The sequence below is a fragment of the Pseudomonas sp. Leaf434 genome (assembly GCF_001425545.1).
In the GTDB taxonomy this organism is placed as follows: Bacteria; Pseudomonadota; Gammaproteobacteria; order Pseudomonadales; family Pseudomonadaceae; genus Aquipseudomonas; species Aquipseudomonas siliginis.
In genome coordinates, this window is record NZ_LMQZ01000007.1 from 461,374 (window position 1) to 519,044 (window position 57,671).

Genomic DNA, 57,671 nt, shown 5'->3' on the forward strand with positions numbered 1-57,671 from the left:
TATCGACCGGATCGATACCCTGTTCAACACCGCCGACGCCATCACCGGTCTGTCTACGGGTTACACCGACCTCGATGAAAAGACCAGCGGCTTGCAGCCGTCCGACCTGATTATCGTCGCCGGCCGTCCATCGATGGGTAAAACCACCTTCGCGATGAACCTGGTGGAAAACGCCGTGTTGCGCAGCGAAAAGGCTGTCCTGGTTTACTCCCTCGAGATGCCAGGCGAATCGCTGATCATGCGTATGCTGTCTTCGCTCGGCCGAATCGACCAGACCAAGGTGCGTTCCGGCCAGCTCGAAGATGACGACTGGCCGCGCCTGACGTCAGCGGTGAACCTGCTCAACGATCGCAAACTGTTCATCGATGACACCGCCGGTATCAGCCCTTCGGAAATGCGCGCGCGGACCCGGCGTCTGGTGCGTGAGCACGGCGATGTCGGCTTGATCATGATCGACTACCTGCAACTGATGCAGATCCCCGGTTCCAGCGGTGACAACCGCACCAACGAGATTTCCGAGATCTCGCGATCGCTGAAAGCGCTGGCCAAGGAATTCAACTGCCCGGTAGTCGCCCTGTCGCAGCTCAATCGTTCCCTCGAACAGCGCCCGAACAAACGCCCGGTCAACTCCGACTTGCGCGAATCCGGAGCGATCGAGCAGGACGCCGACGTGATCATGTTCGTTTATCGCGACGAGGTGTATCACCCGGAAACCGAGCACAAGGGCATTGCCGAAATCATCATCGGCAAACAGCGTAACGGCCCGATCGGGTTTATTCGGCTGGCGTTCATCGGCAAGTACACGCGCTTCGAAAACCTCGCGCCGGGCAGTTACAACTTCGACGACGACGAGTAACAGCAGACCGGATCATCCGGCCTGCTGTCGTGGTCGGTTTCAATCGGCCGAAGCTGCCGTCTCGCTGCTTGCAGTTGTTTCGACTCCGTCACCGGGGCGAATTTCCTCGCGGGTCAGTGCCTGGATCAGCGTCGCTTCGCTGATGGCCAGCTGTGCTGTGACGTCATTGGTTTGCGCCTGATATTCGGTTTCGGTCAGGGCATTTGTCGCAGACTGCGCGTCCAGTGCGGCCTGTTTCTGTTGATAGGGCTGACGTGCGGCGTCGAACCGGGACGAGTATTTGTGCGTGATGAAGTCCTGCCAGAAATCCATCGATACCAGAGCCTGAAACTCATCGGGGGAGTCGTTCAAGGCGATGACCTTTCGGTAGGCCACTTCCAGCATCGGCGATGTGACGCCGGCCATGCCGATAAAGGACAGTGTCTGCGGCTGAAACGGTAACTGCAGCCGATCCTTGAGCCCAAAGCGGTAGGCCATCGTCATCTCGTGCGGGTCGCGCAAGCGCAGCTGATGGATATTGCGCTCCCTCGCTGAAGTTTGCGGATCGTCGACGATTGCCCTGCTCGCAGCGATTTCGGCTGCGGCCAGATCATCGACCTGTCTGAGTCTGAACAGGCTTCTGGACAGGTCCACCAATCGAGCACCATCGCCGTCTTGCCTCGCCTGCATTCGCGCCTTGTGCGTCATGGTCAGTACTTGCATGTCTGTAAACGTGGCAGCGGCAAGGTCAGTGCAGCCAGCCTCGCAGGCGCGATCAAAAACGTCTCTGCGCAGCGCACGTGTCTGCACGCTGTTCTCGCTGATCGCATCGACCACGTCCCAGATCTGTCGGCGGAAATCGGCATGGTGGGCGAGCTTGGAAATGATGTTGAAAAAGCCATCTGAGCCCACCTGTGCTTTGAGCCTGTTCAATTGCTCGGCGCGAATCATCGCCTCGTCTGCCGTCATGCCGACGGTCAACTGCGGATAGACCGAAACAGAGTTCGTTGCCACTGCTTGCGGGTGGGCTGCCGAAAGAGAAGTCGTCAGCAGGTTCAATGGATTGTAGAGCGATGCTGCGGAGCGGTTCAGCCATTCACCGTAGCCGGCCAGGCGTTCTCGTGTGTATGCGCTCAGGGGATTACCGCTTATCTGAGTGCCACTGTTGACCTGAATCGAGTGCGTCAGGCGATCCGCTGCCGGTGCGACGACAAAGTCGGGCAGACTCGTGATCCGGTTGTCGTTCAGATGGACCTTGCCCAGCAGGGGCTGATCGAACAGTCCGGTTGGCCAGCTTTCGATGCCCGTATTGGACATGTCGACCTCGCGCATGTCAGTGATCGCACTGAAATCCGGGCTCACGCTCAAGTGCGGGTTGTCGTGAATCCACAAGGCCCTCAGAGTGGTTCTGCCGGCCAGTATCTGCGCGGTCTCGGCGGTGAGTTCCAGTTGATTGCCCTGCAGGAACAACCGCGTCATCCCGTGCATCTCGCCGATGGCCGGAGGGAGATCCCTGAGTCGATTGTTCGCCATGTTCAGCCAGCGCAAATGCCGGAAGCGGGTCAGGAAACCTTCCGGGGATTCGGTGAGATTCATGTTGTTGAGTTTGAGTGAGCCGACATGGCTGAAGTCGCTGCTCAGATCCGGCAGGGTTGGCAGTGTCAAACCGCTCAAATCCAGTTCAAGACCTATCGGCGTGCCGTCGAAGGCGTGTTGCTCGGGCGTTTCACGTCGCCAGCAACTGATGATCCGGTCCCGTGCCTCGATGCGCTCATTGCGGGTTTGAGTGTTGGCGTGCAATTGATTGACGCGGATATAGCGCAGACGATTGCTGCCTCCGGAAAAAACCCAGTCATCCAACTGGTTTTTCAGCACGGCGAAATCCTGCTCGAGCGCCAACAGCCTGGTCGCGACAGTGCCCTTGTCATGGCTCCAGATAAAATCCCGGCAGGCCTTGATGCTTTTGCCCGGAAACAGTCTTCGGTAGCGTTGCGCTCGCGAGTTCTCAGTATCGAATACGGCGGGGTGGGCTGGAGTCATCAACTCGGGATGCAGTTCATTGAGTCTTCTCCAGTAGCCATCGAACTTTCTCCAGTAAGGCGAAGGGAAGTCGTTGCCCTCAATCAGCGTGCGGTTGTTGATCCGCGCGACCACGGCCAATTGATCGGCAGGCGGGTTGATATGCGCGTCGGGGACGATGCGCAGTTTATTGTTGCTGAGGTCGACGCCGGTCAAGGTGGTCTTGTCAGCCAGCCCGAGGGGCCACTCGCTGATTCCGGTGTTCCTCAGCTCCAGTGTCTGCAGTCCGGACATCGCGCTGAAATCGGGCGGTATCTGCAGTGGGTTGTCAGAGAGCTTGACGGTAACCAGCTGATGCAATGCACTCAATGCACCAGCGCTGTGCTCATCGAGTTTTATCTGGTTTTCAGTCAGATTGAGGTGGGCGAGCCGGCTCATCCCGCTGATGGCTGCGGGCAATTTTTTCAGGCCGGAGCGGGTGATCGTCAGAATGTCCAGATCAGGCAACCGCGACAGGAACGTGTCGGCAGTGTCGGACCAGACGACGTTATTGAGGATGAGCATTTTCAACCGACTGAAGTCGGCCGTCAGTGACGGTAGCGGTCCGTTCACTGCTGGCAGCATGAGCGACGTCGATTCCTGGAGCCAGCAGTCCTTGATAGTCCGGGCAATGTATTCTGCCCGAAGCTTTTCCTGGCCGGCGGCGCTGGATGCTGCCGACGTGCTGTCGGCGACGTAAGCCTGCAGCTGTGCGTCGAGCACCTTGAACTCCTCGAAACGCCGGCTGATCGTGGCTTCTGCATCATCCCCCAGACCGATCAGGTATTCCCGGGCAGTTTGCGGGGTTCTCTCTGGATGCATCTGCAGCAGCATGGCGACTTCTGGAATGTCGCCATCAATCCGGAATGCAGCCGTGCGTGCGCTGGTGATCAGTGCCGGGTATTGCGCCGTAACCCGCTGCCAATAGACTTCCAGCCGCCGCCAATAACCGCTGGCGAAGGGATTGCCTTCGATCAGGGTGACGCGGTTGATATTGGCGATGGCGAGCAACTGATCACTCGCCGGGTTGATGATTGTCTGTGGAATTTCGCGCAATCGGTTGTCGCGCAGATCGATTGACTCTATCGCTAGCTGATCTCGCAGCCCCGTTGGCCATTCATCCAGCCCGGTGTTGCGCAGACTCACGGTCTTGAGCTGGAGCATGCCGCTGAAGTCCAGGGTCTTGCCCAGCGGGTTGTCCGACAGATCAAGGCTTTCCAGTTGGCTGAGCGAAGCCAGCTCGCCGGCGGTTTGCTCGCTCAGTTCAATGCGGTTCGCTCGCAGGTCCAGTTCCTTCAGGCCGGGCATCTGCGTGAGGTTCGCCGGCGGTGTATCGAGCGCCGAAGCGTTGATTTTCAAGCGCTCAAGGGCTGTGAACCGCTTGAGAATAGTTTCGGAGCCCGCCGACCATGCCACCGCCTGCAAGTGCAGCGTGCGTACATGGCTGAAATCTGCCGAGAGCGCAGCGATGCCAGCGCCGCCAAGATCCAGCTGCAGCGTTGTTCCCGTCTGCCGTTTCCAGCAACGCTTGATCTCTTGCGCGGCGCGCTCCACCGAAGGATGGGCCGCCCCGCCGGCCAGCGTACTGGTCTTCAGCCACGTCGCGAGTTCCAGCTTCAAGGTCTTGTATTCAGTCTCGACGCGGGTCAAGAAGCCTTGTACATCGTCGCCGTGGGGGCTCAGCAGCGTGCGGATCTGCTCGCTGTCCAGAGAGGGATAAAGTTTTCGCAGTCGCGATTGTGGCGTGCGCAGTCGGTTGAACGCGGTGTTGAGCCGTTCCCGCAGCCCCGGTGAAGCCGGTTGGTCGGGACTGCCACGCTGCATTCCGCCGGCTCCGCCGACTAAGATGCCTTGCCAGCCCTGACGGGCATCGAACACCACAGGCTCGGATCTGCCAGGGCGCGTAGCGCTGTAGATGTTGTCTAAGTCGGCGGCGACAGGATCTTGCGGGCGAACGATGCGCATCACTTCGGCCAGAGGCGTCGATGCATCGGGATCGTGCAAGACCTGATAGCCGTGATTATCGATCACTGCATAGAGCTTGCCGTCATGGCGGTGCAGCCCGTCGCTGTCGGGTGAGCTGGTGCTGAAGTCGAGCGGCGTGCGAAACGCCTGCAGACGCGCCCCCGATAAAGCGAAGGTGCTTGGTTGCGAAAATTCCAGCGCATGCCATCGACCACTCTCGGGGTCGTGCAGCATCAGCGGTCCGGAGGGGATCGATTCACTGGCCAGCCTGGCGCGCCAGAGGCCGCTCTGCGCATCCTTGCCCACCTGCACGAAGCCACCATCGATCATTTCCACGTAATGGCGGCCCTTGAATGTTCTCAGGCCTTCAGCGTCGGCATCGGGCAAGCCGATCGTTGCACTGAGCCGGTAATGCTCAGGCGGGTGGCCCACATGAGCGAAGGCGTCATGCATTGAAGCAATCGCCTGCACTGTGACGTTGGGAGCAGGAACGATTGCATCAGGATCGATACCGTCTGTGAGCCTGTTCGCGCGGATTGACGGGCCGCTCAACGTGGTCGGATCCAGGCCGGGGCGCGGGGTCAGGTTGAGGCGTGGCGGGGGCGTATCCATGGATGTGTCCGGTCGAATATGTGAATGACCGGGAAGCGTCACTTTCGACGGCGGTTTGCTTGGCATGTCTTACATTCCTTGTAGTCGTTGCACGGTAGCTTCTTCAGCGGAAGCTGCCGGCCTGTTCGGCGTCATTGCCTGAGGCTGTGTCATCGGGTGAGCGGAGGCGGCGGCGAGGTCGAAGATTTTCTGCGCTGTGCGTCCATCGAGATATTCGCGCCAGACAGGTTGATGCGGCCGCTGCGCCAGTTCTTCCCTGCGCTGCGATTGAATACCCCTGCTGCTTTGTTCAAGGGTTTTCAGATGCGCGCCGCGCACGTTGAAATTCAAGTCCGGGGAATCCTGTCTCGCATAATGAAAATGTGCGTGCCAGAGGGGATCGTGGGTATGTGCATCGGTGACTAGATAGATGTCGAGATATTGCCGGTCCGAACCCTTGCCACGTTTCAATCGGCTCTCGATTTTCCGGGCGTTCACGTGGCCCTTGTCGATCAGGTACAGCAGTCGGTCGACGTTCAGAACATGCTTGTCCTTATAGATTCGCAGGCGGATGTTTTCGCCCTCATTGCGCAGACGTTCACTGGCGTCCTGCAGGCGCCGAATCAGCGCGGCGCTCTCATCATGGGCCAGTTCCGCCCGCTGCAACTGCAATACGGTGTCATCCATTGCCCCGGCGCTGCTTTCGAGCATCTCGACAATGTTGTCCGGATGGTTTCTTTGCCGTTCTTCGTGCAGGGCAGCGCGAACATGCGCGTCGACACGGTCAAGGTGCCGAGTGGCTTCGGCAACCAATGACGGCAAGCTCCTCTGCGGCGTTGTCCGCGGCGAACGCCATTCACCGCGTCCTCGGTCATAGGTCTGTGACGGCTGCCTGGGATTGTGGAGGTTGCGGACCTCAATCACCTCTTCGTTTTGCGCGGTGCGTCGAGACTCGCCGACATTGAGCTTGTAGACGCCGTTTTTCTTTGCCCGAAAGATGAGCTTGGGCGGCGGTTGGAGACCGCTTCTGTCCTGGGCCGGAATGAACTCGAAATCAATGTTCTGCTGGTCGAACGTCAGCACCGGACGGTCAGCCTGATGGAGAAACTGGTTCAAGCGGCCTACCAGCGTCTGCTCGAATATTTCGATTTCCGCAGTGATCTCCCTGCGTGAAGTGGCGTGCTGCTCCCCCGGTGCCAGATCAAGGCGTTCGAACCAGTGGCGGATGGCTGTGCATTCCTGGAACAGGTTATTCAATACGGCAGGGTGGGAAACCTCGGGAACTGCGCCAAGCGCTCCGTAAACAAAGGTCACCTGACCAAAGCGGGTGGCCAGTTCCGATGCCAGAGGGGCGTTGCCGGCCGATTGTGGGGTATCCAGCATCAGACTTTTGGTCAGGACCCAGGAGGCAACAACGTTATGGGTGTCCATTGGTGAAAGAACATCCGCGCTGAACTCGTCTGGAGAGACCCGCCATTTGTTCACCAGATTGTCGGCGATTTGCTGGCGCTCTTTCAGATGACTCAGCATCCTGCCCAGAACGTTGACTGTTCGCGGCAGCCGCTCCGGGTCGAGGTCGATCATCGGACCCTCCAGGGCGTGGCGCGTCAAGCCGCATTCGATCAGTTGCTGATAGGCGAGCATCTGTTTTTTTTGCAGCCTGATTATGTTGTTCAGGTAAGCGTCCTGCTTCATGAAGCGCTTGATCGAGGATTTTTGCTCCTCGTAGTATTTCAGCGCCTTTCCAAGGTGTTTCAGTTCTTTGTGGCAGTGAACCTCGCGATCAAGCAGCGCCATTGTTTCGCGTCGAACGGTTTGCGCATGCTCTCCCTGCGCGTTACTCGCCTCCAGCCAGGCGTTTATCAGCTGTTCACGTTTATCCTGATCCTGCTTGATCCGCTTGTTGATACCCTCGAGTGCGACTGTCACCTCCAGATGCAGCCATAAGTCTGAGGGTCGCGCCGCTGCGCCTCTCGGCATTCCGGCTACACCTGTCAAGGAGGTTCCGCGCCAGCCGGATTGAGCATTGAAAGTAATTGCTTCCGACCTGCCGGGACGTGATGCGACGTAAACGTTTGTCGCATCGGCGGCGATCGGATCTTCAGGGCGAACGATGCGCATCACCGCTCTGTGCGGTGTCGAGGCCTCGAGATCATGCAGAACCTGATAGGCGTAGCTCTCGATCTGCACATAGAGTTTGCCGTTGAAGCGCAACAGGCCATCGCCGTCCGGCTCGACCGTGCTGAAATCCAGATCGGTGCGAAACGCCTCCAGCCGGGTCGTGGACAAGGGGTAGGTGGAGGGCGCCGAGGTGTCGATGGGCTGCCAGAGACGGCTGTCGGTATCGAAGCGCAATAGCGGTCCCGACGCGTGCAATTCGCTGGGCAATTTTGCCCGGTAGAAACCGCTGGCCGAGTCCAGACTCACCTGTACGGTGCCACCCTCCGGTACCTGGACATACTGGCGTCCATTGAGCGTCGACATGCCTTCGGCATCGGCCGCCGGCAGCACAACCAGCGAAGTGATCCAGTAATCCTTCAAAGGGCGGTCGTGCACAAAGGCAACAGATTGCGCTACCGCCGCCGTTCTGACCGCCGCCCGCGCAGGCATGGGGATAATGTGGTTGAGCACGTGATCGATCGCTGTTGCGATCGTTGTCGTCGGGCGCGTGGGAATCCTGAGCCCCGACGTGCCATCGAAGGACAGGGGGAAACCAGGCCGGGTTAGCGAATAATCGGGTCGCGGATTATGGATCGAGACGGTAGTGATGCCTCTGATTGGCGGTTTGGGTGACATTGCCTGTCTTCCTTTACATTGAATGCCCCGTTACTCCCGGGGGAGTGCTGCGGGCGGGCGGCTTCCTTGCCGTTTTGGTGCGTCGTACGCTCAGCGAAAACTCGTGATGTGTCGCGGGCTGGCTGCGCGAGACCAGCTCGCAGAGAAACCGACCACCGTCGTCGGAATTGGTCAAAATTTGTGCTATATTCCGCGCCCGCGATTTTTCACTTCAACACCGGTCGTCGACATGCAAGCAGCCAAGCCGTTATTTGACTATCCAAAATATTGGGCCGAATGTTTCGGGCCAGCGCCATTCCTGCCGATGAGCAGGGAGGAGATGGATCAGCTCGGCTGGGATTCGTGCGACATCATCATTGTTACCGGTGATGCCTACGTCGATCATCCGTCGTTCGGCATGGCGATCATCGGCCGGCTGCTGGAGTCGCAAGGCTTCCGCGTCGGGATCATCGCGCAGCCGAACTGGCAGTCCAAAGACGACTTCATGAAGCTCGGCGAGCCGAACCTGTTCTTCGGCGTCGCGGCGGGCAACATGGACTCGATGATCAATCGTTACACCGCGGACAAGAAAATCCGTTCCGATGACGCGTATACGCCCGGCGGCATGGCCGGCAAGCGTCCGGATCGCGCCAGCCTGGTCTACAGCCAGCGCTGCAAGGAAGCCTACAAGCATGTGCCGATCGTGCTCGGCGGCATTGAAGCCTCGCTGCGCCGCATCGCCCACTACGACTATTGGCAGGATCGCGTGCGCAACTCGATCCTGATCGACGCCAGCGCCGACATTCTGCTGTACGGCAACGCCGAGCGGGCCATTGTCGAAGTTGCCCAGCGCCTGTCGTGGGGCCACAAGATCGAAGACATCACCGATGTGCGCGGCACCGCGTTCATCCGTCGCGACACGCCACAGGGCTGGTACGAAGTCGACTCCACGCGCATCGACCGTCCGGGCAAGGTCGACAAGATCATCAACCCGTACGTGAATACCCAGGACACCCAGGCCTGCGCCATCGAGCAGGAAAAAGGCCCGGTCGAAGATCCGCAGGAAGCCAAGGTCGTGCAGATCCTGGCCAGCCCGCGCATGACCCGTGACAAGACCGTGATTCGTCTGCCGTCGATGGAGAAGGTGCGCAACGACCCGGTTCTTTACGCCCACGCCAACCGCGTGTTGCACCTGGAAACCAACCCGGGCAACGCCCGTGCGCTGGTGCAGAAGCATGGCGAGCTCGATGTCTGGTTCAACCCGCCGCCGATTCCGATGACCACCGAAGAAATGGACTACGTGTTCGGCATGCCTTACGCCCGTGTGCCGCACCCGGCGTACGGCAAGGAGAAGATCCCGGCCTACGACATGATCCGTTTCTCGGTGAACATCATGCGTGGCTGCTTTGGTGGCTGCACCTTCTGCTCGATCACCGAGCACGAAGGCCGCATCATCCAGAACCGTTCCGAAGAGTCGATCATTCGCGAAATCGAAGAGATCCGCGACAAGGTGCCGGGTTTCACCGGCGTGATTTCCGACCTCGGCGGCCCGACTGCAAACATGTACCGCATCGCCTGCAAGAGCCCGGAAATCGAATCCGCCTGCCGCAAGCCTTCGTGCGTGTTCCCCGGTATCTGCCCGAACCTGAACACCGACCATTCGTCGCTGATTCAGCTGTATCGCAGCGCCCGTGCCCTGCCGGGTGTGAAGAAGATCCTGATCGCCTCCGGTTTGCGTTACGACCTCGCCGTCGAGTCGCCGGAATACGTCAAGGAGCTGGTGACTCACCATGTCGGCGGTTATCTGAAGATCGCCCCGGAGCACACCGAGGAAGGTCCGCTCAACCAGATGATGAAGCCGGGCATCGGCAGCTATGACAAGTTCAAGCGCATGTTCGAGAAGTACACCAAGGAAGCGGGCAAGGAGCAGTACCTGATTCCGTACTTCATCGCTGCCCACCCGGGCACCACCGACGAAGACATGATGAACCTTGCTTTGTGGCTCAAGGGCAATGGCTTCCGCGCCGATCAGGTGCAGGCGTTCTACCCGTCGCCGATGGCCACCGCCACGGCGATGTACCACTCGGGCAAGAACCCGCTGCGCAAGGTGACGTACAAGAGCGACGGCGTGACCATCGTCAAGAGCGAAGATCAGCGTCGTCTGCACAAGGCGTTCTTGCGTTATCACGACCCGAAAGGCTGGCCGATGCTGCGTGAAGCGCTGGTCCGCATGGGCCGCGCCGATCTGATCGGGCCGGGCAAGGATCAACTGATCCCGGCGCATCAGCCTGCCACCGACAGCTACCAGAGCGCCCGTCGCAAGAACTCGACGCCAGCCGGCAGCCACAAGGTCGCCAAAGAGAAGACCACCAAGATTCTCACTCAGCACACCGGTCTGCCGCCGCGTGCCAGTGATGGCGGTAATCCGTGGGACAAGCGTGAACAGGCCAAGGCTGCGGCATTCGCCCGCAACCAGCAGGCGGCCAAGGAGCGCAAGGATGCGGCCAAAGGCAAAGGGCCGAAGCCGACACGCAAGCCGGTCGTGCCGCGCTAAACACTGCTTGAGCTGAACAGAACGCCAACCTTCGGGTTGGCGTTTTGCTGATCGTTCCCACGCTCCGCGTGGGAATGCCTCTCGGGACGCTCCGCGTTCCAGCCGTTACTCGCAGTATTGTCGAACATGGTTGTGACGCGGAGCGTCACGGGCTGCATTCCCACGCAGAGCGTGGGAATGATCAAGTTGTTGCCGCTGGCCTCTTCGCGAGCAGGCTCGCTCCCACGGGGGAACGCATTCCAAATGTGGGAGCGAGCCTGCTCGCGAAAGCGTCCGATCAAACACCGCAAGAATCAGCGTCCGCAACATTTGCGTGCAACTGAGTCCAAGCATTTCCTCGCATCGCCCGGTTTTGGTGCTGTACTGCCTTGAGCATTTCGCGAAAGCGCGCAAGCCTGTGCATGGCATAAGTCTTGCGCGCTTTCCCATACGCCCAAGGCTCGCAGGAGGCACGCCGTGTCGATTCATGTCGCATTGCATCACGTCACGCATTATCGCTACGACCGCGCTGTCGAACTCGGCCCGCAGATCGTCCGCCTGCGCCCGGCGCCCCACAGCCGCACGCGAATTCTTTCCTATGCGCTGAAAGTCTCGCCCGAGCAGCATTTCATCAACTGGCAGCAGGACCCCCAGGGCAATTACCTGGCACGTCTGGTGTTCCCCGAAAAAACCGCAGAGCTGCGCATCGAAGTCGATCTGGTCGCGGAAATGGCGGTGTTCAATCCGTTCGACTTCTTCCTCGAACCGTACGCCGAGAGAATTCCGTTCAGCTACGCCGCCGATGAACGCAAGGAGCTGGCGCCGTACCTCGAAACCCTGCCGCTGACGCCAACGTTCAAGGCTTACCTGGACAGCATCGACCGCACGCCGCTGCCTGCGGTGGATTTTCTGGTGGCGCTCAATCAGCGCCTCAGTGAAGACATCGGCTACCTGATCCGCATGGAGCCCGGCGTGCAGACTCCTGAGCACACACTGCAACACGCCTCCGGTTCCTGCCGTGATTCGGCATGGTTGCTGGTGCAGATGTTGCGCAATCTCGGTCTGGCGGCACGGTTTGTTTCCGGTTACCTGATTCAACTGACCGCCGACGTGAAAAGCCTCGACGGCCCGTCCGGCACTGAAGTCGACTTCACCGACCTGCATGCCTGGTGCGAGGTGTATTTGCCGGGTGCCGGCTGGATTGGCCTTGATGCGACGTCCGGGCTGTTCGCCGGGGAAGGGCATATTCCGTTGGCCTGCAGTCCCGATCCGTCCTCGGCGGCGCCGATCAGTGGTCTGGTCGAACCTTGCGAGACACAGTTCAGCCATGAAATGTCGGTCGAGCGAATCTGGGAAGCGCCGCGCGTCACCAAGCCTTACACCGATGAACAGTGGCGGGCGATCCAGGCACTGGGCCGGCAGATCGATGCCGACCTGCTCGAAGGCGATGTGCGCCTGACCATGGGCGGCGAGCCGACCTTCGTCTCCATCGACGATCCGGACGGCGCCGAATGGAACACCGCCGCGCTGGGGCCGGACAAGCGCCGGCTGTCCGCCGAACTGTTTCAGCGCCTGCGCAAGCAATACGCACCACAGGGGCTGGTGCATTTCGGCCAGGGCAAGTGGTATCCCGGCGAGCAGTTGCCGCGCTGGTCGCTCAATTGTTACTGGCGCCGCGACGGTCAGCCGATCTGGCACAACGACGCATTGATCGCCGACGAACAGCAGGGCTATGGCGCCGACGGCGCACTGGCCGGACGCTTTCTCGCCAGCGTCGCCGAGCGGCTGAAGTTGCCTGCGCGCTTTGTGTTCCCGGCCTACGAGGATCATCTCTACTACCTGTGGCGCGAGGGTGCGTTGCCCGGCAACGTCAGCGCCGAAGATTCGCGTCTGGAAGAGCCATTGGAGCGCGCGCGATTGCGCAAGGTCTTCAGTCAGGGCCTGAACAAGGTGATCGGCCAGGTGCTGCCGCTGGCGCGCACGGCCAAGGGCGATCAATGGCAGAGCGGGCGCTGGTATCTGCGTGACGAGCACTGTCGCCTGGTGCCGGGGGATTCGCCGCTGGGTTACCGCTTGCCGCTGGCCTCGCAGCCGTGGGTGAAAGCGGCGGAATATCCGTTCATCCATCCCAACGATCCGAATCAGGACTTCGCTGAACTGCCGGATCCGGCGCAGCTCGGTGTGCACGGCGAACCTGCTGCGCTGGATGAGCGGGTGCCGAAAATCGATGAGTCCGCTGACTGGCTGACCCGAACCGCATTCTGCGCCGAGGCCCGCGAAGGCCGGCTGTATCTGTTCATGCCGCCGCTGGAGCGGGTCGAGGATTATCTGGAACTGGTCTCGGCCATTGAGGCCACCGCCGAAGAACTGCACTGCCCGGTGCTGCTGGAAGGCTATGAACCACCAAGTGATCCGCGCCTGAGCAACTTCCGTGTCACTCCGGACCCGGGCGTGATCGAGGTCAACGTGCAGCCATCGGCGACCTGGGACGAGTTGGTCGAGCGCACCGAGTTTCTCTATGAACAGGCACGGCAAACCCGCCTGACCACCGAGAAGTTCATGATCGACGGGCGCCACACCGGCACCGGCGGCGGCAATCATTTCGTCCTCGGCGGCGCGACACCAGCGGACTCACCGTTTCTGCGGCGGCCGGATCTGCTGCGCAGCCTGATCAGTTACTGGCACAACCATCCTTCGCTGTCGTACCTGTTTTCCGGGCTGTTCATTGGTCCGACGTCCCAGGCTCCACGGGTTGATGAGGCGCGCAATGACGCCTTGTACGAACTGGAAATCGCCTTTGCGCAAATGCCGGAACCGGGCGAGGAATGTGCACCGTGGCTGGTCGATCGACTGCTGCGCAATTTGCTGATCGACGTCACCGGCAATACCCATCGCGCCGAATTCTGCATCGACAAACTGTATTCACCGGACGGCGCCACCGGGCGTCTTGGCTTGCTGGAACTGCGCGCTTTTGAAATGCCGCCCCATGCTCGCATGAGTCTGGCTCAGCAGTTGTTGCTGCGGGCGCTGGTCGCGCGGTTCTGGCGCGAGCCTTATGCGCCGGCGAAACTGGCGCGCTGGGGCACCGAGCTGCACGACCGCTTTCTGCTGCCGCACTTTATCGAAGAGGATTTCGCCGACGTTATCGTCGAACTCAACAACGCTGGCTACCCGTTGCGCGCCGAGTGGTTCGCGGCGCATCTGGAATTTCGTTTTCCCAAGGTCGGCGACTACGCCGTCAATGGCATCGAGCTGGAGCTGCGTCAGGCGCTTGAACCCTGGCATGTGCTGGGCGAGGAGGGCTCGGCGGGCGGCACGGTGCGCTACGTCGATTCTTCGCTGGAGCGCTTGCAGGTCAAACTCAACGGCTTGCCGCCACAACGTTATCTGCTGACTTGCAATGGCGTCGCGGTACCGTTGCACTCGACTGGGCGGGTGGGTGAGTTTGTCGCTGGGGTGCGCTTTCGGGCCTGGCAACCAGCCAACTGTCTGCATCCGACCATAGCGGTGCACGCGCCGTTGGTATTCGACCTGCTCGATACCTGGATGGGGCGTTCGCTGGGCGGTTGCCAGTATCACGTGGCCCATCCCGGCGGGCGCAATTACGAAACCTTGCCGGTCAACGCCAATGAAGCGGAGAGCCGGCGCATGGCGCGGTTTTTCCGCCTCGGACACACGCCGGGGAAACTTCCCGTACCCAAAGTAGAAATCAATGACGAGCTACCGATGACCATCGATCTGCGCCGTTTCTAGAGCCTACGCAACACGCGGATTTTTCGTATATCCGCGTGTCATGTGCCTGCGTTAGTCTGACCGTTCCCTGCTGTCTGCCGAGCTTTCCATGCCTGACCTGCTAGACCGCTACCCGCTGACCGCGGGCACCTATCACGAACTGCTCGACGGCAGCGGCGCGGTGCGCTCGCATTGGCAGCGCCTGTTCGATCAGTTGCAGCGCAGCAGTCCGGCGCAACTGGTGCAGCGCCAAGCCTTGCTGGCGCGGCAGATTCAGGAAAACGGCGTCACCTACAACGTCTATGCCGATCCCAAGGGCGCTGACCGGCCGTGGGAGCTGGATCTGCTGCCCCATGTGATCGCGGCAGATGAATGGCAGCAATTGTCCGCCGGCATCGCTCAGCGTGCGCGCTTGCTCAATGCAGTGCTGGCGGATCTGTACGGTCCGCAGCGGTTGATCAGCGAAGGCCTGCTGCCCGCCGAGCTGGTATTCGGACACAACAATTTTCTCTGGCCCTGTCAGGGCATTGCCCCGCCCGAATCAGCCTTTTTGCATTTGTATGCCGTGGATCTGGCGCGCACACCGGATGGTCGCTGGTGGGTCACTGCCGATCGCACCCAGGCGCCATCCGGGGCCGGCTATGCGCTGGAAAACCGCACCATCGTCTCCCGCGCCTTTCCCGATTTGTACCGGGATCTTAAGGTCCAGCATCTGGCCGGTTTCTTCCGCACCTTGCAGGAAACTTTGGCCCGTCAGGCACCGGAGGGCGATGACGCACCGCTGGTGGTGCTGCTGACACCGGGGCGGTTCAATGAAAGTTATTTCGAACATCTGTATCTGGCGCGCCAGCTCGGCTATCCGCTGGTCGAGGGCGGCGATCTGACGGTGCGCAATGCCACCGTTTACTTGAAAACCCTCAGTGGCCTGCGCCGGGTGCACGCGATCATGCGCCGCCTCGACGATGATTTCTGCGACCCGCTGGAACTGCGTACCGACTCGGCGCTTGGCGTCCCCGGTCTGCTTGAGGCGGTGCGGCAGGGGCGGGTGCTGGTGGCTAATGCGCTCGGCAGCGGCGTGCTTGAATCGCCGGGCCTGCTGGGTTTTTTGCCGAAGATCAATCAGTACCTGTTCGGCGAGGAACTGATCCTGCCGTCGATCGCCACCTGGTGGTGCGGTGAAGCGCCGGTGCTGGCGCAGGCGCTGGAAAAACTTCCGGAGCTGTTGATCAAACCGGCGTTCCCGTCGCAGAGCTTCGCGCCTGTTTTCGGCCGTGATTTGAGTGAAAGCCAGCGCCTCGAGCTGGCGCAGCGTATGCAGGCACGGCCTTATGCCTACGTCGCGCAAGAGCTTGCGCAACTGTCGCAGGCGCCGGTGTGGCAAGCCGAAGACGGTCATCTGCAACCCCGCGCGATCGGCATGCGCATGTATGCGGTGGCCAGCCACGATGGCTACCGCGTGTTGCCGGGCGGTCTGACCCGAGTGGCGGCCAAGGCTGATGCCGAAGTGGTGTCGATGCAGCGCGGCGGGGCGAGCAAGGACACCTGGGTGCTCAGCGACCGTGCGCCGAGTGGCGAGCAGTGGAAGGCGCAGCGCAATGTCGGCGTGCACGATCTGGTGCGGCGCGATCCTTACCTGCCATCGCGGGTAGTGGAGAATCTGTTCTGGTTCGGCCGCTACTGCGAACGCTGCGACGACAGCGCGCGGCTGCTGCGCATCATGCTCACGCGTTACGTCGATGGCGATGATCCGCAGGCGCTGCAAGCAGCGGTCGATCTCGGCGAGCGGCTGGCCTTGCTGCCCGATGAAGGCGAACTGCCGGAGCGCCTGCTCGCTGCGTTGCTGGGCGAGGATTGGTCGTTCAGCCTGCGCTCCAACTTGCAACGCCTGCAATGGGCCGCCTCGCAAGTGCGCGGCAAGCTGTCCCGGGAGAACTGGCAGGCGCTGGTCGAATTGCAGCGCGAGGCGCTGGAGCTGGAAGTCGATGAACCGGACTTCGGCGAACTGCTGGATTTCCTCAACCGTCTGGTGATGTCGCTGGCGGCGCTGTCGGGGTTTGCGCTGGATGACATGACCCGCGATGAAGGCTGGCGCTTTCTGATGATTGGCCGGCGCATCGAACGCCTGCAATTTCTCAGCAGCAGTCTGGCGGCGTTTCTGCGCGGCGCGGGTGCGTTCGATCAGGCGGGGCTGGAGTGGTTGCTGGAGTTGGGTAACAGCAGCATCACCTACCGCTCACGCTATCTGGCGGTGGCGCAATTGATTCCGGTGCTCGATCTGCTGTTGCTGGATGAGCAGAACCCCCACGCGGTGCTGTTTCAGCTGAAACTGGTCACCCGCACGCTGAAACGCTTGAACGACGACTTCGGCGCACCTCGCGAAACCGCGCTGCCGCAGCTGGTCGAACGCCTCTCGCGGTTTGATCTCGGTTGTCTGGAGAACCCGCTGTTCGGCAAATCCAGCGTACGTGCCGCGCTGGATGGTCTGGCCGATCTGTTGCAGGAAATTGCCGAAGCCAGCGGCCAGGTATCGGATCGTCTGGCCCTGCGCCATTTCGCCCATGTCGATGATGTCAGCCAGCGAACGGTGTCCGTGTGATGAGCGCTCAGTACCAGATCTTTCACGACACCTGTTATCACTACGACAGCCCGGTCTCCCTCGCGCAGCAACTGGCGCACCTGTGGCCGCGCGAATGCAGCTGGCAGCGCTGCACCGAGCAGCAGTTGCTGATCAGCCCCGAACCGACCATGCGCCGGGATGAGCTGGATGTTTTCGGCAATCCGCTGACGCGGTTGGCCTTTGAGCGGCCCCATGACCAATTGCAGGTCAACGCCCGGCTGACGGTCGAAGTGCTGGCGCGACCGGCGCTGGATTTCAATCAGTCGCCGGCGTGGGAGCAGACCCGCGATGCGCTGACCTACAGCAGTCAGCCGTTGTCCGCCGACTTGCTCGAAGCCTGTCGCTACCGGTTCCAGTCACCTTATGTGCATTTGAAGCGCAGCTTCGTCGAGTTCTCGCAAAGCTGTTTTCCGCCAGGGCGACCGTTGCTGCTCGGCGTGCAGGCGCTGATGCAGAAGATCTTCAGCGAATTCACCTTCGATGCCGAAGCCACCCAGGTGGCGACGCCGCTGGTGGAAGTGCTGGAGCGTCGACGCGGCGTGTGTCAGGACTTCGCTCATCTGATGCTGGCCTGTGTGCGCTCGCGCGGTCTGGCGGCGCGTTATGTCAGCGGCTACCTGCTGACCCAGCCGCCGCCGGGACAGCCACGCCTGATCGGCGCCGACGCCTCGCATGCGTGGGTATCGGTGTTCTGTCCGGTATCGGGCTGGGTGGATTTCGATCCGACCAATAATGTGCAGCCGGCGCTGGAACACATCACGTTGGCGTGGGGGAGGGATTTCTCCGATGTGTCGCCGTTGCGGGGGGTGATTCTCGGTGGCGGTAATCACGACCCGGAAGTGCGGGTTACGGTGATGCCTCAGAATTGATGAGTCTTCAAATGTGGGAGCGAGCCTGCTCGCGAAAGCGTCAGGTCAGCCAATAGATTTGTAACAGATATATCGCATTCGCGAGCAGGCTCGCTCCCACAGGGGATTTTGGTGTTTCAGGGAAAGCAGGGCTGTGAGGGCCGGCAGCAGAACTGCCAGCCCCGTCACAAATCCGCAGGGTCTGATTCGATCATCAAACCCGGTGGGGCTCAGGCGTCGGGCGTCTGATCTTTCGGTGCATCGGATGCATCAACATCATCATCGGTCGCCACTTCACCGTCAGGGTTCAGTGCCGCTTCTTCAGCGGTTTGCTTCTTGCGCTGAAGCTTTTCCTCTTTCTTCTGTTCCTTTGCCAGGTCTCGTTGACGTTTGGCGAAGGAGTAATTGGGTTTGGCCATGGGCGATCCTCTGGGGTCGAAGGTGAGGTTGAGCGGCGCGTATTCTGCCCTGTATCGGTGTCCGGGGGTTAACCGGGTTTTTGGTCGACCCACTTGGGCGTGACGGTCGGCTGCCACTGATCGAGGGCGTCGAGCAGGGAATCTGGCGATTCGCTCACTTGCAGCATGTCACGGTGTGGCGCGCGAACGAAGCCTTCGCCGACGATATGATCGAGAAAAGCCGTGAGTTTGCTGTATAAACCGTTCACTTCCAGCAGCCCCAAAGGCTTGCCGTGGTAGCCGAGCTGGCCCCAGGTCCAGACTTCGAACAGCTCTTCCAGCGTGCCAAGGCCGCCGGGCAGGGCGATGAATGCATCGCTGAGTTCGGCCATCCGCGCCTTGCGCGCATGCATGCCGTCGACCACTTCCAGGCGCGTCAGGCTCTTGTGGCCGATCTCCTTGTCCATCAGGCTTTGCGGAATGATGCCGATCACTTCGCCGCCAGCGGCCAGCGCGGCATCAGCCACAATGCCCATCAAGCCGACCGCGCCGCCGCCGTAGACCAGCGTCAGATTTCGCTCGGCCAATGCCCGGCCAAGGGCCACGGCAGCCTCAGTGTAGGCCGGCACGGTACCGGCATTGGCACCGCAAAACACACAAACGGATTTCAGCGACATGCGTTACTCCTGAGTCGATCAGGCGCACAGGGTAACGGCTGGCACGCTGCGCTCCAAGGACTAGACTTCGCGTTCGGGTGATTCAAAAGTACCGCTGGCGCCACAGGCGTAGGCGGCGAGCAAGCTGCACAACAGACCGTTAAAGAACATGACTTGCACTCCGTTTCAGTAGGTGGGCCGATCATAGGGTTGGCCGTACAAAATGGCCGTTAGATTGTGTCGATGAGTGTCATAGCCTGAAAGTTGTATACAATTTTTGACTCAAGTCATATGAACTTGCGATGATTTCAGGCAGTCTTTCCACCACTAGTGTTTTTGTTAACCCTGCCTTGGAGATTCACCATGTTTTCCAAAGTTGTTGCGGTATCCCTGCTGGCGCTGGCCAGCAGCCAATTGATGGCTGCCGAGTGCAAAACCACCGTTGATTCCACCGATCAGATGACCTTCAACACCAAGGAAATCGTGATCGACAAGAGCTGCAAGACCTTCACCGTCGAACTGACCCACTCCGGCAGCCTGCCGAAGACCGTCATGGGCCATAACCTGGTGATCAGCAAAGAAGCTGACATGCAGCCAATCGCTACCGACGGCCTGGCAGCCGGTATCGACAAGAACTACCTGAAAGATGGCGACGCCCGCATCATCGCCCACACCAAGATCATCGGCGCCAAGGAAACCGATTCGGTGACCTTTGATGTGGCCAAGGTGGCTGACGGTAGCTACGGCTTCTTCTGCTCGTTCCCTGGGCACATCTCGATGATGAAAGGCACTATCGTCGTCAAGTAATCAGGGCCAATGTGGGAGCGAGCCTGCTCGCGAAGAGGCCATCTGCTTCACCGAAAGACTGATGGCCAAAGAAAAAGCCCGCTTAGGATCACTCCTCAGCGGGCTTTTTCATGCCTTTGAAAAATCAAGGCGCAAACGGCATGACCCGCTTGTGATGAGTCTTGTTGTACGTGTCGACAATGATCTTCGCCGCCTCGTCCCGCACCGCTTCACCGTGCAGAAACGCATCGATCTCGGCATAGGTCACGCCGTGCGCCGCTTCGTCCGGTTTGCCTGGCGAAAGATCTTCGAGGTCGGCGGTCGGGACTTTTTCGACCAGCGATTCCGGCGCGCCAAAGCTGCGGGCAATCGCACGCACCTGATTTTTCACCAGGCCGCTGAGCGGGGCGAGGTCGCAGGCGCCATCGCCGAATTTGGTGAAGAAGCCCATCACCGCTTCTGCCGCATGGTCGGTGCCAATCACCAGACCGCCCGCCACTCCGGCAATCGTGTACTGCGCCACCATGCGCATCCGCGCCTTGGTATTACCCAGCACGAAGTCCACCGACGCCGCCGGTTTGCCTTCGAACGCCGACACCTGAGCTGCCAGCGCCTTGACCGCCGGGCCGATGTTCACGGTGTGGATTTCGTCAGGGGCGATGCAGTCGAGCGAGGCCTTGGCGTCGTGCTCGTCGAACTGGGTTTCATACGGCAGGCGCACGGCGATGAATTTGTAGCGGTCGTCGCCGGTTTTTTCGCGCAGTTCACGTACCGCGCGCTGGGCCAGGAGGCCGGCGGTCAGTGAGTCGACGCCGCCGCTGATGCCCAGCACCAGGGTCTTGAGCCCGGAATTGACCAGACATTCCTGGATGAACGTCAGGCGCCGGGCGACTTCGGCCTGCAGGGCCTGATCGTCGGCGAACGGTGGTTGCACCTTGAGCTGCTCAGCAATCTCACGCTGTACGGCTTGCATGAATTCACTCCTTGTTAGATAGACTGGATTCGGCAGGAACCTTGAACACATGTCGCAAATAGGCGACGAAATTCGGATCTTTGCAGTGGGTCTTGCCAGGCTCGTCGGAGATCTTCGCCACCGGCTGGCCGTTGCAGGCGGTCATTTTAAGCACGATGCTCATCGGTTCGACACCCGGGATATCACAAGTGAGGTTGGTACCGATGCCGAAGCTCACATTGATGCGACCGTGCAGCGCGCGGAAAATCTCCAGCGATTTGGGCAGGGTCAGACTGTCGGAAAACACCAGGGTCTTGCTCATCGGGTCGATGCCGAGCTTGTGGTAGTGCGCGATGCACTTTTCACCCCACGCTACCGGGTCCCCGGAATCGTGGCGCAGACCGTCGAAGAGCTTGGCAAAGAACAGATCGAAATCGCCAAGAAACGCATCGGTGGTAATGCAGTCGGTGAGGGCGATACCGAGCAGGCCACGGTATTCGCGAACCCAGCAATCGAGCGCGGCGATCTGGCTGTCGATCAGGCGCGGGCCGAGTTGCTGATGGGCCATGATCCACTCGTGGGCCATGGTGCCCAGCGGTTTCATGTCCAGCTCGCGGGACAGATGCACGTTGCTGGTACCGACGAAACGCCCGGGAAAATCATGCTTGAGCACGTTGACCACTTCGGCCTGCACGCCAAAGGAAAAGCGCCGGCGCGTGCCGAAATCGGCGACCTGCAATTGCGACAGCTCATCGGCCGAAGCATTGGCGGTCAGCCAGTCGAACTTGCGATACAGCTGTTCGCGTGCCTGCTCCAGCGAAGTCTCCCGGTAGCGATAGCGATTGCGCACTTCGCTGACGATCGCCAGCAGCGGCACTTCGTAGAGGATCACATGCAGCCACGGCCCGCGCAGGCGGATGAACAACTCTCCGTTCTCGATGCCGGTGTGCAGGTAGCGCAGGTTGAAGCGGAACAGGCCGAGGAAGCGCAGAAAATCTGGTTTCAGAAAACTGATGCGCTCAAGGAAACTCAACTGATCGGCACTCAGGCTCAGCTCGGCCAGACGCTCGATCTGGTGGCGGATCTCGGCCAGATACGGACGCAGATCCTCGGCGTTGCGGCAGCGGAACTCCCATTCGACTTCGACGTTGGGGTAGTTGTGCAGCACCGCCTGCATCATCGTCAGCTTGTAGAAGTCGGTGTCGAGCAGGTTCTGCACGATGCGATCGGCAAACACACTCTCGCTCATAAACGGGTCTCCAGTTGCGCCGCGCCTGGCGCGGTCTATATCGATGGCGCTAGTGGCGCATATCGGCGGTGGGGATTGCCAGCATTTTTTCAGAGCGCCGCAGATCCACTGTGGGAGCGAGCCTGCTCGCGAATGCGGTGTGTCAGTTAAAGATGATGTGGCTGACCCGACGCTTTCGCGAGCAGGCTCGCTCCCACAGGGATCCCGGTTGACCTCACACCGGGGTATCGATTTGTTCAAGCATCCATTTCACAAAATCCCGCACCTTCGGCACTTCCGCCGCGTGCTCCGGGTAGGCCAGGTAATAGGCATCGCTGCTGGGCATCGCATGCTGCCAGGGTATGACCAGTTTGCCTTCGGCCAATTCCTCTTCCACCAGAAACCGCGGCAGCAGCGCCACGCCACAGCCGACCTGGGCGGCGCGGATGCACATGTAAAAGGTTTCGAAACGCGGCCCGTGGTAGCTGTGTTCGGTGTGGTAGCCCTGACTGTCGAACCAGTCGTGCCAGGCCTGCGGTCGCGAGGCATTTTGCAGCAGTACCAGGTCGGTGAGTTGCGTCGGGTCAGTGAATGGCGTGTCCGGCAGGCTGCCCGGGGCGCAGACCGGCACCAGTTGTTCGCCGAACAATTTCAGGCATTCGGTGCCCGGACGCGAAGCCTGGCCGAAATAGAAGGCTAGATCGCTGCGCCCCTGCAACAGATCGTCGGCTTCCTGCTCGTTACACAGATCCAGATGAATCGACGGATGGCGCAGGCGCCAGCCTTTCAGGCGCGGCACCAGCCAACGGGCGCCGAAGGTGGAAGGGGTAGAGACTCGCAGGACTTCGGTCTCGCCGCCGTAGGAACGCAGGTAATGCGTCGACATCTCCACTTGGCTGAGGATTTTTCTGACCTCGACCAGATACAAATCCCCGGCCGGCGTCATCTGCAAGCGCCGACGCACGCGGCGGAACAGCAAGTGCTGCAACAGTTCTTCAAGCTGTGCGACCTGTTTGCTCACCGCACTCTGGGTCAGGTTCAGCTCTTCGGCGGCGCGGGTAAAACTCAGGTGCCGGGTCACGGCCTCGAAGCATTGCAGCGCGGTGATCGAGGGCAAGTGGCGTCTGTTCAGCATGGCCAGTCCTTTTTCTTGTCTTTCGCTAGGCAGCATGAATAAACGGAATGATATCTGGCGTAAAGGTCGTTTGTTGCATCGCCGCAGTGAGGCTACAACTAAAGGCCTGCCCGGCCATGCAAAGGATGGCCGCACACATTCTGTTTTTGCTTGAGGAGAGACCGATGGTAGCCGCATTGCTTGATCGTCTGGGAGTCAACCCGGCCCTGTACCAGAACGGCAAGGTGCCGGTGCATTCGCCCATCGATGGCGGTGAAATTGCCTCGGTGAACTGGGAGGGCGCTGCCGAAGTCGAGCAACACATCAGTCGCGCAGATCATGCATTCGAGCAATGGCGCAAGGTGCCGGCACCGCGTCGCGGTGAGCTGGTGCGTCAGTTCGGCGAAGTGTTGCGCGAGTACAAGGCCGATCTCGGCGAGCTGGTGTCGTGGGAGGCTGGCAAGATCACTCAGGAAGGCCTGGGTGAAGTACAGGAGATGATCGACATCTGCGATTTCGCCGTTGGCCTGTCGCGCCAGTTGTACGGTCTGACCATCGCCTCCGAGCGCCCGGGCCACCATATGCGTGAAACCTGGCATCCGCTCGGCGTGGTCGGCGTCATCAGCGCGTTCAACTTCCCGGTCGCAGTGTGGGCGTGGAACACCACCCTGGCGCTGGTCTGCGGCAACCCGGTGGTGTGGAAGCCATCAGAGAAAACCCCGCTGACCGCGCTGGCCTGTCAGGCGCTGTTTGATCGCGTAGTGAAGAATTTCAGCGATGCCCCGGCGAGCCTGTGCCAGGTGGTGATCGGCGGTCGCGATGCCGGCGAAGCGCTGGTCGATGATCCGCGTGTTGCGCTGATCAGCGCCACCGGCAGCACGCGCATGGGCCGCGAAGTGGCGCCGAAAGTCGCCGCGCGTTTCGCCCGCAGCATTCTTGAACTGGGTGGCAACAACGCGATGATCCTCGGCCCGAGCGCCGATCTGGACATGGCAGTGCGCGCGATTCTGTTCAGCGCCGTCGGCACCGCTGGGCAACGCTGCACGACTTTGCGCCGTCTGATTGCCCATGAGTCGGTCAAGGAAGAAATCGTCACCCGCCTCAAGGCTGCCTATTCGAAAGTACGCATCGGCCATCCGCTGCAAGGCAATCTGGTCGGCCCGCTGATCGACAAGCACAGCTTCGAAAACATGCAGGATGCGCTGGAACAGGCGCTGAGCGAAGGCGGCCGGGTGTTCGGTGGCAAGCGCCAACTGGAAGAGCAATTCCCCAATGCTTATTACGTGTCGCCGGCCATCGTGGAAATGCCCGAGCAGAGCGATGTGGTCTGCAGCGAAACCTTCGCGCCGATTCTCTACGTGGTCGGCTACAGCGATTTCGAGGAAGCGCTGCGCCTGAACAATGCCGTGCCGCAAGGCCTGTCATCGTGCATTTTCACCACCGACGTGCGTGAGGCCGAGCGGTTCATGTCGGCGGTCGGCAGTGACTGCGGCATCGCCAACGTCAACATCGGCCCGAGCGGCGCGGAAATCGGCGGCGCGTTTGGTGGCGAGAAAGAAACCGGCGGCGGCCGTGAGTCCGGCTCCGATGCCTGGCGCGCGTACATGCGGCGGCAGACCAATACCGTCAACTATTCGCTGGAATTGCCGTTGGCGCAGGGCATTACATTCGACTGACAGGTGGAGATCCTCTGTAGGAGTGAGCACTGTGGCGAGGGGATTTATCCCCGTTCGGCTGCGAAGCAGTCGTCGCTTTTGAAATTTTGGAGCCGCTCCGCGACCCAGCGGGGCGGTGCGACGTTTCGCTAAATCCCCTCGCCACAGGGGGCTCACTCAGGTTTGTGTGTTTGTTGGGTTTCTGTTGGAGTCTGGCAATGCCGTTACGCCAAGAATGTCTGTGGGAAACGCTCACGCCACAACGCCCGGATAACGCCGCGCTCAGTGGCGAGGTCAAGGTCGATGTCTGCGTGATCGGCGCCGGGTTCACCGGGTTGTCAGCGGCGCTGCATCTGTTGGAAAAAGGCAAAAGCGTCTGCGTGCTGGAAGCGCATCGCGCAGGGCATGGTGGGTCCGGGCGCAACGTCGGGCTGGTCAACGCCGGCATGTGGATTCCTCCGGACGAGATCGAAGCCGGGTTCGGCGAGGCGGTCGGCAGTCAGCTCAACCGCATGCTTGGTGCAGCGCCGGCGCTGGTGTTCAGCCTTGTGGATAAATACAACATCGATTGCCAGTTGCGCCGCGAAGGCACTTTGCACATGGCACATAACGCCAAGGGCGAGGCGGATCTGCGCAGTCGCGAGCAGCAGTGGAAACGTCGTGGCGCGCCGGTCGAACTGCTGACCGGCAAGGCCTGCGAGCAAGCCACCGGCACGCAGAAAATCGCCGCCGCGCTGCTTGACCGCCGCGCCGGCACGCTCAATCCGATGGCCTATGTCACCGGGCTGGCCAATGCCGTGCGCGGGCTCGGCGGGCAGATGTTCGATCATTCGCCAGTGGCTCGCCTCGAGCGCATCGGGCAGAACTGGTCGGTGCAAACCGCCCAGGGTTCGGTACTCGCCGAACAAGTGGTCATCGCCTCCAACGCTTACACCGAAGGCGACTGGACCGAACTCAAGCGCAATTTCTTTCCCGGCTATTACTACCAGGTCGCCTCGGTGCCACTTACCGAAGACGCTGCGCAAGAAATTCTCCCGGGCGGGCAGGGCTCGTGGGACACCCGTCAGGTGTTGAGCAGCATCCGCCGTGACAAGGACGGGCGCCTGTTGCTCGGCAGCCTCGGCAATGGCAATCAGAAACCGACCTGGTTTCTCAAGGCCTGGGCTGATCGGGTGCAGCAGCATTACTTCCCCAATCTGAAGCCGGTCGAGTGGCAATGCACCTGGACCGGGCGCATTGCGTTTACCCCTGATCACCTGATGCGTCTGTTCGAGCCGGCGCCGGGACTGGTGGCCGTCACCGGTTATAACGGTCGCGGCGTCACCACCGGCACGGTCGTCGGCAAAGCCTTCGCCGATTACCTGTGCAACGGCAATCCGCAGGCACTGCCGATTCCCTTCGCACCGATGCAGCCCCTGGCCGGTGTGGGCTTGCGCAGTTGCCTGTACGAGGCCGGGTTTTCCCTGTATCACGCGGGCCAGTGCCTGCGCATCGTTATTTGAGTGTTGAAATTTGTTGCCGCAAGCGGCGCTTTTGCATCCAGCGACTAGCCTGTAATGGTGCGGGTTGTAGCAGTCCCGCACCAGCAGTGTGCAGTTCGGTGACGCGGGCTGTTACAGGCTGGTTGCACGTCGTTTGTCGCTGCGGTTGCAATGATGGCGCGTGCGGGTTGCGCCTGAAAAAACAAATGGTTTCACCTTCCGCGGTTTAGACGGTTGCACGCCCAATGAAAATGGGACCGAAACAGTCGAAATAACAACAATGCAGCGACTTTTTGAAGAATAAAAAACCGATGGCACGGGCCTTGCTCTGAGCTTTGAGTGAAGTGAAGTCGCAGTGCCAACTAAAAAAAACCTTGGAGCACCACCTCATGTCCCAGACGTTTTACAAGAAAGGCTTTCTGGCCCTCGCAGTCGCTACTGCGCTGGGTGTTTCTGCGTTTGCTCAAGCTGATATCAAGATCGGTGTAGCGGGTCCTATGACCGGTGCCAACGCTGCATTCGGCGAGCAGTACATGAAGGGTGCACAGGCGGCGGCCGATGCGGTCAACGCGGCGGGTGGCGTCAACGGGGAAAAAATCGTCCTGGTCAAAGGCGACGACGCCTGCGAACCGAAGCAGGCAGTGACGGTCGCCAAGGACCTCACCAACCAGAAAGTCGCCGGCGTGGTCGGTCACTTCTGCTCCTCTTCGACCATTCCAGCGTCGGAAATCTACGACGAAGCCGGGATCATCGCGATCACTCCGGGCTCGACCAACCCGCAAGTTACCGAACGCGGCCTCAGCGCCATGTTCCGTATGTGCGGACGTGACGACCAGCAAGGCATCGTTGCCGGCGACTACATCGTCGACATGCTCAAGGGCAAGAAAGTCGTCGTGCTGCACGACAAGGACACCTACGGCCAAGGCCTGGCGGACGCCACCAAGGCTCAGCTGGAAAAACGCGGCGTCAAGCCTGTGCTGTACGAAGGCCTGACCCGTGGCGAGAAAGACTTCAGCACCATCGTCACCAAGATCCGTGGCGCCGGCGCCGATGTCGTCTATTTCGGCGGCCTGCACCCGGAAGCCGGTCCGCTGGTTCGCCAGCTGCGTGAACAAGGTCTGAAAGACGTCAAGTTCATGTCCGACGACGGCATCGTGACCGACGAACTGGTGACCACCGCTGGCGGCCCGCAATTCACCGATGGCGTGCTGATGACTTTCGGCGCCGACCCGCGCCTGTTGCCGGAAAGCAAGACCGTAGTGGACGCGTTCCGCAAGGCCGGCACCGAGCCTGAAGGCTACACCCTGTACGCTTACGCCTCGGTTCAGACCCTGGCGGCAGCGTTCAATGGCGCGAAGAAAAACGACGGCGAAGCCGCTGCCAAGTGGCTGAAGGCCAACCCGGTGAAAACCGTGATGGGCGAGAAGACCTGGGACGCCAAAGGCGACCTGAAAGTCTCCGACTACGTGGTTTACCAGTGGGACAAGGACGGCAAATACCACCAGCTGGAAAAGCAGAAGTAAGGGCTGAAGCGATCACTCGACTCACTTGAAACCCTGTGGGAGCGGGCTTGCCCGCGATGGCGTCAGGTCAATCGACACACAAGTTGGCTGATCCACCGCTATCGCTGGCAAGCCAGCTCCCACAGGATTCAGTGGCGATCGGGCTGATCACGCTCCGACATTGCTCCGACGTACATCTGTATTTTTCCTAGAAGAACCGCGCGTCATGGGCGCGCAGGTTCTCACTGCGTGAGATTGCGTTATGGATGGTATTTTCCTGCAGCAACTGGTCAATGGCCTGACCCTCGGGTCGGTCTATGGCCTGATCGCCATCGGCTACACAATGGTCTACGGCATCATCGGCATGATCAACTTCGCCCACGGCGAGGTTTACATGATTTCCGCTTACCTGGCGGCAATCAGTCTGGCTCTGCTGGCTTACTTCGGTATCGAATCCTTCCCGCTGCTGATGCTCGGTACGCTGATCTTCACCATCGTCGTCACGGCGGTATATGGCTGGGTCATCGAGCGTGTTGCCTACAAACCCCTGCGTAACTCGACCCGCCTGGCGCCGCTGATCAGCGCTATCGGTATTTCGCTGATTTTGCAGAACTACGCACAGATCGCTCAGGGCGCCAAACAACAGGGCGTGCCTACGCTGCTGACCGGTGCCTGGCGTGTTGAAGTCGGCACCGGCTTCGTGCAACTGACCTACACCAAAGTCTTCATCCTGATCGCCGCGTTTGTCGGCATGGGGCTGCTGACCTACATCATCAAATACACCAAGCTCGGCCGCATGTGCCGTGCGACCCAGCAAGACCGCAAGATGGCCTCGATCCTGGGGATCAACACCGACCGGGTGATTTCCTACGTGTTCATCATCGGTGCAGCCATGGCGGCACTGGCCGGTGTGCTGATCACAATGAACTACGGCACGTTCGACTTCTATGCCGGCTTCATCATCGGCATCAAGGCGTTCACCGCAGCGGTTCTGGGCGGCATCGGTTCACTGCCCGGCGCGATGCTCGGCGGGATCATCCTCGGCATCTCCGAGTCGCTGTTCTCCGGTCTGGTCAACTCCGACTACAAAGACGTGTTCAGTTTCTCGCTGCTCGTCCTCGTACTGGTCTTCCGGCCGCAGGGCCTGTTGGGCCGTCCTCTTGTGTCGAAGGTGTAAGCGATGTCTGCAACCACTGAAAAATCCATCGATATCAAAAAAAGTCTGGTCGAGGCGATTCTTGCCGGCCTGATTGCGCTGATCGTGTTCGGGCCGATTGTCGGCGTGGTCCTCGACGGCTACAGCTTCAACCTCGAAGCAAACCGCGTGGCGTGGATCATTGCCATCGTCATGGCCGGTCGCTTTGCCCTCAGCCTGTTCCTGCAAACACCCAAAGGCTTGAAGATCCTCGACGGATTCGAGAGCAGCGGTTCCGGTGTGCACGTGCTGCCGGCGGATTACAAATCACGGCTGCGCTGGATCATCCCGCTGATTATCGTGCTGGCGATCATCGTGCCGTTTGTCTCCAACTCCTATCTGCTGGGGGTGGTCATCCTTGGTTTGATCTACGTGCTGCTGGGGCTGGGGCTGAACATTGTGGTCGGTCTGGCCGGGCTGCTCGATCTCGGTTACGTGGCGTTCTACGCCATCGGCGCCTACGGTCTGGCATTGGGTTACCAGTATCTCGGTCTGGGTTTCTGGACCGTGCTGCCGCTGGCGGCAATCACCGCAGGCCTGGCTGGCTGCATTCTCGGTTTCCCGGTGTTGCGTCTGCACGGTGACTATCTGGCGATCGTGACCCTGGGTTTTGGTGAAATCATTCGTCTGGTGCTGAACAACTGGCTGTCGCTGACCGGCGGCCCGAACGGCATGCCGGCGCCACTGCCGACGTTCTTCGGTCTGGAGTTCGGCAAGCGGGCGAAGGATGGCGGGGTGCCGTTCCATGAGTTCTTCGGTCTGACCTACAACCCCGACGTAAAGTATTACTTCATTTACGCGGTGCTGTTCCTGGTGGTGCTGGCGGTGTTGTACGTCAAGCATCGGCTGGTGAAGATGCCGGTCGGTCGCGCCTGGGAAGCCCTGCGTGAAGATGAAATCGCCTGCCGTTCGATGGGCCTGAACCACGTACTGGTCAAGCTCTCGGCGTTCACCATCGGTGCGTCGACGGCGGGTCTGGCCGGGGTGTTCTTCGCCACCTATCAAGGCTTCGTCAACCCGACCTCGTTCACCTTCTTCGAGTCGGCGCTGATCCTCGCCATCGTCGTGCTCGGCGGCATGGGTTCGACCATCGGCGTGGTCATCGCCGCATTCGTGCTCACCGTCGCCCCGGAACTGCTGCGCGGCTTCGCTGAATACCGCGTGCTGCTGTTCGGCATCCTGATGGTGTTGATGATGATCTGGCGACCACGCGGGTTGATCCGCATCAGCCGCACCGGGGTCAAACCACGCAAAGGTGCCATTCACTACGAGAGGACTGCGCCATGAGTGAAGTCGTACTCTCTGTTGAAAAACTGATGATGCATTTCGGTGGCATCAAGGCTTTGAGCGATGTCAGCCTGAAGGTCAAACGCAATTCGATCTTCGCCCTGATCGGCCCCAACGGTGCTGGCAAGACCACGGTGTTCAACTGCCTGACCGGTTTCTACAAGGCCACGGGCGGCAAGATCGAACTCAATGTGCGCGGCCAGCAGACCAACGTCATCCAGTTGCTGGGCGAGTCGTTCAAAGCGACCGATTTCGTTTCGCCGAAATCCTTCCTCAGCCGCATGTACTACAAAATGTTCGGCGGTACTCACCTGGTGAACCGTGCCGGTCTCGCCCGTACGTTCCAGAACATTCGCCTGTTCAAGGAAATGTCGGTGCTGGAAAACCTGCTGGTGGCGCAGCACATGTGGGTCAACCGCAACATGCTCGCCGGCATCCTCAACACCAAGGGCTATCGCAAGGCCGAGAGCGATGCGCTGGATGTCGCGTTCTACTGGCTCGAAGTGGTCGATCTGGTCGACTGCGCCAACCGTCTGGCCGGTGAGCTCTCGTACGGCCAACAACGGCGTCTGGAAATTGCCCGGGCCATGTGCACGCGGCCGCAGATCATCTGCCTCGACGAACCGGCCGCCGGCCTCAATCCTCAGGAAACCGAAGCGCTCAGCGCGATGATCCGGCTGCTGCGCGACGAGCACGATCTGACCGTGGTGCTGATCGAACACGACATGGGCATGGTTATGAGCATTTCCGACCACATCGTGGTGCTGGACCACGGCATCGTCATCGCTGAGGGCGGGCCTGAAGCGATCCGTAACGATCCAAAAGTGATCGCGGCCTACCTGGGCGCCGATGAAGAGGAGCTGGTATGAGCCAACCGATCCTCGAACTGCGCAATCTGGACGTGTTCTACGGCCCGATTCAGGCGCTCAAGGGCGTTTCATTGCAGATCAACGAAGGCGAGACCGTCAGCCTGATCGGCTCCAACGGCGCCGGCAAGTCGACCTTGCTGATGTCGATCTTCGGCCAGCCCAGAGCGGCGGGCGGGCAGATTCTCTATCAGGGCGTCGACATCACGCAGAAGTCCTCGCACTACATCGCCTCCAACGGTATCGCGCAGTCGCCGGAAGGGCGGCGGGTTTTCCCCGACATGACCGTCGAGGAAAACCTGCTGATGGGCACCATCCCGATTGGCGACAAGTACGCCAAAGAGGACATGCAGCGCATGTTCGAGCTGTTTCCACGGCTTGAGGAGCGACGCAATCAGCGGGCGATGACCATGTCTGGCGGTGAACAGCAGATGCTCGCCATCGCCCGTGCGCTGATGAGCCGGCCGAAGCTGTTGCTGCTCGATGAACCGAGCCTGGGTCTGGCGCCGATCGTGGTGAAGCAGATCTTCGCCACGCTGCGTGAGTTGGCAAAAACCGGGATGACGATTTTCCTCGTCGAGCAGAACGCCAACCATGCGCTGAAGCTGTCGGACCGGGCATATGTGATGGTCAACGGCGAAATCCGTCTGACCGGCACCGGCAAAGAGCTTTTGGTGAATGAGGAGGTGCGTAACGCCTATCTGGGTGGGCACTGATTTTCTCGCGGTTGCACACAGCCCCGGCGACGAGAGTCCCGGGGCTTTTTTTATTCCTCAAACTCACTGTTTAGGAGCTGCCGAAGGCTGCGATCTTTTGATCTTAAAAAAATCAGAAGATCGCAGCCTTCGGCAGCTCCTACATGGAATCAAGGCATGACATCAAGCGGAATTCAGAATTGTGGAAAACAAATTCCCCAAGCTGCCAAAGCGCGACATATAGACGCTGCAAATGGCTGTTTTTCCACAGTTTTGACTTGTCCCCGGTTACTGTGGAGCTGGCTGTGAATAACGTGGGTGTATCTGGCTGCAAGCCTTATGAAACGTGGCTTGCAGGGATGTGTTTGTTTTTTGATCAGGCATTTTTGCTGGAGCGCGCGGCGTCGTTGTCAACCTTTTTCTGGGGAGCAGAGACATGGCAATTCCATGTGCGCAAGCCTGTGGATAAGTCTGTGACTAAACTCTGGAAAGACCTCGCGGAGCACCGTAATTGCTGGCCTCGCGCAATCACCCGGTGATACCGTCCGTCGTGCAAAATGCCCTGTCCCGCACATCCCCCGCCTCACGGTCAAGCAAAAAACTTTCCATTTCGCCCGCAAAGCCTTGTGTGGCGCGGCTTTGCACGTTGGCACTTGCCCCCGGAAACTGTGGAGCAGATTGTGGATAACATGCGTGCACATGGCTGCAGGCCACGCAGGCTAAGGTCTTGGCGAACTTGGTTGATTTTTGTACAGCTGGCAAGTGTTGCCCGTATTCGCGAGGGCGGGCATGCTGCCTGCTGATTTTCTATTCCAAGGGCTGCCGTGGCGGCCGAAGCAAGGAGAACACGATGTCCGACACCCTGTTTATCACCGGCGCGACGTCCGGTTTTGGTGAAGCCTGTGCCCGGCGTTTTGCCGAGGCTGGCTGGAAGCTGGTACTGACCGGCCGTCGTGAAGAACGCCTCAATGCCCTGTGCGCCGAACTGTCGAAGCAGACCGAAGTGCATGGTCTGGTTCTCGATGTGCGCGATCGCAAAGCGATGGAGGAGGCTATCGCCAACCTGCCGCCGTCGTTCGCCAAACTCCGTGGCCTGATCAACAACGCCGGCCTGGCGCTCGGCGTCGATCCGGCGCCCAAGTGCGATCTGGATGACTGGGACACCATGGTCGACACCAACGTCAAAGGCCTGATGTACGCCACTCGCCTGCTGCTGCCACGGCTGATTGCCCACGGCCGTGGCGCCGGTATCGTCAACCTCGGTTCCATCGCCGGTAACTACCCGTACCCGGGCAGCCACGTGTACGGCGCGAGCAAAGCCTTCGTCAAACAGTTCTCGCTGAACCTGCGTTGCGACCTGCAGGGTACTGGCGTGCGGGTCAGCAACATCGAACCCGGCCTGTGCGAAAGCGAGTTCTCGCTGGTACGTTTTGCCGGTGACCAGGAACGCTACAACGCCACTTACGCCGGCGCCGAGCCGATCCAGCCACAGGACATCGCCGAGACGATTTTCTGGGTGATGAACACCCCGGCGCACATCAACATCAACAGCCTGGAGCTGATGCCGGTGAGCCAGACCTGGGCCGGGTTTGCCATCGAGCGTAACAAGGCTTGATACCGCGCTGAGGCCATTCGCGAGCAGGCTCGCTCCCACAGGAGAATGCATTCCAAAATGTGGGAGCGAGCCTGCTCGCGATAGCAATTGTTCGGTCAGCGAAGATACGCAGCCAAGCCGTGGTAGCAAGTCGCCAAATGATAAGGCGTGGTCGAAGGCATGTCCTTGCGGCTGACCTCTCCATTCTCATCGCGACACTCATGCCAGCCGCCGGCATGCAGAAACCGCTGCTGCAACGCCTGCAACTGGCGCAGCACCACCGCTTCGCTGTCCGCCCGCAAGGTCAGCGCGCGCAGGTATTCAGCCTGAGCCCAGATCCGTTGGGTGGAATCCCTGGGCCGACCATTGCTTTCCAGATCAAGCATCGCCCGCACCGCGCCGCAGGACTCCAGCACGCCGTACTGCTCGGTAAAAGCAAACGCCCGATCCAGCGCCCGGTGCAGTTTCGAATCGCGCAACAGCGCCGACGATTCGAGCAGGAAATACCATTCGAACTGGTGCCCCGGCTCGTACCAGTTATCCACAGCACCCAGTGGCTTCTCCATCAACACGCCGTATTGCGGATCGACGAACTGCTTGTGCATGGCTGTGCATAACTCAAGCAGGGCCTTCTGCGTTTGCGGGTCTTCGCGCACCGCCAGGGTGGCGAGGAAGGCTTCGGCCAAGTGCATCAGCGGATTTTGCAGTGGCCCGGTTTGCAGGGTGAGCCAGTCACGCTCCAGGCAGGCTTCGTATAAACCGTCGCCGGTGGCGAATCGGCGGCCGATGATTTCCAGCGCGGCGCTCAATGTCGACTCGGCCAGCGAATCCCGGGACTTGTCCCAGTAATGCGCGCAGGCGAACAGGATGAAGGCGTGGGTGTAGAGATCCTTGCGCTGGTCCAGCGGCTTGCCTTGCGCATCGATGCTGTAGAACCAGCCGCCGTGCTCGGCATCATGGAAATGCCGTTGCAGCGAACGGAACAACGCGGCGGCGCGGACTTCGGCGTTATCCACAATCCCGATCAGGCTGGAGAACAGATACAGCTGCCGTGCGCAGGCCATCGCCCGATAGCGCTGCACTGGCAGCGGTTGATGCGCGGCGTCCAGCGCCTCGTACGGCAACGCCATGTCGGCATTCCAGCCCGGGCCTTGCCACAGCGGCACGATCACGTCGAGGAAGTGCTGCTGCACTTGGCCAAACAGGGCGGTCAATTCGGGCAGGGCGGTGGAGCGGGAAGCGTGGGGCATGGGCGGGCGTCACGGGCTGGGGCGATTGCGCGACATGGTAGCAGAGAGGCAGCCTTTAAAGGTTTGGTGTCTGATCGGCCGTCATCGCTGGCAAGCCAGCTCCCACAAGGAAATTGAGTGTTCACACAATTGTGGACTTACCCAATAACCTGTGGGAGCTGGCTTGCCAGCGATGAGGCCGGCTCAGGCGATAGAGATTAGCCTGCGAGCAACCACACCCCAGTCGCCGCCGAAGCCGCACCCGCCAACCGCACCAGCGGCGCCGCTGCCTGCGGAAGAACTCGCACCACGCCATAACCGAGCGCATGCAAAACCGCTGTCGCCGCGACAAACCCGGCCGCATACGCCCACGGGCTGCTCATTTCCGGCAGCTCCAGCCCATGCGCCACGCCATGGAACAGCGCAAACAGCGCCGTCGCTGCCACCGCCATCACCAGCGGCGGACGCACGGCCAGTGCCACGGCCAGGCCCAGCGCCAATACCGAAGCAGCAATCCCGCTTTCCAGCGCCGGCAACTCCAGCCCTTCAAAACCGAGCAGGCCGCCCAGCAGCATGGTGCCGACAAACGTGCACGGCAGCGCCCAGCGCGCCGCGCCTTGTTGCTGCGCCGCCCACAAACCGACGGCGAGCATTGCCAGCAAGTGGTCGAGCCCGCCGATCGGGTGGCTGATGCCCGCGACGAGGCCGCTGTCGCCATGCCCAGGGTGCGCGAAGGCCAGTGCCGGTGTCAGCAGCAGCGCCACGGCGCCAAGAATGCGTTTGAGTGTCATGGATAAGCTTCCTTGTTGATAAGTGGATCAGGCGGCGGTCAGCAGGCCCTGGCGTTCGATGAAGGCGATGATTTCTTCAAGGCCCTGACCGGTTTTCTGGTTGCTGAACACGAACGGCTTGCCGTTGCGCATGCGTTTGGTGTCGCTGTCCATCATTTCCAGCGAGGCGCCCACCAGTGGCGCGAGGTCGATTTTGTTGATCACCAGCAGGTCGGACTTGCAGATCCCCGGGCCGCCCTTGCGCGGCAGCTTGTCGCCGGCGGAGACGTCGATCACGTAGATGGTCAGGTCCGACAGCTCCGGGCTGAAGGTCGCCGAGAGGTTGTCGCCGCCGGATTCCACCAGAATCAGATCCAGCCCGGGAAAACGCCGGTTCAGTTGATCGACCGCCTCGAGGTTGATCGAGGCGTCTTCGCGGATCGCCGTGTGCGGGCAGCCGCCGGTTTCCACGCCGATGATCCGCTCCGGCGCGAGGGCTTCGTTGCGCACCAGGAAATCGGCGTCTTCGCGGGTGTAGATATCGTTGGTGACCACGGCGAGGTTGTAGCGCTCGCGCAGGGCCAGGCACAGGGCCAGGGTCAACGCGGTCTTGCCGGAACCGACCGGGCCGCCGATGCCGACGCGCAGAGGTTGTGTATCCATTTCATTCTCCAAAAATAAACAGCCCTAAGAGCGGAAGAGACGGCTGTACTGGCGCTCGTGGGCCATGCACGCCAGGGACAGGCCAAACGCGGCGCTGCCGATGTGTTCGGGGTTGAGGTGGGTCGCGTCGTGCTGCGCCTGTTGCAGCAGCGGCAGCAGTTCGCTGGTCAGGCGCTGCGCGGCTTGCTGGCCCAGCGGCAGGGTTTTCATCAGCACGGCGAGCTGGTTTTCCAGCCAGCTCCACAGCCACGCGGCAAGAGCGTCCTGCGGGGTGATGCCCCAGGCGCGTGCCGCCAGTGCCCAGCACAGGGCGAGATGCGGTTCTGTGGTCTGTTCAAGAAAGTCGCGGGCGGGCGCATCGAGTTCCGGCAAACCGTTCAACAACTGCTGCAGGGAGTAGCCCATCTGCCGGCTCTCCAGATGCAACTCGCGGGTTTCGCGACTGGCGCGGTGGCTCTCGCAGAGTTGTCGTAATTCGGCCCAGTTTTCATCTGCTGCGGCCTGGCAATGCACCAACAGCAGCGGCGCTTCGAAGCGCGCGAGGTTGAGCAGCAGTTGATCGCTGATCCAGCGGCGGGCGCCGTCCGGGTTGTGGACCCGGCCATTATCCACCGCCATTTCCAGACCCTGGGAATAGCTGTAGCCGCCAATCGGCAATTGCGGACTGGCCAGACGCAGCAGCGCCCAGGCCGGATTCACAGGCGCACGCCGAACTGGTGGAGTTTCGGCGCGTAGTTGAAGTCTTCGTCGCCGTGGCGGGAATGATGATGGCCGCCGCCGTAAGCGCCGTGTTCCGGCTGGAACGGCGCTTCGATAGCCTCGACCTGCGCGCCGAGCTGTTCGAGCATCGCCTTGAGCACGTAATCGTCGAGCAGGCGCAGCCAGCCACCGCCGACTTGCAGGGCGACATGGCGGTTGCCGAGGTGATAGGCCGCGCGGGTCAGTTCGAACGCATTGGCGCAAGTGACATGGAGCAGTTGTTCAGGGCGGGCGCAGACGCGCACGACACGGCCGTCTTCAGCCTGCAGGCATTCGCCGTCATACAGCGGTGGCTGGCCGCGCTCCAAAAACAACCCGACGTCTTCGCCTTCGGCACTGAAACAGCGCAAACGGCTTTTGCTGCGCGCTTCGAAGGTCAGGTGCAGCTCGGCGGCCCAGACGGGTTGAGGGTCGATTCTGCGATGAATCACCAGCATCGGAAAGCTTCCAGCAATGAACGTTGAATGGGCTAGAGCAAGCGCCGCGCCAATCGGGTGATCTGTAGGAAATAGCTGTCGGCGCTTGCCTGATCTTTCAACAGGCGCGGCGATTCTGGAAGGTTTTGGTGCATGAAGGATTTGTCATGCACCAATTCGATGCCGTGACGGATGTTCAATGTGGGAGCGAGCCTGCTTGCGAATGCGCCGTGTCAGACAGATGTATTCAGCTGACCCAGCGCTTTCGCGAGCAGGCTCGCTCCCACAGAGGCTTTGCGCTGTGTCAGATAGAGAAGGGGATTACTCGGTACTGCCCAGCCCTTGCCAGTGCTTGAGGCCGATAAAGATGAAGCGCAGTTGCTGGGTGATCTTCGCCTGCGGCGTCAGATGCTCCGGCAAGGCCTCGGCGGGCGGGTCGATGATGTCGGGGAGGGTGGCGAACACCGATTTGACGATCAGGTCGGCGATCACGCTCAGACCGGCGATGTCCAGATGTTGCAGCTTGGGCATCAGCGCCAGGTCCGCCGCGAGGTCGGCGCTGATGTTCTCCCGCAGGCGTCCGATCGCCTGCCGCACCGGCAGCGAGCCGCCATATTGTTCGCGGGCGAGAAACAGGAATTGCGAGCGGTTGGCGTTGACCACATCAAGGAAGATGCGCACCGAAGCGTCGATGATGCCGCCCATGACGAATTCGTTGTGCCGCACCAGGCGGATGGTTTCGCGGAAGGTCTGGCCGACTTCGCTGACCAGTACCAGACCCAACTCGTCCATATCGGCAAAGTGCCGGTAGAAACCGGTGGGCACGATGCCGGCGGTCTTGCTCACTTCGCGCAGGCTCAGGCTGCCGAATCCTCGGCCGCTTTCCATCAGGTGGCGGGCAGCGTCCATCAGGGCGTTGCGGGTCTGTTGTTTCTGTTCGGCGCGGGGCAGCATCGCAGGGTGTGTTCTTCGGCAGGACAAGCGCCGCACTCTAGCAAATCGGCTTTGTCGGCGTCGAACGGGGAGTCATGCAGCGAGGGATTCACAGAAGCTGAAAAGTCAAAAGCCCAATCCGCTGATTGGGCTTTTTCGCTGGGCCGTCATAGGCTCAGCTCACGGCGCTGTTGCGTTCGATTACACGATCACCACCACCTTCGGCGAGGGCTTGACCTTGGGGAGTCTTGTCGTAGCCGTCTTCCACCAGACCTTTTTCTTCGAGACGATTGCGGCCGTTTTCAGCCAGGGTCTGGCCCTGTGGGGTTTTGTCATAGCCGTCTTCAGCCAGAGTCTGACCTTGAGGGGTCTTGTCATAGCCGTCTTCAGCCAGAGTCTGGCCTTGTGGGGTTTTGTCGTAGCCGTCTTCAGCGAGCGTCTGGCTGAACACCGAGTGGCTGTCTTTGACTTGCGGAGTGGCCTGATCGGCAGCGGGCAGGGCAAAAGCAGTGCTGGCTAGCATCGACAGGGTAAGGCTGAGCAGTAATTGGCGTTTCATGATAGTGGCTCCTTGGGAGGGCGATAAAGTGGGTACGAGGGCAATGCTACTCTCGATATGTCGATATAAAAGTTCATAAACGCAATGGTAATAATCAACAGAATTGATTGTTCGGCGCGAAGGCTCTAGATCGGGCCTTTGCGGGCGACGGTTTTGCACCGTCGTGGGTATTTTCGACTCACTCGTGCCTCGCAAAAGTGCGGGTCGCGGTAACACTGCTCGACCGATCGGTCAGTTTTGCTGCGCTTTTTATGGCTTAAACTGCCTTTCGATTAAACCTGCGGGCCTTTCGCCAGTCACAGACTGCATAGGGGCCGCTTAGGTCTGCCGTTTCAGCTGTGCGTCGGGTAATCGGCGTGCGGTCGTGATCAGGAGCTTTGTGCATGACGCGCACTGGAAAAATCTTCAGCTGGATCTTCGCCATCCTCGTGCTGCTGCTGGCAGCCTTGATTCTGATCATCGTGTTCTTCGACTGGAACCGGATCAAACCGACCATCAATGCCAAAGTCTCGGAAGAACTGCACCGGGCGTTTGCCATCAATGGCAACCTCGCGGTGATCTGGCAGCGCGAGCCGGAAGAGGGCGGCTGGCGCTCTTGGGTGCCTTGGCCGCACGTGGTCGCCGAGGATCTGAGCCTGGGTAATCCTGACTGGTCGAAGCAGCCGCAGATGGTCACTCTGAAACGTGTCGAGCTGCGCATTTCGCCGCTGGCCCTGCTGGCCCAGCGCGTGGTGATTCCGCGCATCGACCTGACCGAGCCGAATGCCGAGCTGCAACGTCTGGCCGATGGCCGCGCCAACTGGACGTTCAAATTCGATCCCAAGGACCCGAACGCCGAGCCTTCGAGCTGGGTGGTCGATATCGGCGCGATCGGTTTCGACAAGGGCCACGTGACCCTCGACGATCAGACCTTGAAGACCAATCTCGATGTGTTGATCGACCCGCTCGGCAAGCCGATTCCATTCAGCGAGATCGTCGGCGACAAAGCGGCGAAAACTGCTCAGGACAAGGGCGGCGCACCGCAGGATTACGCCTTTGCGCTCAAGGTCAAAGGCCAGTACCACGGGCAGAACCTCACCGGGCAGGGCAAGATCGGCGGGTTGCTGGCGTTGCAGGACGCGAGCAAGCCGTTCCCGTTGCAGGCCCAGGCGAAGATCGGCGATACCCGTATCGAACTGGCCGGCACCCTGACTGACCCGCTGAATCTTGGCGCTCTTGATCTGCGCCTCAAGCTCGCTGGAGACAGCCTCGGCAATCTCTACCCGCTGACCGGCGTGACCCTACCGGACACGCCACCGTATTCCACCGACGGTCACCTTATCGCCAAGCTGCATGACGAGGCCGGGGCGAGATTCACTTACGAGAAATTCAACGGCAAGATCGGCGACAGCGACATCCACGGCGACCTCACCTACGTCGCCAGCCAGCCACGGCCGAAACTCAGCGGTGCGCTGCTCTCCAATCAACTGCTGTTTGCCGACCTCGCGCCACTGATCGGCGCCGACTCCAACACCGAGCAAAAGGCCCGTGGCGGCGCGAGCAAGCAACCGGCGGACAAAGTCCTGCCGGTCGAAGAATTCAAAACCGATCGCTGGCGGGCCATGGACGCCGATGTCGAGTTCACCGGCAAACGCATCGTCCACAGCGAGAAGCTGCCGTTCAACGACCTCTATACCCATCTGAAACTCAACGACGGCGAGCTCAGCCTGGAACCGCTGCGCTTTGGTGTCGCCGGCGGCACGCTGGATGCGCTGATTCGCCTCAATGGCCGCACCGAGCCGCTGGAAGGCCGTGCGCGTTTGACCGCACGCAAATTCAAACTCAAAGAGTTGTTCCCGACCTTCGAGCCGATGAAGACCAGTTTCGGTGAGCTCAATGGCGATGCCGACATCAGTGGCCGGGGCAACTCCGTGGCCAAGCTGCTCGGTGGTGCCAACGGTAATCTGAAGATGCTGATCAACGACGGTGCAATCAGCCGTGAGTTGATGGAGCTGGCCGGGCTCAACGTCGGTAACTACGTGGTCGGCAAGATCTTTGGCGACAAGGAAGTGAAGATCAATTGCGCGGCGGCGGACTTCGACATCAAGACCGGCCTGGCGACCACACGGCTGTTTGTCTTCGATACCGAGAACGCAATCATCTACATCGATGGCACGGCGAACATGGCCACCGAACAACTCGATCTGACCGTGACCCCGGAATCCAAAGGCTGGCGTCTGATCTCGCTGCGCTCGCCGCTGTATGTGCGCGGCAAGTTCATCAAACCGGATGCCGGCGTCAAAGCCGTACCGTTGATGCTGCGCGGGGCGGGGATGGTTGCGCTGGGCGTGATCGCCGCACCGGCGGCGGGGTTGCTGGCACTGGTGGCGCCGAGCGGTGGCGAGCCGAATCAGTGCGCGCCGTTGCTCGAGCAGATGAAGCAGGGCAAGGCGCCGGTGACCGTTAAACCCAGCAAGTAATGCGGCGTCTCTGAGGGCGCCTTCGCGAGCAGGCTCGCTCCCACATTCGAACGCGTTTCTTCAATCGAAATACGTTCCAGTGTGGGAGCGAGCCTGCTCGCGAAAGCGGTGTGACGGGATTATAGGTCGTTGAGGATATCCGCCATGTCGTCGGCGTGTTCTTCTTCCTGGGCGAGGATGTCTTCGAAGATGCGGCGGGTGGTCGGGTCTTTGTCACCGATGTACTGGATGATTTCGCGATAGCTGTCGATAGCAATGCGCTCGGCCACCAGATCTTCGTAAACCATTTCCTTGAGCGTGTTGCCGGCCACGTATTGCGCGTGGGACATCTTGCTCAGCAGGTCAGGGTTGAACTCAGGCTCACCGCCCAGTTGCACAATGCGTTCGGCGAGGCGATCGGCGTGCTCGGCTTCCTGGTTGGCGTGTTCGAGGAATTCGTCGGCGGCGACGTTGGCTTTCAGGCCGCTGGCCATGAAGTAGTGGCGCTTGTAGCGCAAGGTGCACACCAGTTCGGTGGCCAGCGACTCGTTGAGCAAACGCAGTATTTCTTCACGGTTGGCGTTGTAGCCCTCGGTGACCGCGCCGTTTTCCACGTGTTGCCGCGCGCGCTCGCGCAGGGTTTGAACATCAGACAAATGCACGTCACTCATTTCATTCTCCTGGAGGCTAATCCGATAGGCGCCACGTTCTGAAGACGCGGTCGCTACCCAGGTTGTGAGTCTTGAGCTAAGCGAAAAGTTTTATGCGATTTACGCCGGACGCGCTGCAGGAACTGTTGAAGACTGCTATGTCGGGAGGGCCTGGCGCTGGTCAATCCGGTTTCGGTGGAGCGGATCGTGGCGGGCTGAAGTAGGCTCATCGTTCAGTTGTCATCGTCACGTTGGATGCTTGGCGGGCGTCTTGCAGGTCTGGCATCCACTCACCGCGCACAAGGATGTAACCCATGTCGACACGTTATCCATTGGTGCTGGTGCCGGGCATGCTCGGCTTTGTCCGGCTGGTGCTTTACCCGTATTGGTTCGGCATCATCAAGGCCTTGCGCCGTGGTGGTGCGACGGTGGTCGCGGTGCAGGTTTCGCCGCTCAACTCTACTGAAGTGCGCGGCGAGCAGTTGCTGGCGCGGATCGAGGAAATCCTGCGCGAGAGCGGGGCGCAAAAGGTCAATCTGTTCGGCCACAGCCAAGGCGCGTTGACCGCACGATATGCGGCGGCGAAGCGTCCGGATCTGGTGGCCTCGGTGACTTCGGTGGCCGGTCCGAATCATGGTTCCGAGCTGGCTGATTATCTGGAAAAGCACTACCCCGGTAGCAGTGCCAAGGGCCGCTTGCTCGAAGCGTTGCTGCGCTTGATCGGCTGGGTCATGGCATTGCTCGACACGGGTTATCACGGTCCGAAACTGCCGGTGGATATCCACGCTTCCCACCAATCGCTGACGACGGCGGGCGTTGCATTATTCAATCAGCGTTATCCACAAGGGCTGCCGGAAGTCTGGGGCGGCCAGGGGCCGGAAGAGGTCAACGGTGTTCGTTATTACTCCTGGTCAGGGACGCTGCAACCGGGCAAGACCGATCGTGGCGGCAATCTTTTTGACGGCACCAACCGCAGTTGTCGCTTGTTTGCCAAGACCTTCGTCCGTGAGCCGGGGCAGTGCGATGGCATGGTCGGTCGCTACAGCTCGCATCTGGGCACGGTGATCGGTGATGACTATCCGCTGGATCATTTCGACATCGTCAATCAGTCGCTGGGACTGGTGGGCAAGGGCGCGGATCCGGTAAGGCTGTTTGTCGAGCATGCGGCGCGGCTGGAGGCTGCAGGGTTATAGCCAAACAGACCGCGTCATCGTTCTTCGCGAGCAGGCTCGCTCCCACAGGTGTCTGCATTTCAATGTGGGAGCGAGCCTGCTCGCGAAGGGGCCTTATCAGGCAACGCTGACCCGGCGGCCCAAAACGGTGGTCCAGCGCTCCGACAAAACCACCCCACCCAAGGTCAGCAAACCGCCCACCAGGTGATACATCGCCAACTGTTCCTTCAGCACCACTGCTGCAATCAGCGCGGTAATCAGCGGCAGCAGATTGAAGAACAACGTCGTCCGGCTCGGTCCCAGCCGCTGCACCGCTTGCATCCACGCCAGCGGCGCGACCATCGAAGCCAGCAGGCATGCATAGAGCACTAGCGGCACGTTCTGCAGATTCAAACCGGTCTTCGGCGAAACAGCGAACAACGGAAACAACACCACAATCGCCACCAGCACCTGCAAGTACAGCAGCACCAGCGGCGGCAGGCGCAGTTGCCACTTTTTCAGCAGCGTGCTGTAAACCGCGTAGGCCAGCGTGGCGATCAGCATCATCGCATCGCCCACATTGACCCCGTGTTGCAGCAGCGCACCGAGGCTGCCGGATGACACCACCACCAGCACGCCAGCGAACGACAGCACCGCACCGACCAGCGCACCAGCCGTCAGGCGCTGGCCGAGGCTGATGATCGCCATGGCCAGCGACATCAATGGCATCAACGATAGGATGATGCCCATGTTGGTCGCGGTGGTCAGTGTTGCAGCGAAATAGGCGAGGCTCTGATACACCGCCATGCCGAGTACGCCGAGGATGAAAATCCGCCCCAGGTTCGGCCGAATCTGCGGCCAGTGGGCGATGACTTTCTTCAGCATGAATGGCGTGAACAGCACGCCGGCGAGCAGCCAGCGATAGAAACCGATCTCGGCCGGGAAGATCGCGCCGACCGCCAGTTTGTTGATCACGGTGTTGCCGGCCCAGATGAAAATCGCCAGCAGGGGAAACGCGTATTGCATGGGACAAAACCAGAACGTTGATGAAACGCGATTATCGCCTGTCTGGATGCAGGCCTATACTGCGATCCAGACAACCTGCCTCTGCATCCGGACAGCATGAACAGCAAACACATCGATCTGCTCGATTTCAGCGAACTGCCGTCAGCGGTGTATTTCCGCTACGCCGATTTCAATGCCCACGAATATGCCGCGCCGCATCGCCATCCGTGGGGCACGCTCGAGTATGCCGCCCATGGCGTGTTGCACATGGATGTCGACGGCAGCCGCTTCATGTCGCCGCCGCAGTACGCGGTGTGGGTGCCGCCCGAGGTCGAGCACAGTTTCTACAGCCATCAGCCGGTCAACTATCGCGCGGTGTGTCTTGATCCAAGTGTTTGCACACGGTTGCCGGCGCGGGCCTGCACCTTGGCGATCAGTGACATTCTCAAGGCGATTCTCAAGGACTTCGCCGCCCGCGATGTGAAGATTCCGGAGCATGAGGCCGATCAGCGTCTGGCCCAGGTATTGGTCGATCAACTGCAACAGGCACCGGTGCAGGAATGTTATCTGCCGTACGCGAGCAGCCCCGGCTTGCTGACGATTCTCGACGCCTTGCAGGCCGCGCCGGGCGACAACCAACCGTTGGCGCATTGGGCCGCGCAGGTGCATGTCAGCGAGCGCACCTTGGCCAGGCAGTTTGTCCGCGAGCTGGGCATGAGCTTTGGCGAGTGGCGTCAGCGCTTGCGTTATCTGGCGGCGATCGAGGCGCTGGAAACCTCGCGTTCGGTGCAGGAAATCGCTTTCGACCTCGGCTACAGCAGCGGCTCGGCTTTCATCGCCATGTTCGCCCGCCAGGCCGGGTGCACGCCGGAGCAGTATCGGCGCAGCCACCTCGAGGGCAGGAAGGTGTAACAAGCTTTGACTACACTGCGACAGAGGCCGCATCCATCGGTGCGGCAACAAGGAGAAAACTCCATGAAGATGTTGCGTGTGCCGTTGTTGATGATCGGGCTGCTTGTGTGTTCCCAGGGTTTCGCCGCCACGGCGCAACAGAACAAGATGACCACCTGCAATGCCGATGCGACCGCCAAAAGCCTGAAGGGCGACGAGCGCAAGGCGTTCATGAGCACCTGCCTGAAAGCGGCACCAGCGGCCAACGATGGCAAGGAGCTGACCCCGCAGCAGCAGAAGATGACCACCTGCAATGCCGATGCGAAAACCAAGGCGCTGACCGGCGATGCGCGCAAGGCGTTCATGAGTGAGTGTCTGAAGAAAAAGTGAAACGGTAAATAATGTGGTGAGCTTGCCGGCCTCTTCGCGAGCAGGCTCGCTCCCACATTTGAAATGCTTCCCCTGTGGGAGCGAGCCTGCTCGCGAAAGCGTCGCTGAATGCACCGCCATTCCCATGCCCCGCATATCCCTAGTGCTAACCCCGGATCGCTGGCAGACTGCCCATCCTTTCACGCCGTTCGTTTTGAGGCTGTATGCCAACGTTTTCTCAGCGTCATGTTGTGTTCTGGGTCAGTTGCATCATCATTTTTGGCGGTTTGCTGTTGGTGCTGCCGCTGCGCCTGTTGCCGAGCCTGCTGGCCGGGTTGCTGGTGTTCGAGCTGGTCAACATGCTCACCCCGCAACTGCAACGGCTGATCGAAGGGCGGCGTGCGCGCTGGTTGGCGGTGGCGCTGCTCGGCACGCTGGTAGTAAGTGCGCTGGCGCTGATCTTCGCTGGCGCCATCAGTTTCCTCCTGCATGAAGCGGAAAACCCCGGCGCCTCGCTCGATAAATTCATGGGTGTGGTCGATCGCGCGCGCGGGCAGTTGCCGCCGTTCATCGATGCCTACCTGCCGGCGAGTGCGGCGGAATTTCGCGTGGCGATCGGCGAGTGGGCGAGCAAGCATCTGGCCGACCTGCAACTGGTCGGCAAGGACGCTGCGCACATGTTCGTCACCCTGCTGATCGGCATGGTGCTCGGCGCGATCATCGCCCTGCAGCGCATCCCCGACGTGACCAAGCGCAAGCCGTTGGCCGCCGCTTTGTTCGACCGTTTGCATCTGCTGGTGCAGGCGTTTCGTAATATCGTCTTCGCGCAGATCAAGATTTCCCTGCTCAACACCGTGTTCACCGGGATCTTCCTCGCGGTGATCCTGCCGATGTTCGGCATCAAGCTGCCGCTGACCAAAACCCTGATCGTGCTGACCTTCCTGCTCGGCCTGCTGCCGGTGATCGGCAACCTGATGTCGAACACGCTGATCACCATCGTCGGCCTGTCGCTGTCGATCTGGGTGGCGATCGCCGCGCTGGGCTACCTGATCGTTATCCACAAGCTCGAATACTTTCTCAACGCGCGCATCGTTGGCGGGCAGATCAGTGCCAAGTCGTGGGAGTTGCTTCTGGCGATGCTGGTGTTCGAAGCCGCGTTCGGTTTGCCGGGGGTGGTGGCAGGGCCGATTTATTACGCGTATCTGAAGAGTGAGTTGAAGCTGGGCGGGATGGTCTAAGGCCAGGCAACTAAATTGAATGCATCTGTGGCGAGGGGATTTATCCCCGTTGGCCTGCGCAGCAGGCCCCTGCTTTCAAGCTCAGGAGCGGGGCCGCTTCGCGGCCCAACGGGGATAAATCCCCTCGCCACAGGATAAATCCCCTCGCCACGAAGGCTCTTCGCCACAGATTGTGATCAGGCCATCGAACCGTAACGCTTCATCGCTTCAATCGCCAAACCGCTACCAATGCTGCCAAAGATGTTGCCTTCGACATGCCGGGCGTTCGGCAGCATTGCCGAGACGCTGTTGCGCAGGGCCGGGATGCCGCTCGAACCTCCAGTGAAGAACACCGTGTCGACCTGATCGACCGCCACGCCAGCGTCATTCAACAACTGCGTAACGCTGCCGCGCACACGCTCCAGCAAAGCCTCGATCGCCGATTCGAACAACGCGCGGCTCAGCTCGACGCTCAGCCCGGCTTCGATGCGGTCCAGCGGCACATGGCGGCTGTCGGCGTGGGTCAGCTGGATCTTGGTTTCTTCCACTTCCATCGCCAGCCAGTGCCCGGCGCGCTGTTCGATCAGCTTGAACAGGCGATCAATACCGCCGGTGTCTTCGATGTCGTAGCGCATGCTGCCCAGCGCCAGCGTGGACTTCTGCGAGTACACCGAGTTGATCGTGTGCCAGGTCGCCAGGTTCATGTGGTGGCTGGTTGGCATGTACGCGCCGCTCTTCATCCGGCTGCCGTAGCCGAACAGCGGCATCAGGCCTTGCAGACTCAGCTGTTTGTCGAAGTCGGTCCCGCCGATGTGCACGCCGCCGGTGGCGAGGATGTCATCGTGACGGTTGTCGAGACCACGACGCTCGGGCGACAGGCGCACCAGCGAGAAGTCGGAGGTACCACCGCCGATGTCGACGATCAGTACCAGCTCTTCTTTCTCGATGGTCGACTCGTAGTCGAACGCTGCCGCGATCGGTTCGTACTGGAACGACACGTCCTTGAAACCGATTTTGCGCGCCACTTCGACCAGCGTGTCTTCGGCCTCCTGGTCGGCGAGCGGATCGTCGTCGACGAAGAACACCGGACGGCCCAGCACCACTTGCTCGAATTCCCGACCGGCGGCGGTTTCGGCGCGGCTCTTGAGCTGGCCGATGAACAGCCCGAGCAGGTCCTTGAACGGCATCGCCGTGCCGAGGACGCTGGTATCGTGTTTGATCAGCTTGGAGCCGAGCAGGCTTTTCAACGAGCGCATCAGCCGGCCTTCGTAGCCTTCCAGATACTCGTGCAGGGCCAGGCGACCGTAGACCGGGCGACGTTCCTCGATGTTGAAGAAGACCACCGACGGCAGGGTGATCTTGTCGTCTTCCAGCGCGATCATGGTGTCCATGCCGGGGCGCAGCCAGCCGACGGTGGAGTTGGACGTGCCGAAGTCGATGCCGCAGGCACGGGCTGGAGAGGCGTCTTTCATGTCTTTCGGTTTCCGGTCAAAAAAACGGCCGCGCAGTGTATGTCAGTGCGCGGCAGATTCGAAGGCCGGTCATCCGCTATTTCGCCACCTGACAGTTGAAAACCACCGCATCGCCCCAAACTTGCTGGCATGGGCCGGCAGACACACCGGCGGTCGCAAGAACCGCCGTCCACTGCCGATAAACTTCTGCGGCGCCACCCGGTCACAAACTTGAGATCGGTCAACCCGGCACGTGCCAATCGGCGCATGCTGGTCTCGGCGCGAAATCGATAACGGATGGTGATCCTTCCATGGACTTCAAAGACTATTACAAGATACTCGGCGTGGAGCCGACAGCCGACGACAAGGCCATCAAGGCGGCCTATCGCAAGCTGGCGCGCAAATACCACCCCGATGTCAGCAAGGAAAAAGACGCCGAGGCCAAGTTCAAGGACGCCTCGGAAGCCTATGAAGCACTGAAAAGTGCCGACAAGCGCGCCGAATATGACGAACTGCGCCGTTATGGCCAGCACGGTCAGCCGTTCCAGGGCCCACCGGGCTGGCAGAGCCGTGGCGGCTTCGGTGGCGGCGGTGGCGACACAGGCGACTTCTCGGATTTCTTCAGTTCGATCTTCGGCAATCGCGGCCCCGGTTTCGGTGGCGCCGAGAGCCGCCAATCACGCGGACGCCGAGGGCAAGACGTGGAAATGGAACTGCCGGTCTTCCTCGAAGAAACCCTGTCGAACGAATCGAAAAAAGTCACCTTTCAGGTGCCGCAATACAACGCGCACGGCCAACACGTCAGTAACACCACCAAGAGCCTGAACGTGAAGATTCCGGCCGGCGTGACCGACGGCGAGCGGATTCGCCTGAAGGGCCAGGGCGCACCGGGCATCGGTGGCGGGGCGAATGGCGATCTGTACCTGACCATTCGTTTTGCGCCGCACCCGAAATTCGATGTCGAAGGCGAGAACCTGATCATCACCTTGCCCCTGGCTCCGTGGGAATTGGCATTGGGCACTGAAGTGGCCGTGCCGACCCTGACCGGCAAGATCAACCTCAAGGTCCCGGCCGGCAGCCAGAACGGCCAGCGCATGCGCGCCAAGGGCCATGGCCTGCTGAACAAGGCCGGCGAACGCGGTTATCTGTTCGTGCAGCTCAAGGCCGTGATGCCCAAAGCCTCCGACGATGAGGTCAAGGCGCTGTGGCAGGAACTGGCGAAGAAAGCCGCATTCAATCCGCGAGAGAACTTCTGAACCCGACGACGGAGTAGCCCATCATGAGCAGCCCCCTGATCGTTCAACTGGACCTGGCAGAATTCTGTGAGGCGGCCGACTTGTCGGACGTCTACGTGATCGAAATCGTCGAGCACGGCATCCTCGAACCTCAGGGCGCGCAGCCCCGGGAATGGCGTTTCACCGACTACGAATTGGCCTTGGCCAAGCGTGCGGCGAAGCTGCGCCGTGATCTGGAACTGGAGTGGGAAGGCGTGGCGCTGGCGCTGGATCTGCTGGATGAGGTGAAGCAGTTGCGCGCCGAGAACCGCATGTTGCGCCAGCGGTTGGGGCGGTTGGTGGTCGAATAAGTTGTTTGAGGCGATGAGGTCTGATCCGGCCTCATCGCGAGTCGGCCCGCTTGTGCCGGGTTAGTGTTTGCGAGTGTTTCACCCGGTATGAACCGGCAGGATGGTCTGATAGTTTTCCGGGCACATGTTGGCAATGGATGCCGACGGTCGTAGCGCCAGCCAGGCCGGCCAGCGCTGCGCAATCTTTGCAAGGAAGCCTGTCAATGCCAGTCAGACCCAAGCCGCCCAAGCCGGGCGCAGTCGATATCACCACCCCTGGGCGCACATCCCGGGATTCCGCCACGCACGGTATCGAATCACCGCACCTGACCCCCGGTCCGTTCATTCGCAAGACCCCGCCCGATACCAGCGAACCCGGCAATAGCACGCAGCAAATGGAAACTGCAGTTGCCCCGCACAGCGTGCACGTCGACCCGACGCCGTCTACATCTGGTCCCGTCCCGAAGCTTAAAACCTCGGCTCTGGAGCGTTACCTGATTGCCTCGACAGCCCCTCTACCGCAAGCGGACATTGACGGGTTTCGCGTATTCAAAGGACGCCAATACGCGGACCTGCAGGGTGGTGGTACGGTGCTGATCGGCGTCGATGCCGAGACCGGTCTGCATCGGGCCAGATTGTCCAGCGAGCTGCAGCCGTCCGGCCCTGTGCTTGCCTACGATCCGTTGAACAAGCACTGGTACGCGCTTGAAGAGTCCAGCGCGTCGCCGGACGCTGCCGCTGTCCCGGGCAAAAGCCGCAGGGTGGCGCGCCAGAGCGATGAAGACTACGAGTCTGCCGTTGAAGAGCTGTCCGACGATGTCGGTGCGGCGCAGGAACACTTCTATCTGGCATCCGAGTCGATGCCCGTCAAACCCTTCACCGCTGACGAATTGCGTGCGATGCGCAGCGAAACGCGGTTTTCGTTCCTTGCCAATCGGCCCGGGGTCTACGACCGTGCCAATAACGGCAAATACCCATTCCGGGACATGGCCGGCCGGCCTGTCAGGATAAAGAAGCTCCAGACCCTGGCGCGTTTCGAAGACGGCAGCCGTTATACCTCCGAGCAGATCAAGCCTTACATCAAGTTTGGCGCCTACGAGCATGTCGCGCGGTTGTATGAAGAAAAGCTGCAATGGCGATTGTTCACCGAGGCCGACATGACGGTGCCCGGAGAGCAGGCCCTGGTCGGCCAGTCAATGGTGGTCGCCAACCGGCGCATCACCCGAGGCGAGGTGGTCGGTGTCTATGCTGGCGCGATCATGCCGGGACGTCTTGTGCCGCTGCCCCAGCAGTCATACACCATGAAGGTCGGCGTCCGTTATCAGCCGGGACCTGGATATTTGATCCCCTACGAATTCGCGCTGGTCGGTGACACGATTATTTCCCGGATCAACACGCGCTTTTGGTATGACGCCACGGGCAAGCCGGTTCGTCAGGCTACGGAGGGTTACAACGTCGAGTTCGTACCGTTCGATGTCGAAGCGCAACAGTGGATAGGCAAGGAACTGGTCACCCGCGACTTCATTCTCAACGCCATCTTCGCTACTGAAGACATTCCGGCGGGAACCGAGTTACGCATCGATTACAACTACAGCGATGCGGACATCGCGAAACTGTTCCCGTGATTGCCTGAGCGATCGCGACTGAATACGGACCTGCGCGTCCGTATTCAGCGCACGCCTTCATCAGAACAGAAAATAGCGCTGCGCCATCGGCAGCGTTTCCGCCGGTTCGCACCACAGCAACACGCCATCGGCCTTGACCTGATAGGTCTGCGGATCGACGTCGATGTTCGGCAGATAGTCATTGTGGATCAGGTCGGTTTTCTGCACGTCGCGGCAGCCCTTCACCACAGCGATCTGCTTCTTCAATCCCAAGGCTTCTGGCAATCCGGCCTCCTGCGCCGCCTGGCTGATAAAGGTCAGGCTGGTGGCGTGCAGCGAGCCGCCGTAGCTGGCGAACATCGGGCGGTAATGCACCGGTTGCGGTGTTGGAATCGAAGCGTTGGCGTCGCCCATCAGGCTGGCGGCAATCGCGCCGCCCTTGAGAATCAGCGTCGGCTTGACACCAAAGAACGCTGGACGCCAGAGCACCAGATCGGCCCACTTGCCGACTTCGATCGAGCCGACTTCATGGCTGATGCCGTGGGTAATCGCCGGGTTGATGGTGTACTTGGCGATGTAGCGTTTGGCGCGGAAGTTATCGTTGCCTGCGCCGTCCTGTGGCAGCGGGCCGCGCTGTTTTTTCATCTTGTCGGCGGTCTGCCAGGTGCGCGTGATGACTTCGCCGACGCGGCCCATGGCCTGACTGTCGGAGCTGATCATCGAGAACGCGCCGAGGTCGTGGAGGATGTCTTCGGCGGCTATGGTTTCGCGGCGGATCCGGCTTTCGGCGAAGGCGACGTCTTCGGCAATGCTCGGGTCGAGGTGGTGGCAGACCATCAGCATGTCGAGGTGTTCGTCGATGGTGTTGCGGGTGAACGGCCGGGTCGGGTTGGTCGAACTCGGCAGCACGTTGGGGAAACCGCAGGCCTTGATGATGTCCGGCGCGTGGCCGCCACCGGCACCTTCGGTGTGATAGGTGTGGATGGTGCGGCCCTTGAACGCGCCGAGGGTGGTTTCGACGAAACCGGATTCGTTGAGGGTGTCGGTGTGGATCGCCACCTGCACATCGTACTGGTCGGCGACGTTGAGGCAGTTGTCGATGCTCGCCGGGGTGGTGCCCCAGTCTTCGTGCAGCTTGAGGCCGATGGCGCCGGCCTTGACCTGTTCGATCAACGGCTCCGGCAGGCTGGCGTTGCCCTTACCGGTCAGACCGATGTTCATCGGGAAGGCATCGGCGGCCTGGAGCATGCGCGCCAGATGCCACGGGCCGGAGGTGCAGGTGGTGGCGTTGGTGCCGGTGGCCGGCCCGGTGCCGCCGCCGATCATGGTGGTGACGCCGCTCATCAGCGCTTCTTCGATCTGCTGCGGGCAGATGAAGTGGATATGCGTGTCGATGCCGCCAGCGGTGAGGATCATGCCTTCGCCGGCAATCACTTCGGTGCCGGCGCCGATGGCGATGGTCACATTGGGCTGCACGTCGGGGTTGCCGGCCTTGCCGATCGCGGCGATGCGCCCGTCCTTGAGGCCGACGTCGGCCTTGACGATGCCCCAGTGGTCGATGATCAGCGCGTTGGTGATCAGCGTGTCGACCACTTCGGCGGCGAGCAATTGGCTCTGGCCCTGGCCGTCGCGGATGACTTTGCCGCCACCGAACTTCACTTCCTCGCCGTAGGTGGTGAAGTCCTTCTCGACTTCGATCCACAGCTCGGTATCGGCCAGGCGCACCTTGTCGCCGACGGTGGGGCCGAACATGTCGGCGTAGGCTTGTCTGGAGATTTTCATGGGCATGCCTTGAGATTCAATTGGGTCTGAAATCGCTCGCATTACTCGCTTTCGCGAGCAGGCTCGCTCCCACATTTGATCGCGTTCTCATGTGGGAGCGAGCCTGCTCGCGAAGGGGCCAGAGCGGGCACCGTGTTGTTTAGAGATCACCCATGATGCGGCCGGCAAAGCCGAACACCCGGCGATGCCCGGCGTAATCGACCAGCTCGACCTCACGGCTCTGGCCAGGCTCGAAGCGCACGGCGGTGCCGGCGGGGATGTTCAGGCGCATGCCGCGACTGGCGGCGCGATCGAAGGTCAGCGCGTCGTTGGTTTCGAAAAAGTGAAAGTGCGAACCGACCTGGATCGGCCGGTCACCGCTGTTGGCGACTTTCAGGCTCACGGTGCGGCGGCCGACGTTGAGTTCGATGTCGCCGGGCTGAATCTGGTATTGGCCAGGAATCATCGCTGGGCTCCTTGCAGGACTTTGTAATAGAGAGCGGTCGGGCGATAGCTGCCGTTGGGATCGCAGGCGTAATCGGGAATTTCGCCGGCGCGCACGTAGCCCAGCGCCTTGTAGAAATCTTCTGCCGGCGAGCCGGCCTCGGTGTCGAGATAGAGCATGCCGCGCTTGTGCTTGGGCGCTTCGAGTTCCAGCGCCTGCATCAGTTGCTGACCGAGACCGCGCCGACGCGCGTGTTCGCGCACCAGCAGTTTCTGCACTTCTGCGCGGTTCAGACCATTGGCCTTCTGGCACAGGCCCAGTTGCACGCTGGCCAGCACCTGCTCGTCCTTCACCACCACCCAGAGCAGCGTGCTGCCCTTGTTGATGTTGTCCTGCACCTCATCGAAATACGCGCGCGCCTGCGCGGCATCGAGGTCGGCCATAAAACCGACGCTGGCGCCGTAACCGACGGCGTCGAGCAGCAGATCGATCAGGCCCTGGCGATAGTGGGCAAAGCTCTCAGCGTTGACGCGGCGCAACTGGGCGGCGTTCATCGACATCACTCCTTGTGGTCACCCGGCGGCTGTGCGCCGGGATTGAGGTTCAACTGCATGAAGGTCAGATCGAGCCAGCGGCCGAACTTGGTGCCCACTTGCGGCATCTGCCCGGTGATGCTGAAACCGGCGCGCTGGTGCAGGCGGATCGAGGCAGCGTTGCCGCTTTCGATGGCGGCGACCATGACGTGTTTGCCGCAAGTGCGGGCGCGTTCGATCAGCGCCGTCATCAGTTGCGGGCCGAGGCCGTTGCCGCGTTGATCGCTGCGCACGTACACCGAGTGCTCGACGGTGTGGCGGAAACCGTCGAACGGCCGCCAGTCGCCGAACGAGGCGTAACCCAGCACTGCGTTTTCACGGTCGACGATCACCAGAATCGGGTACGCCTGCAACTGACGCGCGTCGAACCATGCCTGGCGATTGCCGAGGTCGACCGCTTGTTCGTTCCAGATCGCCGTGGTGTTGAGCACGGCGTCGTTGTAGATGTCGCGGATCGCCGGCAGGTCGGCCCGGCTCGCATCGCGAATGCTGTAAGTCATGGCGCGGCCTCAGACGATCGGCTGGTGAACGGTGACCAGTTTGGTGCCGTCGGGGAACGTCGCCTCGACCTGGATTTCCGGGATCATTTCCGGGATGCCTTCCATCACTTGTTCGCGGCTGAGCAGGGTGGTGCCGTAATGCATCAGCTCGGCCACGGTCTGGCCGTCGCGGGCACCCTCCAGCAGCGCGGCGGAGATGTAGGCCATGGCTTCCGGGTAGTTGAGTTTCACGCCACGGGCCAGCCGCCGCTCGGCGACGAGGCCGGCGGTGAAGATCAGCAGCTTGTCTTTTTCGCGTGGGGTCAGGTCCATGGTTCGGGTTCCATCAGGGCAGATTGAAAAATTATCTGATTGCGCACATCCCCTGTGGGAGCGAGCCTGCTCGCGAATACGGTTTCATATTCAGCGTATGGGGTGGCTGACATGACGCTTTCGCGAGCAGGCTCGCTCCCACAGTTGGAATGCATTTCAGGTGTTCCAGATTCGGGGGGGCAAAGCCTCGCGGCCCAGCAGCGCAGGCCTTAGCAATCGCCACAAATCAATCAGCCAGGCGCGCGCGAGTAACGCTTCACCGGCCAGGCACCGCGCCACCAGCAACCCCGGCAACTGGGTCAAATCCCCACGTACCTCATGCCCCAGCGAGCGGCAACGCTCCAGCAACTCGGCATCTATCTCACCGGTCACCAGCATCGTCGCAAACACCGGTTGCCCGTCCAGGCCGATCGGCGAATCGAGTAAACCGTCCGCACCGACAATGCGCTGCCGTTCATGCCAGAGCAACTGACCGTCGCGGCGGATGTCCAGGTGCGCCTGAAAATGCCCGAGGTCAAAACGCTCGCCGCTGGCCGGCCGACCGAGCGCCACCACGTCCCAGTAGAACAGCCGCGCATCGCCTTCAAGCTCGATCGTTGTGCTCAAATCGGCCTGCGCGGCGCTGTAGACGATGGTTTCCTGCGGCAGCCATTCCAGGGTCGCGCCGGCAGCGACTTGCAAGTCGAGCTGCTGATAAGCCGGCCCGCCCGCGCGATACCACTTGGCGGCGCCGGGGCTGGTGATTTGCGCCCAGGCGTTGTGTTCGACGCGCGCGCTCATATCGAGCCGATCACCACCGGCAATTCCGCCCGGTGGATGGACGATGATGTGCTGGCAGACCTCGGGGCCTTCGGCGTACAGATGCTTTTGCACGCGCAGCGGGCCGAGGTGACGGCGCATGACCGGGCGCGTGCAATCGCCGAAGCGCGCGTAAGCCAGTTCCAGCTCGGCGTGCCAGCTCGGGGTAAACAGGGCAGGTGAGGCAAGTGAATTCATGATTTGTGATTATCGTTAGGAAGCTACAGATTAGACCGGCGCGTTAGATCGTGACCAGCCCGCGTACACCTTCGGCCTCCATATTTTCACCGCGACCCTGCTGGACGATCTCGCCCCGCGACATCACCAGGTATTGATCGGCCAGTTCGGCGGCGAAATCGTAGAACTGCTCGACCAGCAGAATCGCCATGTCACCGCGCGCCGCGAGCTGCTTGATCACCGCGCCGATTTCCTTGATCACCGACGGTTGAATGCCTTCGGTGGGCTCATCGAGAATCAGCAGGCGCGGGCGGCTGGCCAGCGCCCGGCCGATTGCCAGTTGCTGTTGCTGACCGCCGGACAGATCACCGCCACGGCGCTGCTTCATTTGTAGCAGCACCGGGAACAATTCGTAGATGAAACCCGGGACTTCTTTGGCTTCGCTGCCGGGAAAACGCGACAGGCCCATCAACAGATTCTCTTCCACCGTCAGACGCCCGAAGATCTCACGGCCCTGCGGCACGTAGGCGATACCGGCATGCACACGCTGGTGCGGTTTGAACGTGGTGATCGGTTTGCCTTCCCAGTTGACCGCACCTTCCTTGGCCGGCAGCAGGCCCATCAGGCATTTGAGCAGGGTGGTCTTGCCCACGCCGTTACGGCCGAGCAGGCACGTGACTTCGCCGACTTTCACGTCAAAGCTCAGGCCGCGCAGGATGTGGCTACCGCCGTAGTACTGATGAAGTTGTTGGACTTGTAGCATCGGAACTCCGTTAGTTGGGCTTCAAGCCGCAAGCTGCAAGCAAGAGCAGTGCTGTTTATGACTTTGCTTTTACTTGCTGCTTGAAGCTTGTCGCTTGCAGCTGGCCGATTCATCGGCCGAGGTAGACCTCGATCACCCGCTCGTTTTCCTGCACTTGCTCAAGCGAGCCCTCGGCCAGCACGCTGCCCTGATGCAGCACCGTGACGTGGTCGGCAATCGAGCCGACGAAACCCATGTCGTGCTCGACCACCATCAACGAATGCTTGCCCGCCAGCGATTTGAACAGCTCAGCGGTGAACTCGGTTTCGGCGTCGGTCATGCCCGCCACCGGTTCGTCGAGCAGGAGCAGTTGTGGGTCCTGCATCAGCAACATGCCGATCTCGAGAAACTGCTTCTGGCCGTGGGACAGTAGGCCGGCCTGGCGATTGACCGAGGTGGTCAGGCGAATCGTCTCAAGCACTTCGCTGATGCGATCCTTCTGCTCGCCACTCAGGCGCGCACGCAAACTGGCCCACACCGACTTGTCGGTCTTCTGCGCCAGCTCCAGGTTTTCAAACACGCTCAAGGCTTCGAACACCGTCGGCTTCTGGAATTTGCGGCCGATGCCGGACTGGGCAATCTGCACTTCGCTCATCTGCGTCAGGTCCAGCGTTTCGCCGAACCAGGCTTTGCCGTGACTCGGCCGAGTCTTGCCGGTGATCACGTCCATCAGCGTGGTCTTGCCCGCGCCGTTGGGGCCGATGATGCAGCGCAGTTCGCCGACGCCGATGTACAGGTTGAGATTGTTCAGCGCACGGAAGCCGTCGAAGCTGACGCTGATGTCTTCCAAAGTCAGGATCGTGCCGTGACGCGTATCGAGGCCGGGGCCGACGCGCTGGCCGAGGCCGATCGAGTCGCGGCTGGTGCCTTCGTCCTTGTTCGGTTCCACGGGAAAGAACGCAGGTTCCAGCATGAATTCAGCACTCGCTGTGACTCTCATTGTTCACCTCGTTTCTTCAGCAAACCGATCACGCCCTTGGGCAGGTACAACGTCACGACGATGAACAGCGCGCCGAGGAAGAACAGCCAGTATTCCGGGAAGGCCACGGTGAACCAGCTCTTCATGCCGTTGACCACGCCGGCGCCGAGCAGCGGCCCGATCAGCGTGCCGCGCCCGCCAAGGGCGACCCACACCGCCGCTTCGATCGAGTTGGTCGGCGACATTTCGCTGGGGTTGATGATGCCCACTTGTGGCACGTACAGCGCTCCGGCGAGACCGCACAGCACCGCACTCAGCACCCAGACGAACAG

48 protein-coding genes (2 of these 48 only partly in view) are annotated in these 57,671 nt (G+C 60.8%); 22 read left to right on the plus strand and 26 right to left on the minus strand.

What is annotated here, in order from left to right:
* Nucleotides 1-856, plus strand: partial view of a replicative DNA helicase gene (gene dnaB, locus ASG55_RS14130; RefSeq protein WP_016771936.1) — the 3' portion only. Its footprint begins 542 nt before the window's first position; 856 of the gene's 1,398 nt are visible here — the last part of the coding sequence; its start codon lies beyond the left edge, outside the window; the stop codon is at nt 854-856.
* Nucleotides 857-895: 39 nt separating this feature from the next.
* Here dnaB and ASG55_RS14135 read toward each other — a convergent pair whose 3' ends face one another.
* Nucleotides 896-5,536: an NEL-type E3 ubiquitin ligase domain-containing protein gene (locus ASG55_RS14135; protein ID WP_082530298.1), complete on the minus strand. Its 4,641-nt coding sequence runs from the start codon at nt 5,534-5,536 to the stop codon at nt 896-898.
* Nucleotides 5,537-5,539: 3 nt separating this feature from the next.
* Nucleotides 5,540-8,245: a hypothetical protein gene (locus tag ASG55_RS14140; RefSeq protein WP_156388192.1), complete on the minus strand. Its 2,706-nt coding sequence runs from the start codon at nt 8,243-8,245 to the stop codon at nt 5,540-5,542.
* A 229-nt stretch (nt 8,246-8,474) separates the two neighbouring features.
* Here ASG55_RS14140 and ASG55_RS14145 point away from each other — a divergent pair, with 229 nt between their 5' ends.
* From ASG55_RS14145 to ASG55_RS14160, 4 genes are all read left to right on the plus strand, one after another.
* Nucleotides 8,475-10,778 (plus strand): YgiQ family radical SAM protein, encoded by a 2,304-nt coding sequence (locus ASG55_RS14145; RefSeq protein ID WP_041480755.1) that lies wholly within the window; start codon nt 8,475-8,477, stop codon nt 10,776-10,778.
* Nucleotides 10,779-11,234: 456 nt separating this feature from the next.
* Complete coding sequence (locus ASG55_RS14150; RefSeq protein ID WP_056787566.1) at nt 11,235-14,510, plus strand: transglutaminase family protein; 3,276 nt, start codon at nt 11,235-11,237, stop codon at nt 14,508-14,510.
* 88 nt (nt 14,511-14,598) lie between these two features.
* Nucleotides 14,599-17,085: a circularly permuted type 2 ATP-grasp protein gene (locus ASG55_RS14155; protein ID WP_056787571.1), complete on the plus strand. Its 2,487-nt coding sequence runs from the start codon at nt 14,599-14,601 to the stop codon at nt 17,083-17,085.
* The gene (locus ASG55_RS14160; RefSeq protein WP_056787573.1) at nt 17,085-17,975 is read left to right on the plus strand and encodes a transglutaminase family protein; all 891 of its coding nucleotides are present in this window, start codon (nt 17,085-17,087) and stop codon (nt 17,973-17,975) included. The genes ASG55_RS14155 and ASG55_RS14160 overlap by 1 nt, the downstream gene beginning before the upstream one ends.
* A 209-nt stretch (nt 17,976-18,184) precedes the next feature.
* On the opposite strand, the gene ASG55_RS14165 is transcribed toward ASG55_RS14160, so the two are convergent.
* Both ASG55_RS14165 and ASG55_RS14170 read right to left on the minus strand, forming a co-directional pair.
* Nucleotides 18,185-18,373, minus strand: a complete 189-nt coding sequence (locus ASG55_RS14165) for a hypothetical protein (RefSeq protein ID WP_016771927.1) — start codon at nt 18,371-18,373, stop codon at nt 18,185-18,187.
* Between the two features lie 68 nt (nt 18,374-18,441).
* Nucleotides 18,442-19,029: a TIGR00730 family Rossman fold protein gene (locus tag ASG55_RS14170; protein WP_056787576.1), complete on the minus strand. Its 588-nt coding sequence runs from the start codon at nt 19,027-19,029 to the stop codon at nt 18,442-18,444.
* A gap of 342 nt (nt 19,030-19,371) precedes the next feature.
* Here ASG55_RS14170 and azu point away from each other — a divergent pair, with 342 nt between their 5' ends.
* On the plus strand, nt 19,372-19,815 hold the full coding sequence (gene azu / locus ASG55_RS14175) for an azurin (RefSeq protein WP_056787580.1): 444 nt from the start codon (nt 19,372-19,374) through the stop codon (nt 19,813-19,815).
* A 124-nt stretch (nt 19,816-19,939) separates the two neighbouring features.
* Here the strand turns inward: azu and nadE are convergent, their stop codons facing one another.
* From nadE to ASG55_RS14190, 3 genes are all read right to left on the minus strand, one after another.
* Nucleotides 19,940-20,767, minus strand: a complete 828-nt coding sequence (gene nadE / locus ASG55_RS14180; protein WP_056787583.1) for an ammonia-dependent NAD(+) synthetase — start codon at nt 20,765-20,767, stop codon at nt 19,940-19,942.
* A 4-nt stretch (nt 20,768-20,771) separates the two neighbouring features.
* Nucleotides 20,772-21,995 (minus strand): nicotinate phosphoribosyltransferase, encoded by a 1,224-nt coding sequence (pncB, locus tag ASG55_RS14185; RefSeq protein WP_056787585.1) that lies wholly within the window; start codon nt 21,993-21,995, stop codon nt 20,772-20,774.
* Nucleotides 21,996-22,209: 214 nt separating this feature from the next.
* Nucleotides 22,210-23,109 (minus strand): LysR family transcriptional regulator, encoded by a 900-nt coding sequence (locus ASG55_RS14190; protein ID WP_056787588.1) that lies wholly within the window; start codon nt 23,107-23,109, stop codon nt 22,210-22,212.
* A gap of 164 nt (nt 23,110-23,273) precedes the next feature.
* On the opposite strand from ASG55_RS14190, the gene amaB reads away from it, so the two are divergent.
* The 8 genes from amaB to ASG55_RS14230 all read left to right on the plus strand — a co-directional run bounded on the left by amaB (nt 23,274) and on the right by ASG55_RS14230 (nt 33,384).
* The gene (amaB, locus tag ASG55_RS14195; RefSeq protein WP_056787591.1) at nt 23,274-24,764 is read left to right on the plus strand and encodes an L-piperidine-6-carboxylate dehydrogenase; all 1,491 of its coding nucleotides are present in this window, start codon (nt 23,274-23,276) and stop codon (nt 24,762-24,764) included.
* A 197-nt stretch (nt 24,765-24,961) separates the two neighbouring features.
* Complete coding sequence (amaA, locus tag ASG55_RS14200) at nt 24,962-26,245, plus strand: L-pipecolate oxidase (protein WP_056787594.1); 1,284 nt, start codon at nt 24,962-24,964, stop codon at nt 26,243-26,245.
* Nucleotides 26,246-26,613: 368 nt separating this feature from the next.
* Entirely contained in the window at nt 26,614-27,747 is a 1,134-nt protein-coding gene (locus tag ASG55_RS14205; protein ID WP_041480713.1) for an ABC transporter substrate-binding protein, read from the plus strand.
* A 241-nt stretch (nt 27,748-27,988) separates the two neighbouring features.
* Complete coding sequence (locus ASG55_RS14210) at nt 27,989-28,903, plus strand: ABC transporter permease subunit (protein WP_041480712.1); 915 nt, start codon at nt 27,989-27,991, stop codon at nt 28,901-28,903.
* A 3-nt stretch (nt 28,904-28,906) separates the two neighbouring features.
* Nucleotides 28,907-30,208 (plus strand): high-affinity branched-chain amino acid ABC transporter permease LivM, encoded by a 1,302-nt coding sequence (gene livM, locus ASG55_RS14215; RefSeq protein WP_056787596.1) that lies wholly within the window; start codon nt 28,907-28,909, stop codon nt 30,206-30,208.
* Complete coding sequence (locus tag ASG55_RS14220) at nt 30,205-31,077, plus strand: ABC transporter ATP-binding protein (RefSeq protein ID WP_041480710.1); 873 nt, start codon at nt 30,205-30,207, stop codon at nt 31,075-31,077. Before livM ends, ASG55_RS14220 begins: the two co-directional genes overlap by 4 nt.
* Nucleotides 31,074-31,790 (plus strand): ABC transporter ATP-binding protein, encoded by a 717-nt coding sequence (locus ASG55_RS14225; protein WP_016771915.1) that lies wholly within the window; start codon nt 31,074-31,076, stop codon nt 31,788-31,790. Before ASG55_RS14220 ends, ASG55_RS14225 begins: the two co-directional genes overlap by 4 nt.
* 829 nt (nt 31,791-32,619) lie before the next feature.
* Entirely contained in the window at nt 32,620-33,384 is a 765-nt protein-coding gene (locus tag ASG55_RS14230) for an SDR family oxidoreductase (RefSeq protein WP_016771914.1), read from the plus strand.
* 95 nt (nt 33,385-33,479) lie between these two features.
* Here the strand turns inward: ASG55_RS14230 and ASG55_RS14235 are convergent, their stop codons facing one another.
* From ASG55_RS14235 to ASG55_RS14265, 7 genes are all read right to left on the minus strand, one after another.
* Entirely contained in the window at nt 33,480-34,613 is a 1,134-nt protein-coding gene (locus ASG55_RS14235; RefSeq protein ID WP_056787599.1) for an AGE family epimerase/isomerase, read from the minus strand.
* A 197-nt stretch (nt 34,614-34,810) separates the two neighbouring features.
* Nucleotides 34,811-35,383, minus strand: a complete 573-nt coding sequence (locus ASG55_RS14240) for a HupE/UreJ family protein (protein WP_041480708.1) — start codon at nt 35,381-35,383, stop codon at nt 34,811-34,813.
* Nucleotides 35,384-35,410: 27 nt separating this feature from the next.
* Complete coding sequence (ureG, locus tag ASG55_RS14245) at nt 35,411-36,025, minus strand: urease accessory protein UreG (RefSeq protein WP_016771910.1); 615 nt, start codon at nt 36,023-36,025, stop codon at nt 35,411-35,413.
* A gap of 24 nt (nt 36,026-36,049) precedes the next feature.
* Nucleotides 36,050-36,724: an urease accessory protein UreF gene (locus ASG55_RS14250; protein ID WP_056787603.1), complete on the minus strand. Its 675-nt coding sequence runs from the start codon at nt 36,722-36,724 to the stop codon at nt 36,050-36,052.
* Nucleotides 36,721-37,221: an urease accessory protein UreE gene (gene ureE / locus ASG55_RS14255; protein WP_056787607.1), complete on the minus strand. Its 501-nt coding sequence runs from the start codon at nt 37,219-37,221 to the stop codon at nt 36,721-36,723. Before ureE ends, ASG55_RS14250 begins: the two co-directional genes overlap by 4 nt.
* 300 nt (nt 37,222-37,521) lie before the next feature.
* Nucleotides 37,522-38,154, minus strand: coding sequence for a TetR family transcriptional regulator (locus ASG55_RS14260; RefSeq protein WP_056787610.1), 633 nt, complete (start codon nt 38,152-38,154; stop codon nt 37,522-37,524).
* Between the two features lie 154 nt (nt 38,155-38,308).
* Nucleotides 38,309-38,692 (minus strand): hypothetical protein, encoded by a 384-nt coding sequence (locus ASG55_RS14265; RefSeq protein ID WP_041480705.1) that lies wholly within the window; start codon nt 38,690-38,692, stop codon nt 38,309-38,311.
* A 383-nt stretch (nt 38,693-39,075) separates the two neighbouring features.
* On the opposite strand from ASG55_RS14265, the gene ASG55_RS14270 reads away from it, so the two are divergent.
* A complete protein-coding gene (locus ASG55_RS14270; protein ID WP_056787612.1) occupies nt 39,076-41,151 on the plus strand; it encodes an AsmA family protein in 2,076 nt (691 codons plus the stop codon).
* A gap of 119 nt (nt 41,152-41,270) precedes the next feature.
* On the opposite strand, the gene ASG55_RS14275 is transcribed toward ASG55_RS14270, so the two are convergent.
* The gene (locus tag ASG55_RS14275; protein WP_041480703.1) at nt 41,271-41,801 is read right to left on the minus strand and encodes a ferritin-like domain-containing protein; all 531 of its coding nucleotides are present in this window, start codon (nt 41,799-41,801) and stop codon (nt 41,271-41,273) included.
* 293 nt (nt 41,802-42,094) lie between these two features.
* Between ASG55_RS14275 and ASG55_RS14280 the strand changes: the two genes are divergently transcribed.
* On the plus strand, nt 42,095-42,973 hold the full coding sequence (locus ASG55_RS14280) for an esterase/lipase family protein (RefSeq protein ID WP_056787615.1): 879 nt from the start codon (nt 42,095-42,097) through the stop codon (nt 42,971-42,973).
* 96 nt (nt 42,974-43,069) lie between these two features.
* Here the strand turns inward: ASG55_RS14280 and ASG55_RS14285 are convergent, their stop codons facing one another.
* Nucleotides 43,070-43,957: a DMT family transporter gene (locus ASG55_RS14285; RefSeq protein ID WP_056787616.1), complete on the minus strand. Its 888-nt coding sequence runs from the start codon at nt 43,955-43,957 to the stop codon at nt 43,070-43,072.
* A 96-nt stretch (nt 43,958-44,053) separates the two neighbouring features.
* On the opposite strand from ASG55_RS14285, the gene ASG55_RS14290 reads away from it, so the two are divergent.
* The 3 genes from ASG55_RS14290 (at nt 44,054) to ASG55_RS14300 (ending at nt 46,434) form a co-directional block, all read left to right on the plus strand.
* Nucleotides 44,054-44,848 carry an AraC family transcriptional regulator gene (locus ASG55_RS14290; RefSeq protein ID WP_016771901.1) on the plus strand — a complete coding sequence of 265 codons (795 nt, stop codon included), beginning with the start codon at nt 44,054-44,056 and terminating at the stop codon, nt 44,846-44,848.
* 63 nt (nt 44,849-44,911) lie between these two features.
* Nucleotides 44,912-45,217, plus strand: coding sequence for a PsiF family protein (locus ASG55_RS14295; RefSeq protein WP_016771900.1), 306 nt, complete (start codon nt 44,912-44,914; stop codon nt 45,215-45,217).
* Between the two features lie 203 nt (nt 45,218-45,420).
* A complete protein-coding gene (locus ASG55_RS14300; RefSeq protein ID WP_016771899.1) occupies nt 45,421-46,434 on the plus strand; it encodes an AI-2E family transporter in 1,014 nt (337 codons plus the stop codon).
* Nucleotides 46,435-46,610: 176 nt separating this feature from the next.
* On the opposite strand, the gene ASG55_RS14305 is transcribed toward ASG55_RS14300, so the two are convergent.
* Nucleotides 46,611-47,885: an Hsp70 family protein gene (locus ASG55_RS14305; protein WP_016771898.1), complete on the minus strand. Its 1,275-nt coding sequence runs from the start codon at nt 47,883-47,885 to the stop codon at nt 46,611-46,613.
* Nucleotides 47,886-48,175: 290 nt separating this feature from the next.
* Between ASG55_RS14305 and ASG55_RS14310 the strand changes: the two genes are divergently transcribed.
* From ASG55_RS14310 to ASG55_RS14320, 3 genes are all read left to right on the plus strand, one after another.
* Complete coding sequence (locus ASG55_RS14310) at nt 48,176-49,120, plus strand: DnaJ C-terminal domain-containing protein (RefSeq protein ID WP_056787619.1); 945 nt, start codon at nt 48,176-48,178, stop codon at nt 49,118-49,120.
* Between the two features lie 23 nt (nt 49,121-49,143).
* On the plus strand, nt 49,144-49,449 hold the full coding sequence (locus ASG55_RS14315; protein ID WP_016771896.1) for a chaperone modulator CbpM: 306 nt from the start codon (nt 49,144-49,146) through the stop codon (nt 49,447-49,449).
* A 203-nt stretch (nt 49,450-49,652) separates the two neighbouring features.
* Entirely contained in the window at nt 49,653-51,053 is a 1,401-nt protein-coding gene (locus tag ASG55_RS14320; protein ID WP_056787622.1) for an SET domain-containing protein, read from the plus strand.
* A 60-nt stretch (nt 51,054-51,113) separates the two neighbouring features.
* Here the strand turns inward: ASG55_RS14320 and ureC are convergent, their stop codons facing one another.
* From ureC to urtC, 9 genes are all read right to left on the minus strand, one after another.
* The gene (gene ureC, locus ASG55_RS14325) at nt 51,114-52,814 is read right to left on the minus strand and encodes an urease subunit alpha (protein ID WP_056787624.1); all 1,701 of its coding nucleotides are present in this window, start codon (nt 52,812-52,814) and stop codon (nt 51,114-51,116) included.
* A gap of 139 nt (nt 52,815-52,953) precedes the next feature.
* On the minus strand, nt 52,954-53,259 hold the full coding sequence (locus ASG55_RS14330; protein ID WP_024011400.1) for an urease subunit beta: 306 nt from the start codon (nt 53,257-53,259) through the stop codon (nt 52,954-52,956).
* On the minus strand, nt 53,256-53,792 hold the full coding sequence (locus tag ASG55_RS14335; protein WP_056787627.1) for a GNAT family N-acetyltransferase: 537 nt from the start codon (nt 53,790-53,792) through the stop codon (nt 53,256-53,258). Before ASG55_RS14335 ends, ASG55_RS14330 begins: the two co-directional genes overlap by 4 nt.
* Nucleotides 53,793-53,797: 5 nt before the next feature.
* Complete coding sequence (locus ASG55_RS14340; RefSeq protein ID WP_056787630.1) at nt 53,798-54,331, minus strand: GNAT family N-acetyltransferase; 534 nt, start codon at nt 54,329-54,331, stop codon at nt 53,798-53,800.
* Nucleotides 54,332-54,340: 9 nt separating this feature from the next.
* Nucleotides 54,341-54,643, minus strand: a complete 303-nt coding sequence (gene ureA / locus ASG55_RS14345) for an urease subunit gamma (protein WP_003221215.1) — start codon at nt 54,641-54,643, stop codon at nt 54,341-54,343.
* A gap of 156 nt (nt 54,644-54,799) precedes the next feature.
* Complete coding sequence (locus tag ASG55_RS14350) at nt 54,800-55,639, minus strand: urease accessory protein UreD (RefSeq protein ID WP_056787633.1); 840 nt, start codon at nt 55,637-55,639, stop codon at nt 54,800-54,802.
* A gap of 43 nt (nt 55,640-55,682) precedes the next feature.
* Nucleotides 55,683-56,381 (minus strand): urea ABC transporter ATP-binding subunit UrtE, encoded by a 699-nt coding sequence (urtE, locus tag ASG55_RS14355; RefSeq protein WP_056787636.1) that lies wholly within the window; start codon nt 56,379-56,381, stop codon nt 55,683-55,685.
* Nucleotides 56,382-56,490: 109 nt separating this feature from the next.
* Entirely contained in the window at nt 56,491-57,360 is an 870-nt protein-coding gene (gene urtD, locus ASG55_RS14360; RefSeq protein WP_016771888.1) for an urea ABC transporter ATP-binding protein UrtD, read from the minus strand.
* A protein-coding gene (urtC, locus tag ASG55_RS14365; protein ID WP_056787639.1) for an urea ABC transporter permease subunit UrtC crosses the window boundary here: on the minus strand, nt 57,357-57,671 show its end. 765 nt of this gene lie beyond the right edge of the window; only the last 315 of its 1,080 coding nucleotides appear in the window; its start codon lies beyond the right edge, outside the window; the stop codon is at nt 57,357-57,359. The genes urtD and urtC overlap by 4 nt, the downstream gene beginning before the upstream one ends.

Coding starts and splice junctions, on each gene's coding strand:
- ASG55_RS14135 (WP_082530298.1), bottom strand. CDS start 5,536: ATGCCAAGCAAACCGCCGTCGAAAGTGACGCTTCCCGGTCATTCACAT.
- ASG55_RS14140 (WP_156388192.1), bottom strand. CDS start 8,245: ATGTCACCCAAACCGCCAATCAGAGGCATCACTACCGTCTCGATCCAT.
- ASG55_RS14145 (WP_041480755.1), top strand. CDS start 8,475: ATGCAAGCAGCCAAGCCGTTATTTGACTATCCAAAATATTGGGCCGAA.
- ASG55_RS14155 (WP_056787571.1), top strand. CDS start 14,599: ATGCCTGACCTGCTAGACCGCTACCCGCTGACCGCGGGCACCTATCAC.
- ASG55_RS14160 (WP_056787573.1), top strand. CDS start 17,085: ATGAGCGCTCAGTACCAGATCTTTCACGACACCTGTTATCACTACGAC.
- ASG55_RS14165 (WP_016771927.1), bottom strand. CDS start 18,373: ATGGCCAAACCCAATTACTCCTTCGCCAAACGTCAACGAGACCTGGCA.
- ASG55_RS14170 (WP_056787576.1), bottom strand. CDS start 19,029: ATGTCGCTGAAATCCGTTTGTGTGTTTTGCGGTGCCAATGCCGGTACC.
- azu (WP_056787580.1), top strand. CDS start 19,372: ATGTTTTCCAAAGTTGTTGCGGTATCCCTGCTGGCGCTGGCCAGCAGC.
- nadE (WP_056787583.1), bottom strand. CDS start 20,767: ATGCAAGCCGTACAGCGTGAGATTGCTGAGCAGCTCAAGGTGCAACCA.
- pncB (WP_056787585.1), bottom strand. CDS start 21,995: ATGAGCGAGAGTGTGTTTGCCGATCGCATCGTGCAGAACCTGCTCGAC.
- ASG55_RS14190 (WP_056787588.1), bottom strand. CDS start 23,109: ATGCTGAACAGACGCCACTTGCCCTCGATCACCGCGCTGCAATGCTTC.
- amaB (WP_056787591.1), top strand. CDS start 23,274: ATGGTAGCCGCATTGCTTGATCGTCTGGGAGTCAACCCGGCCCTGTAC.
- amaA (WP_056787594.1), top strand. CDS start 24,962: ATGCCGTTACGCCAAGAATGTCTGTGGGAAACGCTCACGCCACAACGC.
- ASG55_RS14205 (WP_041480713.1), top strand. CDS start 26,614: ATGTCCCAGACGTTTTACAAGAAAGGCTTTCTGGCCCTCGCAGTCGCT.
- ASG55_RS14210 (WP_041480712.1), top strand. CDS start 27,989: ATGGATGGTATTTTCCTGCAGCAACTGGTCAATGGCCTGACCCTCGGG.
- livM (WP_056787596.1), top strand. CDS start 28,907: ATGTCTGCAACCACTGAAAAATCCATCGATATCAAAAAAAGTCTGGTC.
- ASG55_RS14220 (WP_041480710.1), top strand. CDS start 30,205: ATGAGTGAAGTCGTACTCTCTGTTGAAAAACTGATGATGCATTTCGGT.
- ASG55_RS14225 (WP_016771915.1), top strand. CDS start 31,074: ATGAGCCAACCGATCCTCGAACTGCGCAATCTGGACGTGTTCTACGGC.
- ASG55_RS14230 (WP_016771914.1), top strand. CDS start 32,620: ATGTCCGACACCCTGTTTATCACCGGCGCGACGTCCGGTTTTGGTGAA.
- ASG55_RS14235 (WP_056787599.1), bottom strand. CDS start 34,613: ATGCCCCACGCTTCCCGCTCCACCGCCCTGCCCGAATTGACCGCCCTG.
- ASG55_RS14240 (WP_041480708.1), bottom strand. CDS start 35,383: ATGACACTCAAACGCATTCTTGGCGCCGTGGCGCTGCTGCTGACACCG.
- ureG (WP_016771910.1), bottom strand. CDS start 36,025: ATGGATACACAACCTCTGCGCGTCGGCATCGGCGGCCCGGTCGGTTCC.
- ureE (WP_056787607.1), bottom strand. CDS start 37,221: ATGCTGGTGATTCATCGCAGAATCGACCCTCAACCCGTCTGGGCCGCC.
- ASG55_RS14260 (WP_056787610.1), bottom strand. CDS start 38,154: ATGCTGCCCCGCGCCGAACAGAAACAACAGACCCGCAACGCCCTGATG.
- ASG55_RS14265 (WP_041480705.1), bottom strand. CDS start 38,692: ATGAAACGCCAATTACTGCTCAGCCTTACCCTGTCGATGCTAGCCAGC.
- ASG55_RS14270 (WP_056787612.1), top strand. CDS start 39,076: ATGACGCGCACTGGAAAAATCTTCAGCTGGATCTTCGCCATCCTCGTG.
- ASG55_RS14275 (WP_041480703.1), bottom strand. CDS start 41,801: ATGAGTGACGTGCATTTGTCTGATGTTCAAACCCTGCGCGAGCGCGCG.
- ASG55_RS14280 (WP_056787615.1), top strand. CDS start 42,095: ATGTCGACACGTTATCCATTGGTGCTGGTGCCGGGCATGCTCGGCTTT.
- ASG55_RS14285 (WP_056787616.1), bottom strand. CDS start 43,957: ATGCAATACGCGTTTCCCCTGCTGGCGATTTTCATCTGGGCCGGCAAC.
- ASG55_RS14290 (WP_016771901.1), top strand. CDS start 44,054: ATGAACAGCAAACACATCGATCTGCTCGATTTCAGCGAACTGCCGTCA.
- ASG55_RS14295 (WP_016771900.1), top strand. CDS start 44,912: ATGAAGATGTTGCGTGTGCCGTTGTTGATGATCGGGCTGCTTGTGTGT.
- ASG55_RS14300 (WP_016771899.1), top strand. CDS start 45,421: ATGCCAACGTTTTCTCAGCGTCATGTTGTGTTCTGGGTCAGTTGCATC.
- ASG55_RS14305 (WP_016771898.1), bottom strand. CDS start 47,885: ATGAAAGACGCCTCTCCAGCCCGTGCCTGCGGCATCGACTTCGGCACG.
- ASG55_RS14310 (WP_056787619.1), top strand. CDS start 48,176: ATGGACTTCAAAGACTATTACAAGATACTCGGCGTGGAGCCGACAGCC.
- ASG55_RS14315 (WP_016771896.1), top strand. CDS start 49,144: ATGAGCAGCCCCCTGATCGTTCAACTGGACCTGGCAGAATTCTGTGAG.
- ASG55_RS14320 (WP_056787622.1), top strand. CDS start 49,653: ATGCCAGTCAGACCCAAGCCGCCCAAGCCGGGCGCAGTCGATATCACC.
- ureC (WP_056787624.1), bottom strand. CDS start 52,814: ATGAAAATCTCCAGACAAGCCTACGCCGACATGTTCGGCCCCACCGTC.
- ASG55_RS14330 (WP_024011400.1), bottom strand. CDS start 53,259: ATGATTCCTGGCCAATACCAGATTCAGCCCGGCGACATCGAACTCAAC.
- ASG55_RS14335 (WP_056787627.1), bottom strand. CDS start 53,792: ATGAACGCCGCCCAGTTGCGCCGCGTCAACGCTGAGAGCTTTGCCCAC.
- ASG55_RS14340 (WP_056787630.1), bottom strand. CDS start 54,331: ATGACTTACAGCATTCGCGATGCGAGCCGGGCCGACCTGCCGGCGATC.
- ureA (WP_003221215.1), bottom strand. CDS start 54,643: ATGGACCTGACCCCACGCGAAAAAGACAAGCTGCTGATCTTCACCGCC.
- ASG55_RS14350 (WP_056787633.1), bottom strand. CDS start 55,639: ATGAATTCACTTGCCTCACCTGCCCTGTTTACCCCGAGCTGGCACGCC.
- urtE (WP_056787636.1), bottom strand. CDS start 56,381: ATGCTACAAGTCCAACAACTTCATCAGTACTACGGCGGTAGCCACATC.
- urtD (WP_016771888.1), bottom strand. CDS start 57,360: ATGAGAGTCACAGCGAGTGCTGAATTCATGCTGGAACCTGCGTTCTTT.